At 74.8% G+C, this 53,902-nt stretch carries 58 protein-coding genes and 3 pseudogenes (1 of these 61 only partly in view); 27 read left to right on the top strand and 34 right to left on the bottom strand.

The features are described 5' to 3' along the window. Nucleotides 1-5: 5 nt before the first annotated feature. A complete protein-coding gene (locus ACFYUY_RS12010) occupies nt 6-404 on the top strand; it encodes a VOC family protein (RefSeq protein WP_387900211.1) in 399 nt (132 codons plus the stop codon). A 171-nt stretch (nt 405-575) separates the two neighbouring features. Here the strand turns inward: ACFYUY_RS12010 and ACFYUY_RS12005 are convergent, their stop codons facing one another. Further along, complete coding sequence (locus tag ACFYUY_RS12005) at nt 576-1,628, bottom strand: protein kinase (RefSeq protein ID WP_387900209.1); 1,053 nt, start codon at nt 1,626-1,628, stop codon at nt 576-578. Nucleotides 1,629-2,124: 496 nt separating this feature from the next. On the opposite strand from ACFYUY_RS12005, the gene ACFYUY_RS12000 reads away from it, so the two are divergent. Beyond that, nucleotides 2,125-2,847, top strand: coding sequence for an SDR family oxidoreductase (locus ACFYUY_RS12000; protein ID WP_387900208.1), 723 nt, complete (start codon nt 2,125-2,127; stop codon nt 2,845-2,847). A gap of 125 nt (nt 2,848-2,972) precedes the next feature. Here ACFYUY_RS12000 and thpR read toward each other — a convergent pair whose 3' ends face one another. Next, complete coding sequence (gene thpR, locus ACFYUY_RS11995; RefSeq protein ID WP_387900206.1) at nt 2,973-3,590, bottom strand: RNA 2',3'-cyclic phosphodiesterase; 618 nt, start codon at nt 3,588-3,590, stop codon at nt 2,973-2,975. A 547-nt stretch (nt 3,591-4,137) separates the two neighbouring features. Here thpR and ACFYUY_RS11990 point away from each other — a divergent pair. Then, complete coding sequence (locus tag ACFYUY_RS11990; protein WP_360206326.1) at nt 4,138-5,511, top strand: chloride channel protein; 1,374 nt, start codon at nt 4,138-4,140, stop codon at nt 5,509-5,511. A gap of 95 nt (nt 5,512-5,606) precedes the next feature. On the opposite strand, the gene ACFYUY_RS11985 is transcribed toward ACFYUY_RS11990, so the two are convergent. The 3 genes from ACFYUY_RS11985 to ACFYUY_RS11975 all read right to left on the bottom strand — a co-directional run bounded on the left by ACFYUY_RS11985 (nt 5,607) and on the right by ACFYUY_RS11975 (nt 8,542). After that, on the bottom strand, nt 5,607-6,257 hold the full coding sequence (locus ACFYUY_RS11985; protein ID WP_387900204.1) for a maleylpyruvate isomerase family mycothiol-dependent enzyme: 651 nt from the start codon (nt 6,255-6,257) through the stop codon (nt 5,607-5,609). A gap of 99 nt (nt 6,258-6,356) precedes the next feature. Further along, nucleotides 6,357-7,094 (bottom strand): class I SAM-dependent methyltransferase, encoded by a 738-nt coding sequence (locus ACFYUY_RS11980; protein ID WP_387900203.1) that lies wholly within the window; start codon nt 7,092-7,094, stop codon nt 6,357-6,359. Between the two features lie 551 nt (nt 7,095-7,645). Further along, nucleotides 7,646-8,542: an NAD-dependent epimerase/dehydratase family protein gene (locus ACFYUY_RS11975; protein WP_360206334.1), complete on the bottom strand. Its 897-nt coding sequence runs from the start codon at nt 8,540-8,542 to the stop codon at nt 7,646-7,648. Nucleotides 8,543-8,639: 97 nt separating this feature from the next. Here ACFYUY_RS11975 and ACFYUY_RS11970 point away from each other — a divergent pair, with 97 nt between their 5' ends. After that, nucleotides 8,640-9,170: a MarR family winged helix-turn-helix transcriptional regulator gene (locus ACFYUY_RS11970; RefSeq protein WP_387900201.1), complete on the top strand. Its 531-nt coding sequence runs from the start codon at nt 8,640-8,642 to the stop codon at nt 9,168-9,170. Between the two features lie 233 nt (nt 9,171-9,403). Further along, the gene (locus tag ACFYUY_RS11965; RefSeq protein ID WP_387900200.1) at nt 9,404-9,553 is read left to right on the top strand and encodes a hypothetical protein; all 150 of its coding nucleotides are present in this window, start codon (nt 9,404-9,406) and stop codon (nt 9,551-9,553) included. Nucleotides 9,554-9,732: 179 nt separating this feature from the next. Here ACFYUY_RS11965 and ACFYUY_RS11960 read toward each other — a convergent pair whose 3' ends face one another. Beyond that, a complete protein-coding gene (locus ACFYUY_RS11960; protein WP_387900198.1) occupies nt 9,733-10,368 on the bottom strand; it encodes a methyltransferase family protein in 636 nt (211 codons plus the stop codon). A gap of 246 nt (nt 10,369-10,614) precedes the next feature. Here ACFYUY_RS11960 and ACFYUY_RS11955 point away from each other — a divergent pair, with 246 nt between their 5' ends. After that, nucleotides 10,615-10,917 carry a DUF4267 domain-containing protein gene (locus ACFYUY_RS11955; RefSeq protein WP_387900197.1) on the top strand — a complete coding sequence of 101 codons (303 nt, stop codon included), beginning with the start codon at nt 10,615-10,617 and terminating at the stop codon, nt 10,915-10,917. A gap of 220 nt (nt 10,918-11,137) precedes the next feature. Here ACFYUY_RS11955 and ACFYUY_RS11950 read toward each other — a convergent pair whose 3' ends face one another. From ACFYUY_RS11950 to ACFYUY_RS11940, 3 genes are all read right to left on the bottom strand, one after another. After that, nucleotides 11,138-11,437 (bottom strand): DUF4193 domain-containing protein, encoded by a 300-nt coding sequence (locus ACFYUY_RS11950; protein ID WP_360206348.1) that lies wholly within the window; start codon nt 11,435-11,437, stop codon nt 11,138-11,140. Between the two features lie 196 nt (nt 11,438-11,633). After that, nucleotides 11,634-11,864, bottom strand: coding sequence for a hypothetical protein (locus ACFYUY_RS11945; RefSeq protein ID WP_387900195.1), 231 nt, complete (start codon nt 11,862-11,864; stop codon nt 11,634-11,636). 91 nt (nt 11,865-11,955) lie between these two features. Continuing rightward, nucleotides 11,956-12,675 (bottom strand): DUF4232 domain-containing protein, encoded by a 720-nt coding sequence (locus ACFYUY_RS11940; protein WP_387900194.1) that lies wholly within the window; start codon nt 12,673-12,675, stop codon nt 11,956-11,958. A 298-nt stretch (nt 12,676-12,973) separates the two neighbouring features. Here ACFYUY_RS11940 and ACFYUY_RS11935 point away from each other — a divergent pair, with 298 nt between their 5' ends. Continuing rightward, complete coding sequence (locus ACFYUY_RS11935) at nt 12,974-14,464, top strand: alpha/beta fold hydrolase (protein ID WP_360206357.1); 1,491 nt, start codon at nt 12,974-12,976, stop codon at nt 14,462-14,464. Between the two features lie 168 nt (nt 14,465-14,632). Here the strand turns inward: ACFYUY_RS11935 and ACFYUY_RS11930 are convergent, their stop codons facing one another. Beyond that, entirely contained in the window at nt 14,633-15,724 is a 1,092-nt protein-coding gene (locus ACFYUY_RS11930) for a VWA domain-containing protein (RefSeq protein WP_387900192.1), read from the bottom strand. 324 nt (nt 15,725-16,048) lie between these two features. Between ACFYUY_RS11930 and ACFYUY_RS11925 the strand changes: the two genes are divergently transcribed. Beyond that, entirely contained in the window at nt 16,049-16,294 is a 246-nt protein-coding gene (locus ACFYUY_RS11925; RefSeq protein ID WP_360206362.1) for an amphi-Trp domain-containing protein, read from the top strand. 60 nt (nt 16,295-16,354) lie between these two features. Here the strand turns inward: ACFYUY_RS11925 and ACFYUY_RS11920 are convergent, their stop codons facing one another. Both ACFYUY_RS11920 and ACFYUY_RS11915 read right to left on the bottom strand, forming a co-directional pair. Beyond that, complete coding sequence (locus ACFYUY_RS11920) at nt 16,355-17,335, bottom strand: hypothetical protein (RefSeq protein WP_387900190.1); 981 nt, start codon at nt 17,333-17,335, stop codon at nt 16,355-16,357. A gap of 284 nt (nt 17,336-17,619) precedes the next feature. Then, nucleotides 17,620-18,147, bottom strand: a complete 528-nt coding sequence (locus ACFYUY_RS11915) for a YrhB domain-containing protein (RefSeq protein WP_387900189.1) — start codon at nt 18,145-18,147, stop codon at nt 17,620-17,622. 198 nt (nt 18,148-18,345) lie between these two features. Here ACFYUY_RS11915 and ACFYUY_RS11910 point away from each other — a divergent pair, with 198 nt between their 5' ends. The 3 genes from ACFYUY_RS11910 to ACFYUY_RS11900 all read left to right on the top strand — a co-directional run bounded on the left by ACFYUY_RS11910 (nt 18,346) and on the right by ACFYUY_RS11900 (nt 20,702). Next, nucleotides 18,346-19,002: a GPP34 family phosphoprotein gene (locus ACFYUY_RS11910; RefSeq protein WP_387900187.1), complete on the top strand. Its 657-nt coding sequence runs from the start codon at nt 18,346-18,348 to the stop codon at nt 19,000-19,002. 155 nt (nt 19,003-19,157) lie between these two features. Continuing rightward, nucleotides 19,158-19,943: a DUF4239 domain-containing protein gene (locus ACFYUY_RS11905; RefSeq protein ID WP_387900185.1), complete on the top strand. Its 786-nt coding sequence runs from the start codon at nt 19,158-19,160 to the stop codon at nt 19,941-19,943. A gap of 252 nt (nt 19,944-20,195) precedes the next feature. Continuing rightward, nucleotides 20,196-20,702 carry a GNAT family N-acetyltransferase gene (locus ACFYUY_RS11900; RefSeq protein WP_360206377.1) on the top strand — a complete coding sequence of 169 codons (507 nt, stop codon included), beginning with the start codon at nt 20,196-20,198 and terminating at the stop codon, nt 20,700-20,702. 103 nt (nt 20,703-20,805) lie between these two features. Here the strand turns inward: ACFYUY_RS11900 and ACFYUY_RS11895 are convergent, their stop codons facing one another. Together ACFYUY_RS11895 and ACFYUY_RS11890 are read right to left on the bottom strand one after the other, a co-directional pair. Further along, a complete protein-coding gene (locus ACFYUY_RS11895; protein WP_360206379.1) occupies nt 20,806-21,402 on the bottom strand; it encodes a DUF4291 domain-containing protein in 597 nt (198 codons plus the stop codon). Between the two features lie 98 nt (nt 21,403-21,500). Further along, nucleotides 21,501-22,203 (bottom strand): annotated as a pseudogene (locus ACFYUY_RS11890) (ArsR/SmtB family transcription factor). 65 nt (nt 22,204-22,268) lie between these two features. On the opposite strand from ACFYUY_RS11890, the gene ACFYUY_RS11885 reads away from it, so the two are divergent. Both ACFYUY_RS11885 and ACFYUY_RS11880 read left to right on the top strand, forming a co-directional pair. Beyond that, complete coding sequence (locus ACFYUY_RS11885) at nt 22,269-23,129, top strand: hypothetical protein (protein ID WP_387900183.1); 861 nt, start codon at nt 22,269-22,271, stop codon at nt 23,127-23,129. Beyond that, nucleotides 23,126-23,899 (top strand): isocitrate lyase/phosphoenolpyruvate mutase family protein, encoded by a 774-nt coding sequence (locus ACFYUY_RS11880; RefSeq protein ID WP_387900181.1) that lies wholly within the window; start codon nt 23,126-23,128, stop codon nt 23,897-23,899. Before ACFYUY_RS11885 ends, ACFYUY_RS11880 begins: the two co-directional genes overlap by 4 nt. Nucleotides 23,900-24,144: 245 nt before the next feature. On the opposite strand, the gene ACFYUY_RS11875 is transcribed toward ACFYUY_RS11880, so the two are convergent. Next, entirely contained in the window at nt 24,145-25,152 is a 1,008-nt protein-coding gene (locus tag ACFYUY_RS11875; RefSeq protein ID WP_387900179.1) for a GlxA family transcriptional regulator, read from the bottom strand. Between the two features lie 71 nt (nt 25,153-25,223). Here ACFYUY_RS11875 and ACFYUY_RS11870 point away from each other — a divergent pair, with 71 nt between their 5' ends. After that, complete coding sequence (locus ACFYUY_RS11870) at nt 25,224-26,693, top strand: MFS transporter (RefSeq protein ID WP_387900177.1); 1,470 nt, start codon at nt 25,224-25,226, stop codon at nt 26,691-26,693. Between the two features lie 226 nt (nt 26,694-26,919). On the opposite strand, the gene ACFYUY_RS11865 is transcribed toward ACFYUY_RS11870, so the two are convergent. Beyond that, nucleotides 26,920-27,339, bottom strand: a complete 420-nt coding sequence (locus ACFYUY_RS11865; protein WP_387900176.1) for a MarR family winged helix-turn-helix transcriptional regulator — start codon at nt 27,337-27,339, stop codon at nt 26,920-26,922. Nucleotides 27,340-27,400: 61 nt separating this feature from the next. On the opposite strand from ACFYUY_RS11865, the gene ACFYUY_RS11860 reads away from it, so the two are divergent. Further along, nucleotides 27,401-28,204: an alpha/beta fold hydrolase gene (locus tag ACFYUY_RS11860; protein WP_387900174.1), complete on the top strand. Its 804-nt coding sequence runs from the start codon at nt 27,401-27,403 to the stop codon at nt 28,202-28,204. Nucleotides 28,205-28,343: 139 nt separating this feature from the next. Here the strand turns inward: ACFYUY_RS11860 and ACFYUY_RS11855 are convergent, their stop codons facing one another. Next, entirely contained in the window at nt 28,344-29,360 is a 1,017-nt protein-coding gene (locus ACFYUY_RS11855; RefSeq protein ID WP_360206402.1) for an RNA-binding protein, read from the bottom strand. Nucleotides 29,361-29,629: 269 nt separating this feature from the next. Here ACFYUY_RS11855 and ACFYUY_RS11850 point away from each other — a divergent pair, with 269 nt between their 5' ends. Beyond that, the gene (locus ACFYUY_RS11850; RefSeq protein WP_387900172.1) at nt 29,630-29,971 is read left to right on the top strand and encodes a hypothetical protein; all 342 of its coding nucleotides are present in this window, start codon (nt 29,630-29,632) and stop codon (nt 29,969-29,971) included. 502 nt (nt 29,972-30,473) lie between these two features. After that, the gene (locus ACFYUY_RS11845; RefSeq protein WP_387900170.1) at nt 30,474-31,133 is read left to right on the top strand and encodes a hypothetical protein; all 660 of its coding nucleotides are present in this window, start codon (nt 30,474-30,476) and stop codon (nt 31,131-31,133) included. Between the two features lie 24 nt (nt 31,134-31,157). Here ACFYUY_RS11845 and ACFYUY_RS11840 read toward each other — a convergent pair whose 3' ends face one another. Beyond that, nucleotides 31,158-31,358 (bottom strand): hypothetical protein, encoded by a 201-nt coding sequence (locus tag ACFYUY_RS11840; protein WP_387900168.1) that lies wholly within the window; start codon nt 31,356-31,358, stop codon nt 31,158-31,160. A gap of 112 nt (nt 31,359-31,470) precedes the next feature. Between ACFYUY_RS11840 and ACFYUY_RS11835 the strand changes: the two genes are divergently transcribed. Together ACFYUY_RS11835 and ACFYUY_RS11830 are read left to right on the top strand one after the other, a co-directional pair. Next, on the top strand, nt 31,471-31,935 hold the full coding sequence (locus tag ACFYUY_RS11835) for a helix-turn-helix domain-containing protein (protein ID WP_387900166.1): 465 nt from the start codon (nt 31,471-31,473) through the stop codon (nt 31,933-31,935). A gap of 19 nt (nt 31,936-31,954) precedes the next feature. Continuing rightward, nucleotides 31,955-32,329, top strand: a complete 375-nt coding sequence (locus ACFYUY_RS11830; protein ID WP_387900164.1) for a hypothetical protein — start codon at nt 31,955-31,957, stop codon at nt 32,327-32,329. A gap of 106 nt (nt 32,330-32,435) precedes the next feature. On the opposite strand, the gene ACFYUY_RS11825 is transcribed toward ACFYUY_RS11830, so the two are convergent. From ACFYUY_RS11825 to ACFYUY_RS11810, 4 genes and pseudogenes are all read right to left on the bottom strand, one after another. Continuing rightward, a complete protein-coding gene (locus ACFYUY_RS11825) occupies nt 32,436-33,425 on the bottom strand; it encodes a phospholipase (RefSeq protein ID WP_360206421.1) in 990 nt (329 codons plus the stop codon). 430 nt (nt 33,426-33,855) lie between these two features. Then, a pseudogene (locus tag ACFYUY_RS11820) lies at nt 33,856-34,026 on the bottom strand (diguanylate cyclase); the annotation flags it as partial. A 94-nt stretch (nt 34,027-34,120) separates the two neighbouring features. Continuing rightward, nucleotides 34,121-34,828, bottom strand: a complete 708-nt coding sequence (locus tag ACFYUY_RS11815; RefSeq protein WP_387900162.1) for a B3/4 domain-containing protein — start codon at nt 34,826-34,828, stop codon at nt 34,121-34,123. A 162-nt stretch (nt 34,829-34,990) separates the two neighbouring features. Next, nucleotides 34,991-35,827 (bottom strand): EamA family transporter, encoded by an 837-nt coding sequence (locus ACFYUY_RS11810; protein ID WP_387900160.1) that lies wholly within the window; start codon nt 35,825-35,827, stop codon nt 34,991-34,993. Between the two features lie 125 nt (nt 35,828-35,952). Here ACFYUY_RS11810 and ACFYUY_RS11805 point away from each other — a divergent pair, with 125 nt between their 5' ends. Next, nucleotides 35,953-36,537 carry an XRE family transcriptional regulator gene (locus tag ACFYUY_RS11805; RefSeq protein ID WP_360206430.1) on the top strand — a complete coding sequence of 195 codons (585 nt, stop codon included), beginning with the start codon at nt 35,953-35,955 and terminating at the stop codon, nt 36,535-36,537. Between the two features lie 64 nt (nt 36,538-36,601). Here the strand turns inward: ACFYUY_RS11805 and ACFYUY_RS11800 are convergent, their stop codons facing one another. Together ACFYUY_RS11800 and ACFYUY_RS11795 are read right to left on the bottom strand one after the other, a co-directional pair. Further along, nucleotides 36,602-36,925: a GNAT family N-acetyltransferase gene (locus ACFYUY_RS11800; protein ID WP_387900472.1), complete on the bottom strand. Its 324-nt coding sequence runs from the start codon at nt 36,923-36,925 to the stop codon at nt 36,602-36,604. A gap of 759 nt (nt 36,926-37,684) precedes the next feature. Continuing rightward, entirely contained in the window at nt 37,685-38,527 is an 843-nt protein-coding gene (locus ACFYUY_RS11795) for an NAD(P)-binding domain-containing protein (protein WP_387900158.1), read from the bottom strand. Between the two features lie 219 nt (nt 38,528-38,746). Between ACFYUY_RS11795 and ACFYUY_RS11790 the strand changes: the two genes are divergently transcribed. Next, complete coding sequence (locus tag ACFYUY_RS11790) at nt 38,747-39,148, top strand: MerR family transcriptional regulator (protein WP_360206474.1); 402 nt, start codon at nt 38,747-38,749, stop codon at nt 39,146-39,148. 104 nt (nt 39,149-39,252) lie between these two features. Here the strand turns inward: ACFYUY_RS11790 and ACFYUY_RS11785 are convergent, their stop codons facing one another. After that, on the bottom strand, nt 39,253-39,918 hold the full coding sequence (locus tag ACFYUY_RS11785; RefSeq protein WP_360206477.1) for a TetR/AcrR family transcriptional regulator: 666 nt from the start codon (nt 39,916-39,918) through the stop codon (nt 39,253-39,255). A 227-nt stretch (nt 39,919-40,145) separates the two neighbouring features. Between ACFYUY_RS11785 and ACFYUY_RS11780 the strand changes: the two genes are divergently transcribed. Next, nucleotides 40,146-41,174, top strand: coding sequence for an NAD(P)-dependent alcohol dehydrogenase (locus ACFYUY_RS11780; protein ID WP_387900156.1), 1,029 nt, complete (start codon nt 40,146-40,148; stop codon nt 41,172-41,174). Nucleotides 41,175-41,196: 22 nt separating this feature from the next. Here the strand turns inward: ACFYUY_RS11780 and ACFYUY_RS11775 are convergent, their stop codons facing one another. Both ACFYUY_RS11775 and ACFYUY_RS11770 read right to left on the bottom strand, forming a co-directional pair. After that, a complete protein-coding gene (locus ACFYUY_RS11775) occupies nt 41,197-41,811 on the bottom strand; it encodes a hypothetical protein (protein ID WP_387900154.1) in 615 nt (204 codons plus the stop codon). A gap of 65 nt (nt 41,812-41,876) precedes the next feature. Then, nucleotides 41,877-42,689 carry a helix-turn-helix domain-containing protein gene (locus ACFYUY_RS11770; RefSeq protein WP_387900152.1) on the bottom strand — a complete coding sequence of 271 codons (813 nt, stop codon included), beginning with the start codon at nt 42,687-42,689 and terminating at the stop codon, nt 41,877-41,879. Between the two features lie 363 nt (nt 42,690-43,052). Between ACFYUY_RS11770 and ACFYUY_RS11765 the strand changes: the two genes are divergently transcribed. After that, on the top strand, nt 43,053-43,718 hold the full coding sequence (locus ACFYUY_RS11765) for a DUF4097 family beta strand repeat-containing protein (protein ID WP_387900150.1): 666 nt from the start codon (nt 43,053-43,055) through the stop codon (nt 43,716-43,718). A gap of 172 nt (nt 43,719-43,890) precedes the next feature. After that, nucleotides 43,891-44,709, top strand: coding sequence for an alpha/beta hydrolase (locus ACFYUY_RS11760; RefSeq protein ID WP_360206494.1), 819 nt, complete (start codon nt 43,891-43,893; stop codon nt 44,707-44,709). Between the two features lie 105 nt (nt 44,710-44,814). Here the strand turns inward: ACFYUY_RS11760 and ACFYUY_RS11755 are convergent, their stop codons facing one another. Beyond that, nucleotides 44,815-45,618, bottom strand: coding sequence for an alpha/beta fold hydrolase (locus ACFYUY_RS11755; protein ID WP_360206497.1), 804 nt, complete (start codon nt 45,616-45,618; stop codon nt 44,815-44,817). 499 nt (nt 45,619-46,117) lie between these two features. On the opposite strand from ACFYUY_RS11755, the gene ACFYUY_RS11750 reads away from it, so the two are divergent. Then, nucleotides 46,118-46,684, top strand: a complete 567-nt coding sequence (locus ACFYUY_RS11750) for an RICIN domain-containing protein (RefSeq protein WP_360206500.1) — start codon at nt 46,118-46,120, stop codon at nt 46,682-46,684. Nucleotides 46,685-46,763: 79 nt separating this feature from the next. Here the strand turns inward: ACFYUY_RS11750 and ACFYUY_RS11745 are convergent, their stop codons facing one another. Both ACFYUY_RS11745 and ACFYUY_RS11740 read right to left on the bottom strand, forming a co-directional pair. Next, nucleotides 46,764-47,303, bottom strand: coding sequence for a hypothetical protein (locus tag ACFYUY_RS11745; protein WP_360206503.1), 540 nt, complete (start codon nt 47,301-47,303; stop codon nt 46,764-46,766). Between the two features lie 244 nt (nt 47,304-47,547). Continuing rightward, a pseudogene (locus ACFYUY_RS11740) lies at nt 47,548-47,948 on the bottom strand (alpha/beta fold hydrolase); the annotation flags it as partial. Here ACFYUY_RS11740 and ACFYUY_RS11735 point away from each other — a divergent pair. Both ACFYUY_RS11735 and ACFYUY_RS11730 read left to right on the top strand, forming a co-directional pair. Then, complete coding sequence (locus tag ACFYUY_RS11735; protein ID WP_360206581.1) at nt 47,883-48,041, top strand: hypothetical protein; 159 nt, start codon at nt 47,883-47,885, stop codon at nt 48,039-48,041. The pseudogene ACFYUY_RS11740 and the gene ACFYUY_RS11735 overlap by 66 nt on opposite strands. A 285-nt stretch (nt 48,042-48,326) precedes the next feature. Further along, on the top strand, nt 48,327-49,052 hold the full coding sequence (locus tag ACFYUY_RS11730; RefSeq protein ID WP_387900147.1) for a DUF4097 domain-containing protein: 726 nt from the start codon (nt 48,327-48,329) through the stop codon (nt 49,050-49,052). A 307-nt stretch (nt 49,053-49,359) separates the two neighbouring features. Here the strand turns inward: ACFYUY_RS11730 and ACFYUY_RS11725 are convergent, their stop codons facing one another. The 4 genes from ACFYUY_RS11725 to ACFYUY_RS11710 form a co-directional block, all read right to left on the bottom strand. Then, on the bottom strand, nt 49,360-50,010 hold the full coding sequence (locus ACFYUY_RS11725; RefSeq protein WP_360206508.1) for a hypothetical protein: 651 nt from the start codon (nt 50,008-50,010) through the stop codon (nt 49,360-49,362). Between the two features lie 224 nt (nt 50,011-50,234). Continuing rightward, nucleotides 50,235-50,909: a response regulator gene (locus ACFYUY_RS11720; protein WP_387900146.1), complete on the bottom strand. Its 675-nt coding sequence runs from the start codon at nt 50,907-50,909 to the stop codon at nt 50,235-50,237. Continuing rightward, complete coding sequence (locus ACFYUY_RS11715; protein ID WP_360206514.1) at nt 50,906-52,288, bottom strand: histidine kinase; 1,383 nt, start codon at nt 52,286-52,288, stop codon at nt 50,906-50,908. The genes ACFYUY_RS11720 and ACFYUY_RS11715 overlap by 4 nt, the downstream gene beginning before the upstream one ends. 320 nt (nt 52,289-52,608) lie before the next feature. Next, nucleotides 52,609-53,902: the 3' portion of an MMPL family transporter gene (locus ACFYUY_RS11710; protein ID WP_387900144.1), read on the bottom strand. Its footprint extends 902 nt past the window's final position; the window shows 1,294 of its 2,196 coding nt (coding positions 903-2,196); its start codon lies beyond the right edge, outside the window — the gene reads right to left on this strand; its stop codon occupies nt 52,609-52,611.

Raw genomic sequence — 53,902 nt, 5'->3', positions numbered from 1 at the left:
TTCCCGTGGAGTTCGTCTCGATCCGCATCATCACCGGCGACGTGGCGCGCCTCGTCGCGTTCTACGAGCGGGCCACGGGGGCCCGGGCGGCGTGGGCCACCGAGGACTTCGCCGAGCTCAGCACCGCGGGCGCCACCCTCGCGATCGCCGGTACCCGCACCGTCCCGCTGTTCGCGCCGGGTTCCGCCCGCCCGGCGGACAACCACAGTGTGATCACCGAGTTCCTCGTCGACGACGTGGACCGCGTCCACCGGGACCTGACCGGTGTCGTCACCGACTTCGTCGCCGGGCCCACCACGATGCCCTGGGGCAACCGGTCCCTGCTGCTGCGCGACCCCGACGGCAACCTCGTCAACTTCTTCACGCCCGTGACCCCTGCGGCCGTCGCGAAGTTCGCCCGCTGACGACGCGCACGGCCGACCGGCGGACGACGCACGTCACCGGCCGCCCACTCCGCGGGACCGCGGAACCGCGGGGTGGGCGTCGGGCGCGGGTCAGAAGTCGAGGTACCGCTCCAGCCGCACGGGCTCCCGGCAGCCTGCCGCGAAGACGTCGGCCGTGACGGTGAACCGGCCTCAGGCCGACAGCTCCAGGGCGAAGCCCGTCGACCGGTCGGTGCTCACGCGGTCCGGTTCGGGGAACGTCGGATGGAGGTGGTAGACCACCCTGACGACCCGGTCGAGGGCCTCGGCCGCCCCGTCGAGGAAGACCCGGACCCGGTGGAACGGACCGTCGCCGCCCGTCGGCACCCGGTCGGGCCGGGCGGTGTGGGCCAACCGGACCCCGGCCACGGGATCGGCCCCGGCCGGCGGTTGCCGGAGCCGCTCGTACACCTCCTGCGCGGAGGCGGGGCGCCGCGCGGGGTCGCGGGCCAGCAGTCGCGCGACCAGCGCGGCCAGGTCCGCGGGAGCGTCCGGCCGCAGGGTCGCCAGTCCGGGGGCGTCCTCGTCCTGTTTGCGCGCCATGACGGCCCAGGCGTTGGGCCCGGTGAAGGGGGGCCGCCCGGTGAGCATCGCGAACAGGACGCCGCCGAGCCCGTACAGGTCGGACCGCTCGTCGCCCCGCTCGGTGCGGAACTGCTCCGGGGCGCCGTACGCCACGGTCCCCGCCGGAGCCAGCAGCGAGGAGCGGACCAGGGAGAGGGTCGTCCGGAGGAACCCCGCGATCCCGAAGTCGAGGACCTTCACCCGCCCGTCCGTGGTGATCATGACGTTGCGCGGCGTGATGTCGTAGTGGACGACGCCCGCCCGGTGGGCGGCGGCCAGCGCCGCGGCGATCTCACCGGCGATCGACAGCGCCCGGGGGAGCGGCAGCGGGCTCTCCCGGTCGATGACCTCGGCCAGGGTGACGCCCTCGACCTTCTCCATGACGAGGAAGAGCAGGTCCTCGTGCACACCGCGCTCGTGGAGCGTGATGACGTTCGGATGGTTGATCCGGGCCGAGGCCACCGCTTCCCGCGCGAAGCGGGCCGGCAGCTCGCCCACCCCCTCCTCCCCGGTGTGGAGCAGCTTGAGGGCCACCGCGCGGCGGAGGTCCCGGTCGTGGGCGGCCCACACCTCCCCCATGCCTCCCCGCCCGAGCCGGCTGACCAGCTCGTAGCGGCCCGCGATCACGTCACCAGGTCGCATCGCCCACCCCGTCGTCCGACATCCCCGTGCCGGAACACCCTACGGGCGAAGGCGGACTGACGGCCCCGGCCCGGCGGGATCGCGGTCAGCCCCGCCGGCCCGCCGCGGCCCGCCACGCCGCAGCCGTGGGGGGCTCCGGCGCGGCCCCGACCGCGCAGCGTCCGCGGACGCGGACGAGGTCCGGCACCCTGGTGGGTACCGGACCTCGTCCGACTATGGAGCGCCAGGCCCGGGTTGCACGGACTCTCCCTACTGAAAGTAGGACGTGCTCTGGTAGCACCGCTGACGCCTGACGAGGAATCATCTCCCTCGCGACGAGAAGAAGACTAGCAGGTCAGCGGCCCGGCACCGAAACCGGACGGACGATCCCGCCGTACGGCCCGGCCCCGCCGCCGGTGCGCGGGGCCCCGTCCGTGGTGGTCTTCTGGGTGCGACGCGTCGTCCGCGTCCGATCCGAACCCGATCCGGTCCAGCCCGCTCCCTGGAGGAATCCGCCGTGTCCAAGCCCCTGATCGTCATCACCGGTGCCAGCTCGGGCATCGGCGCGGCCACCGCCCGGCTGCTGTCCGCACAGGGCCACCCGTTGTTGCTGCTCGCGCGCCGACTGGAACGGCTCGAGGAGCTCGCCCTGCCCGAGACCCTGTGCCGCAAGGTCGACGTCACCGACCGCGAGGCGCTCCGGGAGGCGGTGCGCGAGGCCGAGGAGCGGTTCGGGCCGGCGGACGCCATCGTCAACAACGCCGGGGCGATGCTCCTGGGCCGGATCGCGGACCAGGACTCCGAGGAGTGGGACCGGATGATCGACCTGAACGTCAAGGGGGTGCTGTACGGGGTGCGCGCCGTCCTGCCCGGCATGCTGGCCCGTGGCGCCGGCACCGTCATCAACGTCAGTTCCGTCGCCGGCCGCAAGACCTTCCCGAACCACACCGCGTACGTGGGGACGAAGTTCGCCGTCCACGCGATGTCGGAGAACCTGCGCGAGGAGGTCGCCTCCTCGGGAGTCCGCGTGATCACCATCGCCCCGGGGGCCGTGGAGACGGAACTGCTCTCCCACACCACCGACGAGCGGATCAAGGAGGACTACCAGGCGTGGAAGGAGGCGGCCGGCGGCGCCCTGGACCCGCAGGTCGTGGCCGAGGCCGTCGTCTACGCGTACCGCCAGCCGCCGGAGGTCACCATCCGCGAGATCGTCCTCGCGGCCACCGGCCAGCAGGGCTGAACGGGCCGGACCGCCGGCCGGCAGGGCTGAACGGGCCGGACCGCCGGCCGGCAGGGCTGAACGGGCGGGCTCGCTGGCCGGCAGGGCTGAGCGGGCCGGCTCGCCGACTACGGCTACGGCTACGGCTACGGCTCGGCGGGGGCGCTGTCGCTCCCGGTCCGGACCGCGGCGCCGAACCGCCACGCCTCGATGTCGCGGTAGCGGATCGGCCCGGGGCCGCGGCCGAAGTTGCTGCCGACCAGGTGGAGTCGCTCGGCCGGCCACGGCCTGCCCACGAACCCGGCGAGCCCGGCCGCGGCCTCCGGCACGCTGGTGGGATCGTCGCGACGGGAGCGCGCCAGGGTCAGGTGGGGGCGCAGCGGGCGGTCGGCGAACTCGATCCCGCAGGACCTCACCAGCTCCCGGACGTCGGCGGCGAGCCGGTGCAGTCCCTCCAGGTCCCCGTCGATCCCGCTCCACAGCAGTCGCTCGTCGAAGTGGCCGCCGCCGCGCAGGCCCAGCTGCAGGGCGGGGTGCGAGGCCGCCCGGCCGGCCAGCACCGCCCGCAGCGACGGCACTGCCGTGGACGGCAGTTCACCGAGGAAGGCGAGGGTGATGTGCCAGTCCTCGATCCGGTTCCAGCGCAGCTGCGGGTACCTGGCGTAGGCGGGCTGCAGCGCACGGGCCAGCTCGTCCTTGGCCTCGTCGGGCGGGGCCAGCGCCACGAAGACGCGCAGGGTCGAGGGCTCGGGGGAAACGTCCACGAGGGGGGAGGGTAGCCGAGGGCGGGTCGTCCGCGCCGCCGGTGCCCGCCCGGTCCGCCGCGCCGGGGGCGTCCCGACCGCCCGCCCTCGGGTCTTCGGCACCGAGGGGCACGCAGCCCGCCGCGCAGGCCGGACACGCCCTACGGCCCGGTTCACGGCCGCCGTCCGCCGGGCCCGCGATGATCGGGGGACGGACCCGCACCGCCCGGCGGTTGCGGCGCGCAGCCACACAGAAGGGACGGCCGATGGCCGACGACCAGGACACGGGCAGGCCGGCGTCCCCCGCCCCGCCGGGGCGGACCGCGGCCGGCGGAGGCCGGGAGCCGGGGCACCCCCTGGGCGGGGGCCGGGAGCCGGAGCACCACTTCCGAGCGGACGACCGGAGCCGCCGTGCGTCGACCGGCGCCGACGGCGCGGGCCGGCCCCTCGGTCGGGCCCCCGTCGTCGCCGAGCACTGAACCGACCGACCCGCTGTCCGCGCCCCCACCAGATCCAGGCCCGTGCGACCGGTGTTCCCGGCGGGCCAGCCGTCGAGGAGACGATGCACATGCCGGCCCGACCCACCCCCACCGGTCCGACCGGGCCCGCCGCGGCGTCACAGGACCCGTTGGCGATGGTCCGCTCCCCCGGCTACCTGGTGGTGCTGGCGCTCTCGGCCCTGCTCGGCGTCCCGATCTCGGCCGGCGCGTTCGGGTTCCTCGCCCTGGTCTCCGAGCTGCAGTCGCTCGTCTTCGACGACCTGCCGAAGGGCCTCGGCTTCCACGGCACCCCCGACTGGTGGCCGATCCCGCTGCTCGCGGTGGCGGGCGTCCTGGTCGCCCTGACGATCCGGTACCTGCCGGGTGGCGGGGGCCACCGGCCCGCGGAGGGGCTCAAGACGGGGGGCACGCCCTCGTTCACGTCGGTGCCTGGCGTGGCGGTCGCGGCGATCGTCTCGCTCAGCCTGGGGGTGGTCCTCGGTCCGGAGGCCCCGCTGATCGCCCTCGGCGGCGGGCTCGCGGTCGGCGCGGTCCGACTGCTGAAGCGGGACGCCCCGCCGAGCGCCGTCTCCGTGATCGGCGCGGCCGGCAGCTTCGCGGCCATCAGCGAGCTGCTGGGCTCGCCGCTGGTCGGCGCGTTCCTGCTGATGGAGGCGTCCGGCCTGGGCGGGCCGGTGATGGGCGTGGTGCTGGTGCCCGGTCTGCTCGCCGCGGGCATCGGGTCGCTGATCTTCACCGGTCTCGGCACCTGGACCGGCCTCGGCACCTACTCCCTCACGTTGAACCAGGTGCCGGCCGCCGGCCGGCCGACCCTGGGCGAGTTCGGTTGGGCGATCCTCGCGGGCGTGGTCGCCGCGCTGCTCGGGGAGGCGATCCGCCGCTCCTCGCTCGCCCTGCAGGGCGTGGTGGACCGCCACCGCCTGCCGCTCACCGTCCTGATGGGCGTCGCCGTCGGTGTGATCGCGCTGGTGTACGCGGTGATCACCGACCGGCCGGCCACCGGGGTGCTGTTCTCCGGGCAGGACGCCCTGGGGCCACTGCTGGACCAGAGCGCTGGCTACACGGCCGCCACCCTCCTCGTCCTGCTGGTGTGCAAGTCGCTGGCCTACTGCGCCTCGCTGTGCGCCTTCCGCGGCGGCCCGGTCTTCCCCGCCGTGTTCGTCGGCGCGACCGGCGGCCTCGCCCTGTCCCACCTGCCCGGTCTGGGCACCACCGCCGGATTCGCCATCGGGATGGGCGCGATGACGGTGGCGATGCTGAAGCTGCCGATGACCGCCACGATGCTGGCCACCCTGCTGCTGGGCGAGGCCGGTCTGACCGTCGTCCCGCTGGTGATCGTCGCCGTGGTGGTGGCGTACGTCGGCACGCTCCGGCTCGCCCGGCTGCCCGGCGGGCCCGCGCCGGAGGCGTCATCGCCGCCCGCTCCCGCACCCGCGGCCTGACGTCGGGGCCGTCCGGGGACCGGGACCCGAGGGCCTGAGGACCCGAGGCCTGAGGACGTGCGGCGCGGGCCCTTCGTCCTGCGGGGTGCCGGCGGTCAGGCCGCGGTGAAGCGGCTGCTCGCCTCGCCCCGGAGCCGGCCGGCCGGAAGCCTGCGGCCGAAGGCGAGCAGGAGGAGGTCCTGGGCGGTGCCGTACACCGGGACGCCCGAACCGTACGACCAGTCCAGGTCCTCGGCGCACAGCCGCACCCCGTCGACGTCCGCGCCGAAGAACCTGAGGCCGGCGGGGCGGATCCCGTCCAGCAGGACCCGCAGCCGCTCCTCGGGCACGCGCCGGTCCAGGCCGAGGGGGACCGTGACGTCCAGGCCGTGCACCACGTCGTGGCCGAGCGCGGCCCGGATCCCGCCGACCGGCGGCGTCCAGGGGTGGTGGGCGCCCTCCCGCAGGAACGCGGCGAGTTCGGTCGCGGAGCAGGCGGCGGCCTCCCTGCGCGCGACGCGGTCGGTCATCCGGTGCAGGCTTCCCCGGGCCCTGACCAGCTCCCGGATCGTCGCGGGCAGGGAGAGCCGGAACCCCGTCGACATGTGCGCCGCGACCTCCCGGACCCGCCACCCCGCGCAGAGGCTGGGCTCCTCCCACTGGTCGGGCCGCAGGCCGTCGAACAGATCGGCCAGTTCCCGGCGCTCCTCCGCGATCATGGCCCGGATCCCGGCCTTCCCGTAGGTGTGAGTCGTCGCGTTCCCCATGGGAGCAACCCTGCGGCAGGCCTGACCATCCGTCCAATAGACGGACATGATGCGGTCCAGCACCAGCAGTGATGGATCCCGCCGGTCGGGCCCCGGCGGTCAGGCCGGCTCGGCCCCGTTCGCGGCCACGACCAGCCACTGGGCGGGCAGGTCGATCCGCCGGCCGTCGGGGGTGAACTCGGTGGTGGTCAGCGGCAGGTCACCGGTGGCGAGGACGGTGAGACGGGCGGTGCGGAAGAGCTCGGCGAAGGCCGCGTCGGCGACCTCCGCGGGAGCCAGGCCGTGGGCGAAGACCGGGCGCAGCTTGGGAGGCGGCCCGGCGGGGCCCCGGGCGAGGTCGGCCAGGACGGCCTTGGCCGACTCGCGGAGTTCGACGACGAAGGCCCGGCCGCGCTCGCCGATCAGGGTGGCGATGGCCCGGGCCACGGGGAGACGGTCGGCCGGTTCGCTCTGGTGGATGACGCCGCGCACGTACACGTTGGCGTCGCCGAGGCGGTCGTGGAGCGCCTGGACGGCCCGGGTGTCGGTGGCGTCGAGGGGCGCGAACTCGGCCCGCCCGGGCGGGTTGCGGCGCCGGGCGAGGTCGAGGGCGGCGGTGGAGAGGTCGACCCCGACGGCTCGGGCGAACCGGTCGGCGAGGAAGTGGGTCTGGGTGCCGTTGCCGCAGCCCAGGTCGACGACGGGCAGACCGGGGTCGGCGAGGTGGCGGTCGAACAGTTCGAGGTGGCGGGCCGCGGTGAGGCCCGGTTCGGCGTCCCAGATCACCGCCCCCGGCTCCTCGGGGGCGTCCCGCCAGAAGCCCTCCCAGTTGTCCCGGTACCGATTCGTCACGCTCATGGGTAGACCTCCCGGTTTCACGCACGGTGTCGGGATGGTGTGTAGCGGGCCGGGGCCCGGGAGGCAAACGGGGTTCGGGAGGCGCACGAGGGCGGGGTGGCGCCCCGGTGGGCCGTTCCACGCCGAACCGGATCACTCGAAGTGAGGACGGCCGTTCCCGCCGCACGAAGGGTGACGAAGGCCGCGCGGGACGGCTCGCACGCGTCGACCGGACCGCCGGAGCCGTCGGCCTCACCCCCGGACGGGCCGGATGCGAACGGGAACGCGGACGAGGTCCGGCCCCTGGTGGGGTGCCGGACCTCGTCCGACCGTTGAGCGCCAGGCCCGGGTTGCACGGACTCTCCCTACTGAAAGTAGGACGTGCTCTGGTAGCACCACTGACGCCTGACGAGGAATCATCTCCCTCGCGACGAGAAGAAGACTAGCAGGTCAGCGGCCCTCCGCCGAACCGGGTGGACGGACCGCCCGGCCGCGTGACCGAGGCCGGTGGGCGGCACCGGCGCACCGGATGCCGCCCACGAACGTCGTCGACCGCAACGGCCGGCGGACGGTCAGCCCTGCGGCACCGGACCGTACGAGCCCGACTCGACCTCGGCGACCGCGCCCGGACGGTCCGGCCGCCACCCGAGGATCGTGCGGGCGGCGGCGCCGCTGACGCTCTGGTCGAGGGCGAGCGCGTCCGCGAAGAGCGGGCCGAAGACCTCTGCGGCCTTCTCCACCGGCACCGCGTGCGGGGCGGCGGCCACCCCGGCGGCGCGACCGGCGGCCCGGGCGAGGTCCCGGACCGGGACGGCAGACTCACCGACGCCGTGCCAGACGGTGCCGGCCGCGGCGCGCTCGACGGCCGCCACGAACAGCTCGGCCAGGTCGTCGACGTGGACGGCCGGCCAGCGCACGCCCTCCTCGCCGTAGTACTCGGGCGCCCCCTGCGTCCGGGCCCGGTCCACCAGGATGGCGGGGATGCCGCCGCCACGGCCGTACACGATGCCGGGGCGGACGACGACCGCGCGCACGCCCTCGGCGGCCTCGGCCAGCACCCGCCGCTCGATCCGCGGGCGGTAGCCGACGATGTCGATCGGGTCGGTCGGGGCCTCCTCGCCCACCTCCTGGGCCTCGCCGGTGGCACCGAGCACCCAGACGCCGCTGGTGTAGACGAAGGGCCGGCCGGTGCCGCGCAGCGGGGTGACGAGCGCCTCGATGACGGCGGTGTCGACGTCGGCGTCGCCGCTCGGGGGCGCGAGGTGGATCACCGCCTCGATCTCCGGGGTGACCGCGCCGGCCAGCGAGGCCGGGTCGGCCGTGTCGCCGACCACCTGGGCCTGCCAGGGCCGGTCGGGCTGCGGCTCGGCGCTTCGGGTGAGCGCGACGACCTGGTGGCCGGCGGCGGCGAGGTGCTCGGAGACGACGGTGCCGATGTAGCCGGTGGCGCCGGTGAGCAGGACCTTCACGATGTTCCCCCTATGTCGAACATTTCGATGTCGAAACTATAGTCGGGCTCGATCCGCGATGTCAAACACTTCCATGTCGAAATGTTAGACTCGGAACATGACCGCCCAGCAGCCGCAGTACGACGGCGTCGACCGCATCACCGCCCAGTGGCGCACGGTCCGCCCCGACCTGGACACCTCCCCCATGGCCGTGATCGGCCGGCTCTCCCGGGCCTCGCGCCTGCTGGAGCGCGGGATCAAGGAGAACCTGACCGTCCACGGCGTCGAGCCCTGGGAGTTCGACGTCCTGGCCACCCTGTTGCGTTCCGGCGCCCCGCACGTCCTCACCGCCGGCGAGCTCAGCGCCGCCGTGATGGTCAGCTCCGCGGCGCTCACCAACCGCATCGACCACCTCGTGGCGAAGGGCCTGGTCGAACGGGCCGTCGACCCCGCCCACCGGCGCCGGGTGCTGATCTCCCTCACCGACGCCGGCCGGGAACTCACCGACCGGCTCGTCGAACACCACCTCGCCGGCGAGGAACGCCAGCTCGCCGGGCTCAGCGGCACCGAACGCGACCAGCTGGCCGGCCTGCTGCGCCGCGTCCTGCTCACCCTCGGCGACCACGACGAGGACCCCGCCGCGCGGTGACCGGTCGGCGCTGACCGCCAGGGCTGACCGCCCGGCGGTTCGTGGCCTTCGGGTCGCGGTCGGCGGTTCGTGGCCTTCGGGTCACGGTCAGCGGTTCGCGGTCGGCGGTTCGCGGCCGCAGGATCCGGTCGGCGAGCGGGTGATTCCGTCACCGGGGCGGGTGAAGCAGGACATGACCGCAGCCGGGGCGGGCAGGCGGACACCATCTGTCCAGCCCTGCTCCGGAGGTGCGCATGTCCGCCGCCATGGTGCTGATGGTCGTCCCGCTCGTCGTCGCGGCCGCCGTGACCGCGGCGTCCCCGCGCGCCGGGGAGCGCCGCGCCGCCCGTTCCCGGAGGATCCGGCGTGCCGGAGGTCACCGGCCCCGGCACGCCCGGCCCTGAACACCGGCCCCTGAACACCGGGCCCCGCGGACCGCCGTCCGCGGGGCCCGGCGGCTCCCGTCCACACCCGGCTGCCGCGGCCGGCAGCAGGTGGGAGGCTGTTCCGGGCGACGGCCCGCTCCGGGCGGCTACCTGCTCCCGGCGGATACCCACTCCCGGCGGGGTGAGCCACCGCCCCGTCAGCGCCGTCGAGGCCCGGCCGGGCCCGAGGCCGCCGGCAGGCCCAGCGGAACCAGCGCCGGGACGCGAGCGCGGTAGGTCTCGTAGGCCGCGCCGAACCGCCCGGCCATCATGGCGTCCTCGGCCCGGACCCGCAGCAGCAACCAGGGCACGGCGACGAGGATGTAGGCGATCCACACGCCGAACCCGCAGGCCGCCATCCCCCCGGCGATCAGGCCCAGCAGGCCGGTGTAGATGGGGTGGCGGACCAGCCGGTAGGGGCCGTCGGTGCGCAGCTCGTGCCGCTCCTGGACGGTCGGCACGCTGGCCCACATCGCCCCCAGGACCCAGCGGGCCCACAGGAGGAGCGCGGTGGACGCCACCGCCAGCAGCGCGCCCGCGACGGCGAGCACCGGCTGCCAGTAGCGAAGGTGTTGCCAGAAGTCCCGGGTCCGGTCGAGCAGGGCGAACAGCGCGTAGCCGCCGCCGACCAGCAGGACCCGACGAAGCATCGAACGGCGCAGCCCGCGCAGCCATCCGCGGAGGCCGGAACGAGCCGCGACCGCGAAGTAGAGGACGCCGGCCGTCCAGGCCGCGCAGAAGATCGCGACGCACGTGCAGGTGAGCGCGACGGTTGCCGAATGCAGAGAGCCCATGGCCCAAGGCTCCTCCGCCACCGGAGGGCTCCACCACCACCCGCGGGTGGACCGCAGGGCCCTCCTTCCACCCGGAGGTGGAGCCGCCCCGGAACGCCCACGGGAACGGCCACGGGAGCGCCCACCGGAACGCCTCGGCGCGCCGCGGACCGGCATCCGGGCCGCGCGCACGCCCGATCGGCCGGGTACGCACGGACATCTGAAAGACCGTCACCGAAGGTGTCCGGACCGCCCCGGCCGGGACCCGTGAGCGGCGACCCTCCCCCGGCCCCGGGTCTGATCCTGCCGAGGAGCACGGCCGTCAACGGCGGCACGCGTCTGTACGCCCATGCCTACGGGGCCAGGGCGATCCCCCTCGCCGCCGTCACGCTCGCCCTCCTCGCGACCGGCGACCGCTCCGCTGCCGCCCCGGTCCTCGCGATCGCCGGCCTGGCCCAGATCGGCGACTCCGCGATCGGCGTGCGGCAGCGCAACCCGGGGATGGCCGTGTGTGCCGGCCTGCTGGCCGTCCTCCACCTCGCCTCGGCGTGGTGGTTCCATGCGCGCTGACCGCAGCCGTGCGCGGGAAGTCGGCGGATCCGACTTCCCGCGCACGGAGGGCCGCGATCACCCGTGGCGGCGGGTGCCTCCGACGCCCGCGGCCGGGGCGCCCCGAACGGACGAAGGGACTCCCCCCGCCCCACGACGGGCCCGGCTCACCGGCGCCCGCGGCCTGCTGCCGTCGACGGGTCGCGGGCGGGCCGGCCCGGGGTACGGGCTCCCCGGGCGGTCAGGACGCGCAGTCGCGACAGATGGGTTGACCGTTGCGGTCCTCGCCCGCGAGCTGGGCACGGTGGTGGACCAGGAAACAGGTCATGCAGGTGAACTCGTCCTCCTGCATGGGCACGACCCGCACGGTGAGCTCCTCACCGGACAGGTCGGCGCCCGGGAGCTCGAGCCCTTCGACGGCCTCGGGCTCCACGTCGACGGCGGAGCTCTGCTTGTCGTCGCGCTGGCTCTTCAGCGCCTCGATGCTGTCGTCGCTGCTCTCGTCGCCGGTGTCACGCGGAGCGTCGTAGTCGGTTGCCAAGGTGGTGCCTTCTCCTCAGGGATTGCTTCCGGCGGGCGGGTCGTCCCGCCCGCCGGCCGACGTAGTGCCGGCCGGGCAGGTTCTCATGGCCGATCCGCCCCGTGGCGCACCACCATCCCACCTCGCCGACCGTACGGCGCGCGAAGGCCGACACGCGGCCCCGTCGAGGTGCCGTCGCCCACCCCGGTCCACGGCGTCACGATCCGCCGGGCAGCGCCCCGTCGGCCGCGGCGAAGGTGAGCCCTCCGGAGCCGAGCGGCCTGCGCCCGCCGGCGGCGCCCTGCCGCGGGATGCCGGGCTCCGGAGCCGACGGTTCCCGGAACGGCAGGCGCTCCACCGGGAGGAGCCGCTCGCGCTCCTCGACCGCGGGCTGGTCGACGAGGGGCTCGGAGAAGGGCTGCCACAGCGGGCGCCGGTCGGCGTTCATGATCACCAGTCTGCCAGTCCGCCCGCCCGACCACCCCCGATTTCCCCACGGCCCCGCCGGGAGGGTGGTGTCGGGGTGGTGTCGGGGTGGGTCACTTGCCGGCGGCGGCCAGGGAGGTGACGGCTTCGGGCACGGTGGGGCGGTAGAGGCCCATCGTGGGGTTGAGGACCCGGGTGCCGCCGTCGAGCGGGAAGTTGTGGGTGTTGGCGAGGGGCATGTTGGTGCCGTCCTGGTCGACCAGCACGTTGACTTCGTTGATGCCGGGGGCGGTGCCGGTGGTGGCGCCGCCGGGGTTGAGGTCGATGACGGCATAGGCGTTCTGGCCGGCGGGGACGGGGAAGCGCGCGGTGCCGCTGGCGAGCACCGGCCTGAGGTTCTTGCTCTGGTCGCGCGCGGCGGAGTTGCCGAGGTCGACCCCCGGGGAGGAGCTCAGGGTGCAGGCGTTCGCGCCCGTGTTGTGCACCTCGATCACCCGCTGCGTCGGCGCCCCCTGGCGTGCGGTCACCCGGATCGTGAGGTTCTGGATGTCGCACGGGTGGTCGGCGGCGGGGGCGGCGCCCGTGGCGGGCGGGGTGTGGGTGGCGGGGCGCGAGGCCGTTGCCGGTGCACCCGTCGCGGGGGCACCGGTGGCCGGGGCGCCCGTCGCCGGGGGCGCGGGCGTCGCCGGCGCGGTGGCCGCCGCGCTCTTCGCGGGGGCCGTCGGCCCGGCGGCCGGGTCGGCGTTGTCCGGTCCGCAGGCGGTCAGCACGAGTCCGGCCCCGGCGACGAGGACGGCGGTGGCGAGCAGCGGGCGGCGGTGACGGACGGACATGAGGACTCCCCGGTGGCGGTGCGTGCTGACTGCTTCGGACACCCAGGATGACGACGGGTCAGGCGTGTTCGGTGGCACCGGTGGCGTCACAGTCGTCAGGACATGACAGAGACGGGACCGTGACATTCCGTCAGTCGTGGGGGTGGTGGCGGTGGTGGGGGTGGTGGGCAGGTGCGGACAGGAGTGGACAGTTCCCGCCGCCGATCGCTCTGGGAAGTGGACATCCGCCACCGCCAGTCTGTGCGGCATGAACCGCCGGGCCGGGCACTCGGCCCGAGGAAGAGCGAGGACCTCCCCCATGACGCACACCAGAACCGCCCGCCGCTGGATCGCCGCCGCGGCCGCCGCGATCACCACCGCCATCGCCGTCCCGGCGATCGCCCAGCCGGAGGACGGCGGGTACGGAGGCCGGGCGAGCCGCATCGACTGGCACGCCTGTGCCGACACCGACTTCACCGGCATGCAGTGCGGCACCATCCGGGTGCCGGTGGAGTGGTCCCGCCCCGGCGGCGCCGACCTCACCCTCTCCCTGGTCCGCCGACCGGCAGACGACCAGGCGCACCGCCAGGGCAGCCTGCTCCTCAACGACGGTGCCGGCGGCTCCTCGATCGAGCAGCTGCGGCTGGCGATGCACATCGGATTCGCGCAGTTCGCCGGGGACATGACCCGCAAGTTCGACGTGGTCGCGGTGGACCCGCGCGGGGTGGGACACAGCACGCCGATCGTCTGCGGCGAGCCGCTCAAGCCCGCCGGGGTCACCCACTTCCCGAAGGACCGGGCCGCCTTCGACGCACTCGCCGCCCACAACCGGGCCTTCGCCGACGACTGCCGGCGCCGCAACGGCCAGCTCACCGCCAACGTCGACCTGACCAGCACCGCGCGGGACTTCGAGGCGGTGCGGATCGGCCTGGGCGAGCAGCAGGTCGACTGGTACGGCATCCACTACAGCACGCTGCTCGGGCGCACCTACGCCGAGCTCTACCCCGGCCGGCTGCGCAGCATGGTCCTCGACACCGCGCTGGACGACACCGGTGCTCCGCTCACCCGCATCACCCAGGAGGCGGCCGCCGCGGAGGAGGCCTTCGACCGCTTCGCCGCCTGGTGCACCGCCGCGGCGGACTGCGCCCTGCACGGCAAGGACGTCGCAACCGTGTACGACGGTCTCGTCGCCGCCGCCGACCGCTCGCCCGTCCCCACCGGCTCCTCCGCCCACCAGCCGCTGACGGGCGAGGACATCCGCGAGGCCACCCAGGGCTTCCTCACCCTGACGTTCCCCGCCTGGCGGGAACTGGCCGAGGCCATCGTCAAGGCCACCGACCCGCAGCGCCCCAACGCGATCGACTTCACCCACGACTCCGACGACACCATGGACCCGGTCCAGGTCCAGGTGCCGGCCTGCCTGGACAACGCCTCGCCGGTGCGCACCTTCGACGACCTGGCCCGTCTGCAGCAGGACCTCGCCCGGGTGTCCCCGCACCTCGGCGGCGCCGTGCGCTCGTACAAGGCGGTGGCCGGATGCCTCGGCTGGCCCGTGCCGGCCCGGCCGGTCAAGGCGGGCGGCCCGGTCGGCGGCGCGCCGGCGGCACTGATCCTGCAGTCCACCCACCAGGCCCTCGCCCCGTTCCAGGCGGGCGCGGCGATGGCCGGACAGCTGCCCGGCAGTGTCGTGCTCGGCCACGAAGGAGACGACTACAGCCTGTTCCTGGTCTCCAAGTGCGCCGCGGCGGCCACCAACCGCTATCTGACCACCCTCGCCCTGCCCGCGGCCGGCACCGTCTGCACCGACTGACCGGCCACCGCCCGTGCCGCGCGACCCCGCAGCTGCGCGGCTGCGCGGTCTCCGGCCCCGCGACCGGCCGTACCGCTCGACCACCGTGCCGCTCGACCTGACGGCTGCGCGACCGCCCGTGCCGCCGGCCCGGTGTTCCGGGGCCGGCGGCACGGGCGGTCGTCGCGGCTACAGCATGACGAGCAGCTTGGTGTCCGGGACCAGCTTCCGGTTGACGGAGGTCGACTGGACGAAGACGGTGTACGCCGGGTTCTCGCCCGGCTTCACGGTGACCTCCGAGGCCGGCAGCCCGAGGAGCCGGCGGGCGGCCGGGCCGGAGAACACCCGGCCGGTCATCTGCCCGGTGGCCGGGTCCTTCTCCGCCACGGCGAGCTGCTTGCTGCCCTGGATCTTCTCCCGCTTGGACAGCTCGTAGTAGGCGCAGCCCGTCTTGTACGCGTGCCCGGAGCGGGTGACGAAGTCGCGGATCGGGCTCGGCTGGTCGACCGGGACGAGGATGTAGCTGCCGGTGTCCAGGGCGTCGAGGTTGGCCGCGACGTCGGCGGTGTTGAGGTCGTGGCCCATGGTGAAGAGGTTCCTGGTGCCGCGTACGCCCTGCTCGCGGCCGCGCAGGAAGCTCGTGGCGGCGGTCTTGACGGTGCCGATGGCCTCCTCGACGCCCTTGCCCGAGTCGGCGTCCCAGATCGCGATGTTTCCCGCGGGGAAGCCGTACTCCTGGGCGGTGCGCTTGGCCAGGGAGTTCGGCACCAGGATCGCCGACGTCCAGTGCTCGGGCAGGTCGTCCAGGGCGCCCTTGATGCGGTCCTTCCACGCGCTCAGGACGGCGGCGCCCTGGCCGGCCTTCATGCGGGTGTGCATCTGGCCGCTCTCCGAACAGCCGGAGGCGTTCTCCTCGCCGTCGGTGACGACGACCTGGAGGAAGGAGTGCTCCCCGTAGCCCTCCCAGATGTTCTTCAGGTCGTCGACGGACTTCACGGCCGCCTCGATGAGCGCCGTCGCGCCGTTGTCGACCCGGTAGAGGCCCTTCAGGGAGGGCAGGTGCTTGACGTCCATGTCCCAGACGAGGTTCTGCACCTCGTGGTCGAAGGCGTAGAGGCTGATGCGGGTCTCGTGGCCGAGCCGGTCGGACTCCTCCTGAAGGCCCTTCACGAACTCGTCCACCACACGGACCAGCTGCGCCTCGTGCTGGCGCATCGAGCCGGACTTGTCGACCACCAGCGAAACGTGGTTGACCTTGTGCTTGATCCTGTTCGCGGACATGGTCCTACCCCTTTCCCAACGCCTTTCCGGCGCCCCCTCCGACGTTGCTCCAACACTATGGGGAGGCACTGACAGTGCCCCCTGACCTGGGGTTTCACGGGGCCGGAATTCACCGGAGGGGAAGGTACCGCCCCTTGGCGGACCACACGGCCGGAATTGCGCCGGGCGAACGTCGGATCCGCCCGGCGAGGACGGAAGGAGCAATTCTTCGGACGCACTCGCGGGCCGGTTTCCGGGCGCCCGGCGGGCTCCGCCGGGCCGCCGGCGGGGTGCGGCGTGAGAATGGGGAGGCACCTGTTGTTCCACCGTCCCGGGAGGCGTCCCGTGAAGGACCTCGAGTTCGAACAGAAGCGCACGCTGTCGCGTGCCGAGGCCGCCGATCAGCTGGAGGCGTTGGCGGCCGCGCTCAGACGCGGCGGCCAGGCCGAGCTGGAGCTCGGGCCCGGGAAGCTGACGCTGCGGATCCCCGACGAGCTGCGCACCGAGATCGAGGTCGAGCTGGAGGACGGCGAGATCGAGCTGGAGATCGAGTTCTCCTGGCGGACCGGGCAGGCGGACGGCGGTGACTGACGGCGGTGACTGACGGCGGCGGCTGCCGGAAGCCGCCGAGGAGCCCGGCGCGGCCCGCTGCTACTGCGGGTTGCCGTTGGCCGCGAGGCGGGAGCTCATCTCCGCGTGGGCGCGCCCGGAGTGGGCGTTGGCCGGGTCGTGGACGAGCCGCAGGTAGTCGTAGAGCACCTGCACGCACTTGTCCCGGGTCGGGTAGGAGGCGTCGGAGGTCAGCGCGAGGTCGTTGGCGACCTCCATCAGCCGGCCGTCGGCATCGGCGTACACCGGGTGCCAGATCAGTCTGACCGCCGGGTTCAGCGCCATGACCAGGCGCAGTTGCGGGACCTCCTGCGCGATGAGGACGCTCTCGGGGTCGTACGCCCGCAGGAAGATGTGGACGGGGCCGCGGGCGCGGCTGACGAAGGCCTTGGACAGGACGTTCCACATGGGCGTCTTGAGCAGCCAGTCCGGGGTCAGGGACAGCTTGTCGACCACGCCGCCGAAGGGCGTGGACTCCAGCGGGGTGTGGCCCTTGGCGCGGGCGTAGTCGCTGACCTCCCGGCCGCCCGACCACAGGGCCAGCGTCGGCGTGTCGATCTCCAGGTAGTCGCCGACGACCTTCACCAGCTCCTGGTACCAGGAGTTCGACGCGCGGTAGTCGCGCTGGTCCTGACGTTCGGTGAACTTCGCCATCGCCTCGTCGTTGAGCTGCCCCTGTTCGGCGATGCCGCCGAGGACGAGCTGCCAGGCCGTCTCGGTGACGTCCGCGGGGAAGCCCGCCTGGGCCATCATGGCCCGGAACGTGCCCCACTCACCGTGCGCGGTGGGGTCGGCGGCGTTGCGCCGCGCCTCCTCCCGGACCGCCCCCGGGTCCTGCTGGCGCTGGATCCGGCGCGTCACCGCGGCGTTGCCCACCGTCCGCTGGAGCACGCCCAGTCCGGCCGGGCTCGCGGACCGGCCGGCGGCCTGCTGCGAGCCTTGGTGCGGGGCCGCGTCCCGGGTTCGTCGCCGCGGCGCCGTCTCGGGTGTCGGCGCGACCGCGGGTGTCTCCGTCTTCCGCACTCTCCCCAGCCCCTCCACGTCCCTGCGTCCCTGCCCGGCCCCGGCGGGGCCGAGACTAGGGCCTCGCGGCGGCTGCCGGGAGGGCCGGAAGGGCAGTCCGCGGGCACCGGTGGGGGGCGGCGCGGGCGGCGGCGGGGGCAGCGGGACGGGGCGCCGGACGGGAGGGCGGCGCCCCCGGGCAGGGGCGGAGCGAGGGCGGGCAGCCGGACGGCGACGCGGGAACGGCGGCAGGGACGCGGGCGGGGGCGGGGACTCAGGCGAGGGGCGGGGACGCGGGCGGGGGCTCAGGCGAGGGGACCGGCCAGGGTCTCGATGTCCGGTTCCTCCGTCCAGGTGAGGCGCACCAGGTCCGGGGCGGGGCGCTCCCCCCTGGCGACGGTCACGGTGAAGTCCTTGGCCTCCCGCAGTCCGAGGGCGGGTGCCCGCCTGCGCAGGTACTGCATCGCGGCCGCCGTACCGCTGGTGCGGAGGACCTCCCGCAGGGCGATCACCAGCGGGTCGAAGCCGGTGCCGCCCTTGACCTGGCGGAGGTAGCGCTCCTGCCAGTCGTCCGTGTACGCGAGCGGGGACAACCAGTGGACGCTGCCGTCGAAGCGGTCCACCAGGTACGTCCCGCACCAGCCGGTGGTCCGCAGGCGGAGGTCGCCGGTGCGGAGGTACTCCGCCGAGTCCACGGCCAGCAGCCATCCGACCTCGTGCTCCTGCGCGCCGGCCACGGCGAGCTCGGGGAAAGACCATTCGGCCGGCGACTCCTCCCACTGGCGGGCCAGTTGGGCTTCCACGAGCTCGACCGCACGGTCCCTGGTGATCACCGTTCCATGCTCCACCCCGCGTCAACCGGGTTTCCCGGGCCCGCGGGCGCACGGGGTGCAGGGCACGGCGGGCGCTCCGGCGCGGGGGGCGTACCGACCGGAGGAGGACGGCGGCCGGACGGGTGGTCCTGCGGGTGGAGGGGCAGTCCGTCCTGCGGGCTGACGGCGGGCAGTCGGGCGCGCCGTATCGTCGGTGCCATGAGCCGAGCACTGCATCTGGCCACCTACCTGCTGGCCTTCGACACCGAGGCCCGGACCCTGCAGGACCGCGCCCGCGCCGGTTTCCTGGTGCGCGCCGCGGCCCTGGCCGAGCTCGCCCGCCGGGGTGCCGCCGCCGAGGACGACGGGGGCCGGGTCCGGGTCGTCCGCGCCGACCCCACCGGGGACGGCGTGCTCGACGCGCTGCTCGCCGACCTGGGCGGCGAGCAGCGCACCTGGAAGTCGTGGATCAAGCGCGGGCGCGAGGACACCCTGGAGGCCGTCGAGGAACGGCTCGCGGTGCTCGGCGTCATGACCGTGACGGACCGCGACCCCTACGGCCCGGTCGCGCCGCGGCGCGCCGTGGCGATGGAGGACCCGCGCGAGGCCCTGGACCTCCAGGTGCGGGTGGCCGGGCTCGTGCGCGGCACCGCCCCCGTCGCCGACGTGCCGTACGAGGAGGCGGTGCTCGCGGCCCTGGCCGCCCACGGGCACCTGCGGCTGGTGCTCTCCCGCCACGACCGCAGGGAGCACGCCGACCGGATCGCCGCGTTCACCGACCGGGTCGCCGTCGAGGCCGCCCCGGGGCTGGCCCGGGCGGTGTCCGGGCTGAACCTGACCATGGTCGCCGCCCAGGGCGGGATGGGCGGCGGCTGACGGGCGCCCCGGGGTTTCTCCGGCGCCGCGCGCCCGGGTGCGGGTTAGCCTCGGCCGTGGGCCCGGCAGCCCGCCCCGGGCCGCGGGAATGGCCTGACCAGCACGGCAAGCCACCCTGACCACCGCAGCCGGCCGACCGGCCGTCGAGGAGCACCGTGGAGCTCTGGCTGTTGAACCACACCCCGGCCGCGCCCCTGGCGGTGCTGGGGGTCGGGGGCTTCGTGCTGCTGGCCCTGGCGGGCAGCGTCCTGGCCGCGCGCCGGTTCCCGGCGCTCGCGGACGGCGAGCACAACGAGATGGTCGGCGTGGTGCTGGGGATGTTCGGCGCGATCTACGGCATCATCCTGGCGTTCGTCATCGTCAACCTGTGGACCGAGCTGCAGGACACGGGCAGGGTCGTGTCCACCGAGGCGACCGCGGTGTCCCAGATCGCCCGCGACGCCCGGGCCTTCCCGCCCGCGACCCGGGAGGCGGTGTACGCGGCCGTCCACGGCTACGTACACGCCGTCGTCGAGGACCAGTGGCCCCTGATGCGGGCCGGGAAGGGCGACTCCGCGGTGACCACCCGGGCGCTCGACGGGATGTACGGGGCCCTCGCGGACTACCAGCCCGAAACCCCCTCCGAACAGGCCTTCTACGCCCAGGCCCTGGACAGCCTGAACGACGTCGCCGCCCAGCGGCGGGCCCGGATCGCCGTGAGCCACGGCCAGCTGCCGACCCTGCTGCAGGTGCTGATCTTCGGCGGTGCCGTGGTGATCACGCTGACCGCCTTCCTGTACGGCATCCGGAGCCGGCGGATGCGGCTGCTGTTCGTCGGTTCGGTGGCCGCGCTCGTCGGCTTCAGCCTGCTCCTGGTCATCGTCCTCGACCGGCCGTTCTCCGGGTACATGAGCGTCTCCCCGCAGCCGTTCAAGGACAGTGCGCTCGCCCGGTTCTGGTGACCTGGTCTTCGGAACCGGCGTGAACACCCTTTGCTGATGAATCATCATATTGCTTGCACTGCAGGGTGATTGCGGACATCCCTGGCCGGAGCCTTCCCTCCAGGACGGGCTGCGTCCACCGGGTGAGGCGGACGCCACCGCGGACGGCGGCCCGGCGTCCGGCGCAGTGTCCAGCGCCGCATCCGGCCCGGTGTCCGGCGCCGGGCCGGAAATCCGGTGGTTCACCGAAGCCCCGAGGTACAGACTGGCCGGATGCCCACCCTGGAGCTCCTGCGTCCCGACCACGCCGAGGCCCTGCTGGCGTTCGAGCGCGCCAACCGCGCGTACTTCGCCCGTAGCATCCCCGACCGCGGCGACGCCTACTTCGCCGAGTTCCCGGCCCGCCACGCCGCCCTGCTCGCCGAACAGACCGGGGGCACCTGCAGGTTCCACGTGGTGCGCGACGCCGGCGGGGAACTCCTCGGCCGCGTCAACCTGGTCGACCTCGCCGAGGGCGGCGCCGAACTCGGCTACCGCATCGCCGAATCCGCCGCCGGCCGCGGCATCGCCTCCGCCGCCGTCGCCGAGGTCTGCCGGCTCGCCGCCACCGTCTACGGCCTCGACTTCCTCACCGCCGCCACCACCCTCGACAACCCCGCCTCGCAGGCGGTCCTCGCCCGCAACGGCTTCCAGGTCCGGCACGAGTTCCGCCTCGACGACCGGGCCGCCCTCGCCTACCGACGCGACCTGGCCGACCTCCGCCCGACGCCCCTGGCTTGACGTCCGACCAGTCGTGTTCGACCACCTGCTGCGCGTGAAGCGCCTTCCCGGGGCCCGGGGCGAGCTGACGAGGGGTCCGCAGGCGCCGGTCGTCGGTGACGGCTCAGCCGCGCAGATGCGCCAGCAGTCCGTCGCCCGCCGGGTAGGGGCTCTCTGCGGGGAGGAGTCGGCGGGCGGCGTCGAGAGCTCCGTCCCTGACGTGGGCACGGATCGTGTGGGCGAGCGTGGTGACGTCACTGATCGAGACGATCCACTCGTCCGCGTAGCGCTCGGCGGCCTCACCGGCGAGGCCGAGCTGCAGGGAGCGGTGAGCGAGCGGCTGGAGGTGCAGGTCGCGTTCGGGGTCCCACTGCACGCGCGCCGGGGCCCGCTTGAGCCGGCGCTTCCAGCCGGCGCGGTCGGGATGCAGCCCGTGCTCGTAGTGCGACAGGCAGGCGTTCTCCAAGGCCCATTCGAAGCCCTCGCGGGTGATCTCGACCGCGAGGACGGTCTCCTGGCCTTCCTTGGCGGCCCATCCGCAGCGGTACATCATCCAGAGGAACGACGGCTTGATCCACGTCATCCGGTCCCGCCGCCAGGCCGCGGGGAAGCGGCGGCCGTCGAGTGCGGCGGGCAGGCCGATCTCCGGCGCGTACGCCTGGTAGACCGTCACGGTGGTGGGCGTATGGAGGGCGCGGATCTGGTGCTTGGGTACTGACACGGTGACCAGGGTCGATGGTGGGTGCGCTTCGCGCCATCGAATTACCAGGGGATGGAACCGGCCGAGCACCCGGTGAAGGGCGTCCGAGGGCCGGGGCGTCACCGAGCGGCTGTCGCCTCCGGTCGGACGCCGAGGAGGTCGTGCAGTGCCCGGGTGCCGGACGGGGTGACCCGCAGGGCTCGGCCGGAGCCGATCCGTTCCACCCAGGCCCGGTCCAGCGCCGTGCGGCACAGTGCCGCGCCCAGGGCCCCGCCGACGTGGGTGCGGCGCTCCGTCCAGTCCAGGCAGCTGCGCACCACCGGGCGGGCGCCCCGGCGGCCCGCGCGGGGCGGGAGCTCGATGGCCTGCTCGGCCAGCCAGGCGCGGCCGTGCTCGGTGACGGTGAGGCCGGCCTCGTCGGCGAGCAGCCCGCGGTCGAGGAGGGCGTCCGCGACGGCCACGCCGAGGCGGCCGGCCAGGTGGTCGTAGCAGGTCCCGGGCACGGGCCTCGGCACTCAGCCGGGTGGCCTCGCGCAGGGTGCGCGGTGCGGGTGCGCCGCGTTCCGCGAAGGCGGTGAGGTCCTCGATCAGGGTGGCGACGGTCTGGTCGGCCAGCCGGACGTAGCGGTGCCGGCCCTGGCGTTCCTCGGCCAGCAGGCCGCCCTCGATCAGCCGGGACAGGTGCTCGCTGGCCGTGGACGGCGCGACGCCGGCGTGCCGGGCCAGTTCGCGCGCCGTCCAGGCGCGTCCGTCGAGCAGCGCGGTGCAGAAGGCGGCGCGGGTGGGGTCGGCGAGCAGGGCGGCGAAGCGGGCGAGCGACATGCCCCCATGGTCGCGCGGGAACGGTTCGGCCGGGGCCGAAACGACGTGGTCCTAGCGTGGCGGGCATGACGGAACCCATCGTGTTCGACCGCTACGACGACGTGATCGCGGCCCTGGCGGACGCATCCCTGGTGCCGCCTCCGGCCGCGGACGGGCCGCCGGGTGGGGTGGCCTGGTTGCGGGCTCGGGTGGCCCGGTTCGGCTCGGGCGAAGTCCACGCCCGGCGCCGCGCCCTGGTCGAGGCCGACCTCGCCTCCCTGGACCCCGGTGCACTGCGTCGGGCCGCGGCGACCGGGTGTGCGTCCGACGTGCGGCTGCGGGTCGTGCGGGCGCTCGCCGCGCAGCTCGGGCTGGCCGAGCCGGAGGCGGTGGCGCGGGACGTGGTGCTGGTGGCGCGGGCGTACTTCGCGGACGCGCCGGACGATCCGGAGGCGGACGCGGCGGTGGCGAGGCTGCTGCCCGCGATGGGGTGCGGGGAGGCGGGGGCCGAGCAGGAGGACCCGGGGCAGGAGGGCGCAGGAGGGGAGGACACGGGCCAGGAAGGCGCCGGACGGGAAAGCGCCGGACGGGAAGGGGCCGGGCAGGAGCGGGCCGCGAACCGGATCGGTCTGCTCGTCCAGGCCTGCGAGGCCACGGCCGCCCTGGTCGAGCACGCACGCCGGGGGACGGGCCTGGAGGCTGCCCTGCGGGATGATCCGCCGGTGCGGATGATGCGGCGGGTCGCCGCCCGGGACACCGCCGTGGCCGGGGTCGCGCTGCCCGCCGGGACGCCGGTGCTGCTCGACCTCGTCGCCGCCCAGGAGCCGGACCGCGAACCGCTCACCTTCGGGGCGTCGCCCCGCATCTGCCCGGGCCGGGCGCACGCCCTGGCCATCGCCGGCGGCATCCTGCACGGTGCCTCCGCTCTCGGAGAGGAATCACGATGACCCCGTTCGCCGCCCTGCACCACCGGCCCGGCCGGCCGCTGCTGCTCCCGAACGCCTGGGACCACGCCTCAGCGGCGGCCCTGGCCGCCGAGGGGTTCACCGCGATCGGGACCACCAGCCTCGGGGTGGCGGCCGCGGCCGGCCTGCCCGACGGCACGGCCGCCACCCGTGAGGAGACGCTGCGGCTGGCCCGCGGGCTCGGGCGCGGGGGCTTCCTGCTCAGTGTCGACGTGGAGTCCGGCTTCAGCGACGACCCGGAGGAAGTCGCCTCACTGGCCGTGGAGTTGGCCCGGGCCGGGGTGGTGGGGATCAACCTGGAGGACGGCCGGGCGGACGGCACGCTCGGGCCCGTCGCCGTCCACGCGGCGAAGGTCGCGGCGGTGAAGGCGGCCGTGCCGGAGATGTTCGTGAACGCGCGTACGGACACCTACTGGACCGGGCAGGCCGACCCCGGCCCGGAGACCGCCCGGCGCCTCGACGCCTACCAACGCGCGGGTGCCGACGGCGTGTTCGTGCCCGGGCTGGCCACACCCGGCGCCATCGCGGAGCTGGCGGGCCGGCTGACCGCCCCGCTCAACGTCCTCTGGTCGCCCGAGGGCCCGGGTCTCGCCGAGCTCGCCGACCTCGGCGTGGCCCGGGTCAGCCTCGGCTCGCTGCTCTACCGCGCCGCACTGGGTGCGGCCGTCGACGCGGCGAGGGCGGTGCGGACGGGCGCGCCGGTCGGCCCGGTGCCCGGGTACGCGCAGGTGCAGGCGCTGGGCGAACGCTGAGGGGCCGGGGCCACGGGTCGGGGGCCTTCACGGGGGTCCGTCGCCGGGCGAGCCGCGCGGCCGGCCCGGCGACGACGTCGTCGGGGGTGCGGGCGCGGCCGGGCGGGCCGCCCTCGAACCGCACCCGTGCGCCGACGGGTGCGGTGCCGTGGGCGCCCCGCTACCGGGGCGGGGCCACGGGACGTTCTCGCCGTGCTCCGCGTGGATCCGCGTGGATCCGCGTCCAGGGCGTCGGCGGCTGCCGCCTATCCGGCCCGAACGGCCTGCCCGGGCACGCTGGCGCGGAAGGCGCGCCGGTAGGCGGCGGGCGTGGTGTGCAGGGCCTCGTGGAAGCGGCGACGCAGGTTGACGGCCGAGGAGAGGCCGACGCGGCGCGCGATGGTCTCCACGGGCAGATCGGTCTCCTCCAGCAGCGCCCGGGTCGCGGCGATCCGCCGGTCCAGCAGCCAACGGCCGGGGCTGACGCCGAGCTGTTCGGTGAAGCGCCGGGTCAGCGTGCGGGCCGAGACCTGCGAGCGAAGCGCCATCTCGGCGACGCTGACCGGCTGGTCGAGGTGTCCTGACAGCCATTCCAGCAGCGGGGCGAGCGAGTCGGGGACCGGCCCGGAGGTGGGCAGATCGGCGTACTGGAGCTGGCAGCCCTCGCGGTGCGGCGGCATCACCATCTGCCGGGCCACGCGCATGGCGTACGCGGCGCCCTGGTCGGCACTGACCAGGTGCAGGCAGAGGTCCACGCTGGCCGCCGAGCCTGCACTGGTGGCGACGTCGCCGTGGTCCACGTAGAGCACGGCGGGGTCGACCCGGGCCTGCGGGTGGCGGGCGGCCAGTTCGGCGGCCCGGGCCCAGTGGGTGGCGGCCCGCCGGCCGTCCAGCAGTCCGGCGGCGGCGGGGACGAACGCTCCCGAGCAGAGGCCGACGATCCGCGCGCCACGCCGGTGCGCCCGGCGGACGGCCTCCACCACCGCGGGCGGAACCTCGGTGTCGGCCGGCCGTGGCCAGCCCGGGACCAGCACGGTGTCGGCGCGTTCCAGTGCCTCCAGGCCCGCCGTGACCACCAGGTCGTAGCCGGCCTCGGTGCGCACCGGGCCGGGGTGCTCGGTGCAGACCTCGAAGGCGTAGCGGGCGGGGACCGCGGGGCCGTGGTCGCCGAACACCTCGCTGGCGCAGGCGAGCGGGAAGGTCGGCTGCGGGGGCTGCAGCAGGGCGACGACACGGTGCAGTTCCGGGGGCTTCGGCGGCGGACGGAGCGTCATGGCGTGAAAGTACCCGATCGTGTCGGTCGGGACACTGGGGCCGGGCAAGTGGTCCAGACCAGTATCGGTGCGTGACCACCGCACCGACTCCCCGACCCCGGCCCCTGCCGCTGCCCCCGGCGCGGCGCCGACCCCTGGCCGCGGGCCTCCCCGCGACCCAGCCCGCGGCCCGACCGTCGGCCCGACCGGGGCCCCCGGCCGCACCTCCGGCTCCGCCCGCACCGCCGCCCGGCCGGCCCCCGCTGTGGGACCGGCGCTTCACCCTCTACTTCACCGCCCGCGCGGTCTCGCTGCTCGGCGACGCGATGATGCCGGTGGCCGCCGCCCTCGCGGTCGGCGCGCTGTACGGGGTCTCCGGGGTCGGCTTCGTGCTCGGCACCTGGACCGCGACGGTCGTCGCCCTGGTCCTGTTCGGCGGAGTGCTCGCCGACCGGATCGGCGCCCGCCGGATGATGGTCGGAGCCGACCTCGCCCGGGTGCTCACCCAGGGCGTGCTGGCGGCCGCGTTCCTCGCCGGCCCGCCGCCGTTCTGGCTGCTGGTCACCATGGCGGCCCTGGCCGGTGCGGCCACCGCGATGTTCCAGCCCGGCGTGAACGGGATGGTGCCGCTGGTCGCCCGCGAACCGCAGCGGGCCAACGCCACGCTCAAGGTGGCCGACGCGCTCGCCCAACTCCTCGGCCCGGCCCTGGCCGGGCTGCTGATCACCCTCGCCGGCGCCGGTACCGTGTACGCGATCGACGCCGGCACCTTCCTCGTCAGCGCCCTGTGCCTGGCCCTCGTGCGGGTCGACACCCGGACCGGCGCCGACTCCCCCGGCCGCGGCGGCGGATCGTTCCGGAGCGACCTGCGCCAGGGCTGGCAGGAGTTCCGCGCGCGCACCTGGATGTGGGCGGTGATCCTGATCTGGGTGGGCTACGGCGTGCTGCTGTTCGGCCCGTTGGTGCCGCTCGCTTCTGCCCTGGTCGGCACCCGCCTCGGCCCCGACGCCTACGGGCTGGCGGTCTCCTTCCTGGGCGTGGGGACGGTGCTCGGCGGCCTGCTGGCGCTGCGGCTGCGCCCGGCCCGACCACTGGCCGCCGGTGCGGCGGCGATGGTGCTGTACGCGGTACTGCCGCTGGGCGTGGGAGTGCGCGCGGGGCTGCCCGTGCTGCTGGTGTGCCACGTCCTCGGCGGCGGCGCCTGGGCCTTCTGGTCGGTCATGTGGGCGACCAGCGTGCAGACCCACACCCCGCCCGCGGTGCTCAACCGGGTCACCGCGTACGAGCTGGCGGGCTCGGTGTCCGGGATCGCGCTCGGCCAGATCCTCGCCGGGCCGGCCACCGCGTTGGCCTCCCCCGCGCACCTGCTGCTGGTTTCGGCGCTCGCCTGCCTGGCCGGCTGCGTGGCGCTGTTCGCGATCCCGGCGATCCGCACCCTGCCCGCCGTCGCCCCCGCTGTCGTCCCCGCTGTCGTCCCCGCGGACGGCGAGGCGGGCGACGAGGTGGACGGCCGGCCTGGCGGCGGGGCTGGTGGCGGCCCGGACGGCCCTGCGGACCGTTGACACCGCCGGACCGATCACACCGCCGGGCGGTCGGCGCCGCCGGCCGGTCCGCCGGACCGGCGCGGATCGCGGGGTCGAGCGGGGCCGCCGTCCGGCGGGCCGCGGTGCACGGACGGGCGCGCCGGTCGGCCCGGTGCCGGGGTACGCACAGGTGCAGGCGCCGGGGTACGCGCAGGTGCAGGCGCCGGGCGAGCGCCGAGGACCGGGGCCTTCCGGGGCCCTCGGGTCACGCGCCCTGTTCCTCCGTGAGGCGCCGGAGCAGGGTGAGCAGGGTCGCGCGCTCCGCATCGGGCAGGGGCGCGAAGCACGCGGCGAGCACCTCGTCGGCGACCTGGTGGCCGGCCGCCAGGACCTGCTCACCCGCAGGGGTGAGGTGGTGCTCCAGGCGCCGACCGTGCCCCGGCCTGCGGTCGACGAGGCCCTGGGCCGTGAGGCGGCCGACGAGCGTCCCGAAGGCCTGCTCGGTCTGGAAGGTCGCTGCGGCGAGCTCGCGCCCCGAGGCGCCGGGCGATCGGCTGATCGCCCGCAGGGCGTCCCATTGAGCGAGGGTCGTGCCGGTGGCCGAGAGCGCGCTGTCGAGCGCCCGGTGCTGCCGGTACTGGGCCTGCTTGACCGCCCTGCCGAGTTCTTGCAGCTCATTACGCATGGGGCGAGTCTACCGAACAACCAAGCTAGCTTATATAAAGATATTTAGTTACAGTGGAGGCATGCCCACAGACACCCCGCACGCACCCGCCGGCCCGCCCTCGGACCTCCCCCTCCGGCTCGACGAGTCCGGAACCGGCAGGCCCGTCCTCGTCCTCCACGGGGGCGGGGGCCCCGCCACCGTCGCCGGCCTCGCCCGACACCTCTCCCGCACCACCCGCACCATCACGCCCGTGCACCCCGGATGGGACGGATCCCCCCGCCCCGCATGGCTCACCGGCATCGACGACCTGGCCCGCGCCTACCTGCGGCTCCTGCACGACCGAGCGCTGCGCGACGTCCTCGTCGTCGGCTCCTCGCTCGGCGGCTGGACGGCCGCGGAGATGGCCGTGCGCGACACCGCCGGAATCATCACCGGCCTCGTCCTGATCGACGCGGTCGGCGTGCACGTCGAGACGGAACCCATCGCGGACGTCTCCGCCCTCGACGCCCGCGGCCTCGCCGAGCTCTCCTGGCACGACCCGGACCGCTACCACGTCGCCGACCTCCCGGCCGAGGAACTCGCCCGCAGGCAGGCCAACGCCGCGACCATGCGCCTGCTCGCCGGCGACCCCTACATGCACGACCCCGAGCTGCTGCAGCGGCTCGGCGGCGTCCAGGTGCCCACCCTCCTGCTCTGGGGCGCCAGCGATCGCGTCGTCACGCCCGCCTACGGCGCGGCCTACGCCGGCGCGTTCGGCAACGGCCGACTCGAGGTCGTCCCGGAGGCCGGCCACCTGCCGCACGTCGAACAGCCGGAGGCCACCTTCGCCCTGATCGACGCCCACCTGCAGCGGACGGGCACCCGCACCGTCACCATCGGGTAGCCGGCGCCCACGGCGGCCCGGGGCGGGTCGGTCGCGCCACCACCGGATCGGTCGGGGCGAGGCGGGGGCGGTCGGGGGAGGTCCGGGCGATGCCGGGGCGGCGCCCGGGGCGCCCGGGGTGTCTCGGGCCGACGCCCCACTACGGGCACGCACCCACGGCTCCGCCCCCGCCCCGGTCCCCGCCGCCCGGGATCGGTTCGGTGCTCCAGCGGGCCCGCACCACGCCGTCGGGGTCCGGCAGGACTGCCGTGAGCAGCGGCGCACGCTCGTCGACGTACACCGACAGGACGGCGGCTGCCCGTGCGTCGGCGATCCGGGCGGCGACGGCCTCGAACTCGTCCTCGTCGACGACCACCCCGGTGATGCGGCCGTCCTGGTCCTCCCAGACGACCTCGACCAGGGAGTCCTCGCCGGTGAGGGCGGCCAGCACGCCGGCGACGTCCGGGGACAGGTCCGGCCAGACGGCCAGTCGTGCCCGCGGGGCCAGTCCGGCCCGCACCGCGGCGACGGAGCCCTCCGTCAGCCGGTGCCAGCGCGAGGCGTTGTCGACGTGCACCTCCTCCAGCAGCGCCGCCCGGCCCGCCGCCACGCTGCGCCGCACCCGGGCCCAGAAGGCGTCGTCGGCCGGGTGCCGCTCGCCCCGGCCGTCCGGTTCGACGTCGTACGGGGACGCGTCCTCCGGCTCCGGGAAGAGCCCCAGCGCGCGGGTGCGGGCCACCGCCGCCGGGCAGGGCCGGGCGCTGCCCACGTACACGTACTGGTCCCAGCCGACGTGGACGGCGAAGGCGCCCTCGGCCTCCAGGCGGCACCAGGCGCCGCTGTCCCGCAGCATGGCCCGCACCAGCTCCAGGGCCACCGGCAGCGGCACCCGGGCCCCGTCGTGGTAGCCGGTGAGGTCGGGCGGGAAGAGGCCGGCCAGGCCGTGGCCCTCGACCGGGGGCTCCAGGCCGAAGTGCGTGAAGCCGGGCGCGACCTGCGGCTCACGGACCTCCAGGTGCCGCACCCCGCTCTCCTCCGCGAAGGCGGCGATCGCCGCGAGGTAGGCGGCCTCGACCGGGCCGTGGTCACTGACCGGGTCGAGCGTCCCGACGTAGGCGCCGCGATCGTCCCGGTCGGCGGGGTCGTACTTGGTGATCCGGTGGACGTGGGGCAGCACGTCACCACCCCCCGGCGGCGGGGAGGGACGTCGCCGCGCGGGGCGCGAGGGACTGCTGACGAGCACGGGGAGAATTCACCGGGCCATCGTGCCGGAAACCACCGCAGCACGTCCCGACATATACCGATCGCGAATTGTTCGGGCAGCCCTAACTCGCCAAAACAACAAGGCCGTTCGCGTTTTTACAAGTCAGTCGATCCGCCGGTGGGCGAGGCTTGCGCCGAAAGCCTGAACCGTCCCCGACTCGTCTTCGGAGAAACGGATCCCTCATGCGTCTCAGGAAAATCGCGGCCGTCGGCCTGCTCGCCCTCACCGCCACGGTCGCCAGCGTCGGAACGGCCAACGCCGAGAACGACTGGATCTACGGCGCCTACGGCTACCACGACCCCAACCGGCACATGTTCGGCATCGGCGACACCGAGGCCGACGGCCAGTACCCCTACGTGCAGTGGAAGGTCAACGGCGTCTCGCAGGACCCCATCCCCAACTACAACGGCAAGGGGAGCTGGCGCGACGAGCCCAACCCGAGCTACATGTGGGGGCAGAGCCTGGCCTGGCGCATCTGCCGCTCCAACGGCTCCTGCTCGCGCTGGCACTACGAGACCGTCTGACGGCCGGCGCCCGCACCGTGCCCGCACCGCCGCTCCCCACCCGGGGCGGCGGGGCGGGCCGTTCGCCGTACGGCGGACTTTCCACATCCGCATTCGAGGGTCCGTCGGCTGTCGCGTTCGGCGGCTGAATCGACGACACCGCAGGAATTCCCCCCACGGGACGGGAAGGGGGCGTTTCGATTCCGGATCCGACTGCCGGCCGGATTCGGTCCGGGTGAGTCCCGCCCGGCCCCGCCCGGTCCGGACTGGGCCGGTCCGAACTGGGCCGGTCCGAACAGGGCCGGTGCAGCCGGGAATTCCCGCTGTTCGGCGGATTCGGCAGTGGCGCGGGCGATGTGGCACGACCGGGCCCGGGGCGCGAGCCGCCCACCGTCGCCGCACCGACCCCGCGCCCCGGCTCCCACCACCCCGCACCGCCCGTGGGAGCATTCCTGGTCAACGGCAGGCCCGCCCGGACGAGGTGCGGTGACCGCCGACGACACGGCAAGGGGTTGGCAGCACCATGGGGGACATCCCGGCCGAGCAGCGGCGCATCCTGCAGTCGCCTCCGCCCGAACTCGTCGCGGAGGCCGCGGCGAACCCCGGCGGGTCGATCGCGGCGATCGACTACGCCTACATCGGCGATCCCGACGGCTACGTTCCGGCCGAGGCCGTCCGGGGCGTCTGGCGGGTCGGCCCGGACGGGAAGCTGACCGGCGAGTTCGAGGAGAACCCGGGCTACGGCCCGCCCAAGGACGACTTCGCCAGGCTCACCGACTCCGACCACTGGCTCGAGTGGCTCGGCGATCCCGCCGCCGCGGTGCGCGGCTCCATCGTGGACTGCCTGACCAGCCAGGCGCCGGGAGCGGTGGTGGAATGGGTCAAGATCCTCGACGATCCGCGCTACCTCACCGGCGGGCCGCGCAGCCCCGAACGCGACGACCTGATGATCGTCCGGCGGGCCGGGCTGGCCGCCTCCTTCGCCCTGGCCGTCACCGCGCCCGGACGCGAGCGGGACGTCCTCACCGGCGTCTTCAGCTGGGTCGCGGTCGGGCTCGACCGGCCCGGGGAGCGGAAGGACCGGGTCTGGCTGGACCTCCGGGCCGACCTGGACTGGGCGGCAGCGGAACTCGGCAAGCGGATCCACCTCGTCGGCGAGCCGGAGCAGGAGCCGGGGGCCTGAACCCCCGTCCGGTGTGGTGCGCGCTCAGCTCAGGAGTTGGGTGAGGGCGCCGGCGACGACGGCGGCGAGGGTGAGCACGGCGGCGAAGGCCGCGGCGGCGCGGGTCAGGGCGGTCGGGTGGGTCGCGCCGTCCAGGCGGGCCAGGACGGCCGCGCCGACGGCGGCCAGCAGCGCGAACACGACGAGCACGCCGGCGGCGAGCAGCAGGAGGGCGAGACGGGTCACGGTGGTCTCCCTTGAGGCGGTGGGGTGTTGACGTGCCCTACGCTTCCGGGAGCGGTGTTCGCCGTGGTGCGCACGGACGAGGACGAACACCGTCGAACACACCGTCCTGGGGGTGGAGATGCCGTACGAGGAGGACACCGGCCGGGCGGGCGACGGCCCGCTCGCCGAACTGCGCAGGCACCTGGCCGACGGCCGGGCCCTGGCCGGGCTGAACGTGACCGAGCTGGCCGCCCGGGCTCGGCTGGGCCGCACCACCGTGCACGAGGCGCTGCGGGTCGGCGGGCCCGTTCCGACGACCGACACCGTCGCGGCGCTGGCGCGCGCCCTTCGTCTGCCGACCCGGGAGCTGCTGGACCTTCGACGCGCCGCACTCCGGGAGGCGGATCCCGGGGCAAGCACTGCGGCCGGCGCGGGCACCGGCACGGGCACCGGGACGCCCGGTGCCGGGCGGCAGGGCACCGGCGGGGTGTGGGTCCGCAACGAGCTGAGCGGCACCGTCCACGGAATGGTGATCCAGGCCGGGACGGTGCACGTCCACCCCGGCACCGGCGGAACGACGGACCGGGACGGGGACTGACGTGGCGGACACGGCCGACGTGACCGCAGCCGCCGGCGCGGCCGGTGTGACCGGCCTGGGCGGTGCGGCCGACCTGGACGTCGAGCGGGCGCGGGTGCTCGCGGAGGCCTTCCTCCGGGCGAGGGTGGCGCGCTGGGAGGAGCTCGGCTGCGAGGTCCTCCCCGCACCGGGGCTCGCCCTGGACGGCTCCCACCTGTTCGCGTTCCGGGCCGCGCCCCACCCCGTCGCGGGGCGGGTGCGGGGGTTCGGCGGGGCCTTCCCGGTGGTCGTCGACCGGGCGAGCGGAGCCTGCCGGTTCGTCACGGGCCCCGAGGAGTACGAGCGCCTGCGGCGCAGGAGGGGCCGACGCGCCCGGGGCTGGGTCCGCTCGCCGGGCCCGACCGCCGGCCCCTGAACGGCCCCCGGCCAGTCCGCGACCGCGGGCGCCCGGCCGGCCGGCCCCTGCGCGGGGGCCTCCGGGAGGAGACCTCCACGAAGGGGCCGGCGGCCTGGGCCGACCGCTACCTGAAGAGACGGTCGCCGCTGGTGGCCATGCGGTGGGTGGAGCTGTGGCGGTTCACCCAGTCGCGCACGAGGTTGACGGCGTTGGCGCACTGCCAGCCGTTGTCGTACTCGCGGACTCCGGTGAAGGCGCCGTACCCGGCGATGATGCCGTCCACGCGGGCGTCGCCCAGCAGCTTGTCGACGTACCACGGGTCGTTGTAGGTGGTCGTCCAGGACAGCGTCGCCGCGAGCCGCCCCGCCGAGCGGTCGGCGGCGCCCTTCTTCAGCTCCGCACAGGTGTTGTAGGTGGCCTCGGTGCAGTTGCCGAAGCCCTTGGTGATGTCGCTGTCGCCGTAGTCCATCGCCCGGTGGCCGGTCGGGAAGCCCGAGCCGGACCGGTCGAAGGCGCCCTGGGCCTGGTCGCGGGTGCCGGTGGTGGTGATGCCCTCCAGCGGGCCGAGCCGGCCCTCCAGGCTCTTCCAGCCCCGCCCGCCGACGTCCGGGGTGTTGCCGCCGTGGTACTCGAAGAAGCCGTAGAGCACCTGGATGCCGGCGGCCGTCAGCCGCTGCGCCTTGTCGCGCAGACCGGCGACGCTGCACGTGCGGTTCGGCTGCTCCCCGCAGTAGTTGGGGTCCTTGATGTCCAGCCAGACCAGGCTCAGCCGGCGGCCCGCGTTGGCGTTGGAGAGGATGCGGTCGATCATGCTGTCGAAGCTGGGGCCGTACCGGTTGTCGCCCGCGGAGGAGCAGTCGTGGTACGCCCGCCATTCGTTCGGGTTCCACCAGGCGCAGACGTCGATCTCGATGCCGTTGGCGCCGTGGCCGAGGGCGGCGTCCACGCCGTCCAGGGTGTCGACGCGGTGGGCGATGGCGTAGATCGCGTGGCGCTGGTCGGCCGCCGCCGCGGGGGTCGCCGCGACGGTGGTGGCGCCGAGGATCCCGCAGAGCGCCGCGATCAGCGCCAGTAAGGTCCGCGGGCCTGCCCCGTACCTGGGGTGAGTGGTCAAGGAGGTGCTCCTTCGCGCGTCGGGGGTCCCGGTCGCCGCCGGTGCGGCGGTCGGGCGACGGGAGGCAGCCGGGCGGGGCCCGTCCGGCGGCGGTCCGGCTTGCGGATTCCCGGCCCCGGCGGGGCTGACCATCCGTAGGCCGACCTTCCGTGGACCGACCGTCGGTCCGGGCGTGCCGGCCCTCCCGGTGACGACACCCCGACTCTGGATTCGTCATGGACACCTCAGTGTGCCACCGGCGCGGGCGACGCACGGGGGAAACGGCACGAATCGGCCTAGTTCGACCACTGTCGAAAGTCGCTGACGGAGGCTCGGCAGTGCGGTGGCGGCCCCGGCCCCGGTCCCGGGTGCCGGCCCGGAGCCCGGCCGGACCGCGACCGCGACCGACCGGGACTGGACCGCAACCAGGACCAAGACCGAACCCCCGGGCCTACTCGGGCCATGCGGAGCCCCGGATGACCTCGACGAAGTCGGCGCGCTCGAAACCCGGGACGAAGTGCGCCAGGACGTCGGCCTTGACGTTGCCGAAGGTGGTGGCGGGGCGGTCGGCGATGCCGCCGGCGAAGGCGGCGGGGATGCGGTTCTTGAAGTCGGGGCGGGGCCCGGGGTGCGGCACGGGCCGCGGGGGTTCGGGCGGGCGAGGAGCTCGGGCCGGCGTCCGCCGCTCCGGACAGCCGGGGCCGGGGCGCTCCGGTTCAGGCCGACGCCTGCGGGCGGGCCGGGTCGAGGTGGTGCACGGCCGTGTGGTCGGCGTGCGGGGTGAGCAGGCCCCGCAGTCGACCGACCGCGGCCTCGAGGAGGTGGCCGTCACGGGTGGCGTGGAGGGTCTCGAGGAGGAAGACGACGCGGGTGGAGTCCTCGGTGACGCGGGTGCGGTGGGCGTCCCGGTGGTTCCAGTGGCGGGTCAGCACGCCGACGGCGTCCGCGTACACGACCTCGCCGGGCGCGGGGTGTTCGACGGTGTCGGGTTCGCCGAGCGGGGTGAAGGCCTCGGTGCCGTCCGCGCGCCGGATGACGACGTCACCGGTGACCCGGTCCAGGTCGAAGGCGCCCGCGGGCAGGCCGTGCCGGACGGAGACGGCGTTGTAGGAGTCCACGGCCGGGTTGATCCGCGGCAGGGCGCCCCGCTTGGCGAGGCGGCGGCCGAGGGCGTCGACGCTCGGGCGGACCCGGCGGGGGTTGGTGCCGAAGGAACGGTAGGCGAGGTGCCAGGCCCCGATGCGCGGGTCGCTCTCGTCGGCGGGCTGCCAGGTGCCGTCAGCGACCTGCCGCTCCAGGTCCGCCAGGGCGGCTTCGGTGGCGGGCCAGGGGTCGCGGCCGCGCAGGCCGGTGGCGGTGACCAGGGCGACGCGGGCGTCGGGGAAGGCGTCGGCGACGGCGGGGTCGAGGCGGAAGTCGGGCACGGGGGGTCCGTTTCGTGGGGGCTCGCGGGGCGGCGGGGCTCGGTTCGGGGCGCGGTTCGGGGCGCGGTTCGGGGCGCGGCGGCCAGGAGTCGGGGGCGGGGGGACGGGGTCAGGAATCGGGGCCGGGGTCAGGAGCCGGGAGTCAGGACTCGGGAGCCGGGGTCAGGCCAGGGCGAGGAGGCTGACGGCGAGGGCCGCGACGCCCAGGCCGAGGAGCTGGCTCCGGTGGATCCGCTCGCCGAGGACGGCGCGGGCGAGCAGGACGGTGGCGGCCGGGTAGAGGGCGGTGACCACGGCGACGACGGTGAGGTCGCCGCTGCGGACGGCGAGCAGGAAGAGCAGGTTCGCCACGGAGTCCAGGACGCCGGCCGCGGCCGACAGCGCGTACGCGGGCCGTTCGGTGCCCAGCCTGCGGCGCAGCAGGGCGGCCGCGGCCAGGGTGACCGCGGAGGAGACGGCCCGGCCGACGATCAGCGGGCCGACGCCGCTGCCCGAGGGGGCCTGGTGCAGACAGACCAGCTGGAGGGCGATGGCGGCGCCCGCCCCGAAGGCCAGCAGCAGCGCGGTGCGGGAGGGGCGCGCCGCGCCGGCGCCGTGTCCGGCGCTGACCAGCACGACGGCCAGCAGCGCCAACGGCAGGCCCACCAGCCCGGCGGCGCCGAGGTGCTCGCCCTGCAGCAGCCCGACCGCGACGGGCAGGGCGGCGGACACCAGCGCGGTCACCGGGGACAGCACGTTCATCGGCCCGATCGCCAGCGTCCGGTAGAGCAGGGCGAACGCGGCGGCCGAGGCGACGCCCGAGGCCGTGCCCCAGCCGACGGCTCCGGCGTCGAAGGAGGCACCGAGGACGGGCCAGAGCAGCAGCTCGACCGCGAGACTGGCCGGGGCGGCGATCAGCACGGTCCGCAGTACGTGGGCCTTGCGGGCGCCGAGGCCGCCGAAGAAATCGGCACACCCGTAGGCGAGGGAACTGCCCAGGGCCAGCAGCAGAGCGATCACGGTGCATCCCCTACGATGTCAGTGGAACGACCACAACGTACAACAGATCGACCGCGCGGCACCAACGGAGTGACCGCACGGTGCAGCGGAATGGTCTACGCGAGCAACGTGAGGAAGGTGGCCAGGTGACCGAGACAGCGGCGGCCCTGCGGACGGTCGCGCACAACGTCCGGGCGGCCCGCACCCGGGCCGGCCTGTCCCTGGAGGAGCTCAGCCGGCGCGCCCAGGTCAGCAAGGGTGCCCTGGTCGGGCTGGAGAAGGCCCAGGGCAACCCCAACCTGGCCACCCTCGTCCGCCTCGCCGACACCCTCGGCATCTCCGTGTCCGCCCTGATGCAGGGCCGGGCCGAGGGCCGGGTGCGCGTGGTGGCCGCCGAGGACGTGGCGCCGCTGTGGACCGGCGAGCGGGGCGGCGAGGCCCGGCTCATGCTCACGACCTCCGGCCCGGCCCCCGTCGAGGTCTGGCGCTGGCGCCTGGAACCGGGCGAGGAGTACCCCAGCCACCCCCACCAGGCCGGGGTCGTGGAGACCGTCAACGTCACCGCGGGCCGGATGACCCTGGTCGTGGACGGTACCGAGCACACCGTCGAGGCCGGCCAGACCGCCACCTTCGACGGCGACGCCGCCCACACCTACCGCGGTGCGGGCACCGGCCCCTGCCACCTGGTGATGACCGTGCACCTCCCGCCCGGCCCCGCCACCACGGGCTGACCCGGGGGGTCGGGCACGAGGCGGGGCGGGGTCGGGCACGGGGCGGGGCGCGGGCACCGGCCGGTCACAGCTGCAGGAGTCCGGCGGTGGTCGGCCGGAACCCGCACCGGGCGTAGAACGACTCCAGGTGCGGCTCGTAGTCGACGTGCAGCCACTGGGCGCCGCGGGCCCTCGCCTCGTCGGCGGCCGCCCGCACCAGCCGCACGCCGAGCCCCCGTCTGCGTTCGTCCGGATGCACCGTCGTGTCCAGGACGAAGGCCTGCAGGCCGCCGTCGCCGGCCACGTTGACGAAGCCGACCAGCCGGCCGCCCCGCCGTGCCGCGACCCACGCCAGACTGCGCGACAGCACCGGCGCGAACGGGACCGGCCGGTGCCCGGGCCACGACATCCCGAACAGCTCGTTCAGCTCGGCGTCCGTCAGCTCCGGACACACCGTCAACACCGCACCCCGCGTCTCACGGCCTGACTCATCCGACGCCTCACGGCCTGCCTCATCCCGCGCCTCACCCCGGGCCCCGCCCGACACCTCGCCCACCACCCAGTCGCCGGCCAGCGGCGCGTCACCGATCTCCATGCGCAGCAGCCTGTCACGCACCCCCGGGCCCCGATGATCACCCCTCCCCCGTTCCCGCCCCGCGTCCGGGGAGGGAGGGACGAGGTGGCGCAGGACGAGGTCGCCGGGCACGACCGGCCGGCCGGTGCCGGCGAGGTGGTCGTCGAGGAGGCCGTGCACGATGCGGTGGTCGACGATCAGGGCGCGTCGTGGCCGAGGTCACCGGGGACGACGAGACCGCCGTCGCGGACGTCCAGACCTGGCCGGGAATCCCGATGGCGGTCGTCGGGCCCGCAGCGATCGCGGCGAGCACGGCCGCCGGGAGCCCGGGGTTCTGCAGCGTGGGCCGCGGGGGCCCAGGCGGCAGGAAGCACAGCGAGCCCGTGCCGACCGGCACCCTGACCGCCATGGCGGCAGGCCGAGTGTCCGGGTCCGGTTCAACACGCCAGGAACCCCCCGCCGATGGTCCCGCCGGAGTCTCGTCCCGCAGCCCGAGCGGCTTGACGAACCGTAGGAGCTTCGACCCCGCCCACGGGGCCCTCCCCCGTTGCGTTGCCGCCGGGGCCGGTCACCGGGACCGGCGCCGAGGCGGGGTCAGCCGGCGAGCAGTTCGACCAGGGACGACACCCCCTCCGGGCCGTGGCCGGCCGTGGCCGCCCGCCGGGTGAGGGCGAGGGCGGCGTCGAGGACGGAGGTGTCGAGGCCGCGGGACCGGGCGGTGTGGGCGACGTGGGCCAGCCCGGCCTCGGCGGAGGCCACGCTGCTGCGGTCGCCCGGGTGGTGGCGGTCGTCCGCGCGGCGGGCGAAGTCCTCGATCAGGGGAGGCAGCAGGAGCGGCAGCCCCTGGGCGTACGGGGCGAGTTCGGCGCCGCGGATGCCCTCGGCACGGGCCAGGGCTAGGGCGTGGACGTAGCCGTGCACGGTGGTCCAGAACAGGTCGAGCAGGGCCGCGTCGAAGGCCGCCGCCCGTCCGGGGTCGGAGCCCACGTGGTGGACGGTGCCCAGGGCCCGGAGCGTGGCGCCGTGCGCGGCGTGGGCCTCCGGGTCGCCACTGACCAGGATCGTGGCCCCGGGGGTGCCGATGGTCGCGGTCGGGGTGAGGATCGCGGCGTCCAGGAGGCGCAGCCCCCGGGCCTCGGCGTCGGCGGCGTTGGCCCGGGCGTCGTCCGGGGCAAGGGAGGTGGCGTTGACGACGGTCCGGCCGCGCAGCGCCTGACCGGCGGCGTCCAGGACGCCGCGGGCGGCCGTCTGGTCGCGGACGCAGAGCAGGACGAGCGGGGCGTCCGCCACCGCGGCCGTTGGGCTCACGGCGGATCGGGCGCCGTGAGCGAGCAGGTCGGCGTCCCGGCCCGGCGTGCGGTTCCACACGGTGACCGGATGGTCCGCGGCCAGCAGTGCCCCGGCCAGCGCCCGCCCCATCGGGCCCAGGCCCAGCACGGCAACGGCGCTACGGAAAGGGGTGGTTGAGGAAGATCGTCGGTTCGGCATGGCGGTTACGCTAGACCTTCACGCCGGCGGCAGGGTCAAGTCGGACGTCCGGGTCCGGCGGCCCGGACCCACCGAACCGACGGCCCGGCAGACCCGGTGGACCGGCGGACCGGCAGACCGACAGCCCGATGGACCGACAGCCCGTCGCCCGACCACGGAGGTGCCACGATGCGGATCGGAGAGCTCGCCCGGCGCACCGGGGCCACCCCGCGCGCCCTGCGCTACTACGAGGAGCAGGGCCTGCTCCGCCCCGAGCGCCGGCCCAGCGGCTACCGCGAGTACGACGAACGGGACGTGGACGCCGTGCACGCCATCCGCACCCTGTTCGCGGCCGGACTCAACAGCGCCACGATCGCCGAGATCCTCCCGGGCCTGCCGTCCCCGGGGCACCGCCGCCCCGGCCCGACCTGCCCGGAGCTGCTCGCGGGCCTGGCCCGGGAGCGCACCCGGATCACCCGGCAGATGGACGAACTCGCCTCCGCCCGGGACCTGTTGGACACCATCATGGGTGCGCAGGCGCCGAGCGAGGTGATCCGCGCCCGACCGCAGGCACCGGCCGCGCCGCGCTGACCGACCCCTTCGGGGGGCGCGGGCGGGGCGGCGGGCGATGCGGCGGGCGATGGGGAGTCGGTCCGCCGGGCGCGGGTCGCGCTGCGCTTCGCCGGCAGGCCTGGTCAACCGGCGGCCTGCTGGAGACCGTCGAGGACCAGGTCGAGCCCGAAGGTGAACTCGTCGCCGTAGGAGTACCCGGGGCGCATCACGTGGGCGGTCGCGATCTCGGCCAGGTACGGGTATTGCCCGTCGGCGAAGCCGGCCGCGATGGACTCGGCCAGTGCGGCGGTCTCCTCCGGCGTGTCGAAGGGCAGCGTCTTCTCCTGCAGGGCGAACCCGTAGATGTAGCTGTCGAGGACCGAGACGGCGTGGGCGGTCAGGGTGAGGGAGAACCCGGCACGCCGCAGGCAGCCGAGGACGGCGTCGTGGTGGCGCAGGGTGGCCGGGCCCGGGTTCGCCCGCGACTCCATGAGCCCGATGGCCCAGCGGTGGCGGGACAGCACCAGGCGCATGGAGTCCGCCCGTCGGCGCATCGCCTCCCGCCAGGGCTCGCCCGGGGCGGGCAGGTCGACCTCGCCGAAGACCAGGTCGACCATGCCGTCGAGCAGGTCCTCCTTGTTGGCCACGTGGTTGTAGAGGGACATCGCCTCGACCCCGACGGCTTCCCCGAGCCTGCGCATGCTGAGCGTCTCCAGGCCGCCGGCGTCGGCGAGCCGGACGGCGGCGAGCAGCACCCGCTGCCGGGTGAGCGCCTCGCGGGGCTGGGGCGGGGTGGTGCGTCGGGTCACAGCGGCGATCGCTTTCTGTCGTGGCCTCGGGGGCGGTGAGGGACTCTCGCGGGCTGGTCGGGCGGTCACAGGAGGTTTCGGGCGGTTTCGGGCGGCCGCGGGCCGGCCGGGCGCCCGCGAACTCCCGGCATTGACGACCTTACGCCGTAAGTGCTGTACTTACGGCGTAAGTGAGACTTACGCCGTAAGTTCGCAAGGGCGCGGCGGCGGAGGCGGGAGCAGGGACGATGCAGAACACGACCAGACGGACCCCCACCAGGACGGCCGGGTCGATGACGGCCATCGCGCAGGAGTGCTACGGCGCCGAGCCGGAGGCCGTGCTGCAGGTGGCACGCCTGGCCCGGCCGGATGCCGGACCGGGCGAGGTGCTGGTACGGGTACGCGCCTCCAGCGTCGACCGGGGCACCTGGCACCTGATGGCCGGCCTGCCGTACGCGGTGCGGCCCGTGAGCGGACTGCGCCGGCCGAAGCTGGCCAACCCCGGCCGCACCATCGCCGGCGTCGTCGCGGCCGTCGGCCCCGGCGTGAGCGGGTTCGCACCCGGCGACGAGGTCTACGGCACGGCACCGGCCGCCTTCGCGGAGTACGCCGTCGCCCGCCCCGACCGGATCGCCACCAAGCCGGCCGGGCTCTCCTTCGAGGAGGCGGCGACGGTACCGATCAGTGCGCTCACCGCGCTCCAGGCCGTCCGCGACCGGGGGCAGGTCCAGGAGGGCCGACACGTCCTGATCACCGGGGCCTCCGGCGGCGTGGGCACCTTCGCCGTCCAACTCGCCCACGCCCTCGGAGCCCACGTCACGGCCGTCGCGAGCACCCCCAAACTCGACGCCGTACGGGCCCTGGGCGCCGACCACGTCATCGACCACACCCGCGAGGACTTCCTCGCCGACCCGCGGCGCTACGACGTCATCGTCGACATCGCGGGCAACCGCAGCCTCAGGGATCTGCGCCGCGCCCTGTCGACCCGCGGCAGGCTCGTCATCACCGGCGGTGAAACGGAAGGCCGTTGGCTCGGCGGCACCGACCGGCAGTTGCGCGCCCAGGCGCTCTCTCCCTTCACACGCCAGACCCTGGGGACCTTCATCGCCTCCGAGCACGCCGACGGGCTGCGCGACCTGACCGCCCTGATCGACGCGGGCACGCTCAGCCCCGTCGTGGACCGCGTCTACCCGCTCGCCGAGGCGGCGGCCGCCGTCCGGCACCTGCTCCACGGCCGCGCCGTGGGCAAGGTGGCCATCGCCGCCCCCGCCGGGTGATGCCTCGGGTGACGCCCTGGTGTCATCGCACCTCCAACTCGGTGTGGTGGACGGTGAATCCGCCTCGCAGGACCGGTGCGAAGGGGGCAGGTGCCATGCAGGTGCCGACCACCGGCTGGTACGGCTTGCCGTCGGCACCGACGTCCACGTTCCCGACGCCCCAGGAGAACCCGAGGCGAGCACCGTCACGGCCGCCGCTCCCGCCGCTCCCGTCGACGCGGCCCCCGTCGCGGCCCTGGTAGATGCTCAGGCCTATGCGCTGACCGACCTCGCCGGTGTCCGACCTGGTGACGACCGCCGTCAGCGTGGCGACCGGGCCACCGGTGGCCAGACAGTCCACCTCCGCGTCGGCGGTGTAGGTCCGCCCGGTCTCGGCGCTGCGGTGGGAGAAGTGGACGGCGCCCCGGGCGTCGGTGGGCAGGCCCTTCTCCAGGCGGGTGCCGGGGAAGAGGTGGGTGTACGGCTCCGCCCGGGCATCGACGGTGAACCAGATCTCGTCGTCGGGGAGGCCACCGACCTCCTGCGCCCCGTGGAGGAACTCGGAACGGGCAGCTGGTCGGAGACCCTGAAAGCCGCCGCCCTGCTCGGAACCGAGGCACGGCACCGGGCTGTCTCGGACGGCCAGGTCCGGGCCCACGGAGCACCGGTCGACGACACACCGGATCCGACGATCCGATGATGCGATGCTCCGAACGAGATCGCCTAGCCGCGGACCGGGCCGGGCCCGGCGGTGGCGGGTGAGTCGGCGGCCGTGCCGGCGTCGGCGGCGGCCGGGGTGCCGGCGTCGGCGGCGGCCTGGGGAGTTTCGGGCCTGGTGTAGAGCACGTCACGGGCCTGTTCCGCGGCGCGGACGATGCCCTCGGAGACGAAGTCGAGGAAGCGGGCGACGTTCTCCAGCCGGGTGGCGGCCGGGGTGCCGGGACCGAGGACGCCGACGCCCTGTCGGGCGGCCTCGCTGAACGTGGCATTGTCCCGGGCGCTGCGGATCATCGACTGGTACCAGAGGTCGTCGTCGACGATGTAGCGCTCGCGGCGGCGTTCGTCGCGCTGCCGGCGGATGAGCTCCAGGCCCTCCAGGAGCGTGACCGCCTTGGAGACGGACGCCGGGCTGACCTGCAGGCGCCGGGCGAGGTCGGCGGCGGTGAGGCTGCCCGCGTCGGTGGTGTAGAGGCAGGCCAGCACCCGGGCCGTCATCTTGGGCAGGCCCGAGTGCATGAGGATGGTGGTGAGCGACTCCTCGTACTCGCGCACGGCCTCGGGGTCGCGCCCGTCCGGCTGGGGTGCGGACTCCGGACCCCGGGGGGCCACGGGCCGGCGCCGGTGCGCGCGGTGCTCGGTGGCGCGGTGGGCCAGGTCGGCGCGGTAGGAGGTCGGGCCGCCGTTGCGCATCACCTCACGGGTGACCGTCGAGGTCGGGCGGTCCAGGCGCCGGGCGATCTCGGCGTAGGGGAGGCTGTCGGCCAGCCCCAGCGCGATCTGCTGGCGTTCCTGCTGGGTGAGCCTGCCTCCCGGCATCGCGGTCTCCTCGGTGTTCCTCGACGGTCTTCGACCGTGTTCGACGGTTCGTGACGGCCGTTGGCGGACGGCGCACTTCACGACCCCTGGCGGTGTTCCTCGTGGCCCTCGGCATCCCTCGGCGCCCCCCGGTTCCCCTTCGCCGGGGCCCTGCGCCCTCACCATAGCGTTCACCTCCAACCCATTGCAATGCCGCGAGTCACTGGCGTTGCGTTAGGCGAGAGACCATTGCAATGAAAACTGTCACTTGACCTGCAGAGTAGGAGTTTTTGCGCAACAAGCACGTTGCCGAGACATGGAAAGCAACGTAGCGTTTCCCTTGTCAGAAAACAGCACGCAGGCAACCGAGCACAGGAGCGCACGATGCAGAAGTTCGACACCCCCGCCCCGATCGCCGCCGTCCTGGACATCCCGGCCGGGCGCGTCCAGTTCATCGCCGCCGACCGCGGCGACACCACCGTCGAGGTCCGGCCCGCCAACCCCGCCAAGGGCCGCGACGTCCAGACCGCCGAGCAGACCACCGTCACCCACGCCGACGGCGTCCTCCGGATCAGCACCCCCGAACCGGCGAACCGGCTCTTCGGCCCCTCGGGAGCCCTGGAGGTCACCGTCAAGCTGCCCGTCGGTTCCCGCGTCGAGGCCAGGACCGCCAGCTGCGAGCTGCGCGGCGTCGGCCGCCTCGGCGACGTCCACTTCGACGGCGCGTACCGGCAGATCAAGATCGACGAGGCGGCGAGCGTGCGCCTGACCGCGGTCGACGGCGACGTCGAGATCGGCCGCCTCACCGGCCCCGCCCGGATCAGCACCGCACGCGGCGACATCCGGATCACCGAGGCGGTGCGCGGAGCGGTCGTGCTCGGCACCCAGTCCGGCGACATCACCGTCGGTGCCGCCGCCGGCGTCTCGGCCACCCTCGACGCCGGCACCGGCCACGGCCGCATCAGCAACGCCCTGCGCAACGACGGCACCCCCGGACTCGACATCCGCGCCACCACCTCCCAGGGCGACATCACCGCGCGCAGCCTCTGACGGAACACCACCGGGGCGCCCCGGCACACCGGCACGACCCGACCCGGCCCGGCGCAACGCGGCGCAACGGCAACTCGGCGCGGCCCGACGCAACGCAGCACGACTCGGCACGACACGACTCATCACGACACGGCACGACACGACACGGCACGACACGACCAGGGGGAACACCATGGCGAAGAACAGCAGCACCTCGACCGCCCGGCAGTGGACCGGCATGGTCCCGGTCGACGACACGGCCCTGGCCGTCACCGACAGCGGCGGCCCCGGCATTCCCGTGCTCTACCTCAACGGCCAGTTCGCCACCCAGGGGTACTGGCGGCACGTCATCACCGACCTGGGGACGGACTGGCGGCACATCACCTACGACGAGCGGGCCCGCGGCCGGAAGTCCGGTCGCTCGTCCGACTACTCCTTCGAGGCCGCCGTCCGCGACGTCGACGCCGTCCTCGCGGCCCGCGGCGTGGACCGGGCGCTGGTGGTGGGCTGGTCCTACGGGGCGTTCGTGGCGGCGCACTGGGCCGCCAGGAACCCGCAGCGCGCCCTGGGCGCGGTCCTGGTCGACGGCGCCTTCCCGTACGACTGGCTGGACGAGGCCATGGAACAGCGGATCCGCAAGCAGTTCCGGCAGTGGAGCTGGTTCCTCCCGCTGGCGCGCCCGACCGGCCTGACCCCGCGGATGACGGCCGACGAGATGTCGGACTGCAACATCGAGCTCGGGCGGATCTCCCGCGAGAGCGCTCTGAGCCCGGTGCTGGACGGCATCACCGTCCCGGTGCGGTACGTGGTCGCGTCGGGGTCCTCCCTCGGGAGCCGCGGCGACGAGCAGGAGCGGATCCGCACCAGCCTCGACGGCGTGACCACCCGCAACCCGAACATCGAGGTCAGCGCGAAGGTCGCGAGCAACCACGGGGCGATCCTGAAGAAGGACCACCGCGCCGTCGCCGACGCGGTGAGCGAGGTCGCGGCCGCCGACCGTGGCGGGCGCTGACGGTCGGCCCCGCGTCCGACCGCGGGGCCGACCGCGGGGCCGGAGACGGCCGGCCGGCCAGACGGCCGGCCGGCCGGGTGGGTGGGGCGCCGGGGACGCCGGGGATCAGGTGGCGGCGGCCGCGGCCTCCCGGGCCTGGCACTTGTCCACGTACTCGGTGACGGCCGAGAAGAAGCGGTCCGGGTCCTCGAACGGCAGGCCGTGCCCGCCCGGGACCTCCAGGTACTCGGCGCGGGCGATGGCGGCGGCGAGTTCGCGCTGGTGGTGCGGCGGGATGACCCGGTCGTCCGCGCTGGCCAGCACGAGGGTGGGCGCGCTGATGCGGCGCACCGCGTCGCGCAGGTCGACCCGGGCGTCCAGCTCGATCTGGCCGAGGATGCGGTCGTCGAGCATGGCGGTGAAGCTCGCGGCCATCTCGGCGAACTGGGCGTCGTCGAGGGCGGCGAGGAGGTCGGGGCCCATCGCGGTGAGGACCAGTTCGCGGGCCAGTAGGTCCCGGTCGGTGCGCAGCAGGCGTGCCCACAGGTCGAACATGAAGGCCTCGCGCGGGGTCGTCCTGACCCATCCGGCGTGTAGGACGAGCGAGGCGACGGCGCCGGGGTGGCGGGCCCCGACGGCGGTGGCGACGGCGGCGCCCACCGAGTGGCCGACCAGGTGGAAGCGGTGGAGCCCGGCGGCGCGGGCGGTGGCGACGACCCGGTCGGCGAGGTGGTCGAGGTCGAGGGGGTCCGGTTCGGGGGCGGTGCCGCCCGCGCCGGGCAGGTTCGGGGCGACGACGGTGTAGCGGTCGCGCACCGCGTCGATGAGGGGGCCCCAGTTGGAGGCGGCCTCGGCGCCGGTGCCGTGGATGAGGACGAGACCCGGTCCGGTGCCGGCGACGATGCGGTCGAGCGGGGCGTGGCTGGTCACGGTCGTTCCTCCGGGCGGGGTGGCGCAGCATCAGGTTCAACAGAGACCTTACATGTATCAGGGCCCTGATATGCAATGGGGTGCGACGACGACACCCGGGGGTGGGGGGGCGGTACGCCGCCGGGGATGGGGCCGCGACGACGCCCCGGACGGGGGCGGTACGGCGCCCGGCTGACGGGTGGTCATCCGGCGGACGGCCCGGCCACGGGTCCGCCCCCGCGTCGAGGCAGGCTCCTCGGCCCATGACCCGCGAGAAGACGACCGTACCGAATCTTGATCATCACCTGGCCCGGGGTTTACCCGTGCCTGCGTAGAGTTCTCGCGCGTCGGCGGTCCGGGCACGTGTCCGGGCTGTGGGGGACGGGCCCTGTGGCATTGTGCTGGGGCCCGGTCCGACGCGGATCTGGGTACTGGGCGTCCGCCGTGCCCCGCCCTCTCCCCTCTCCCCTCTCCCCCACGAGCTCCGCCCGCGAGCACTTCCCCAAGGGACCGGTCCGCCTTGACCCTCCGCACCACCTCCCCCCGCATCCGACCGGCCGCGGTCGCCGCCGGCGCCGCCCTGGCCCTGGCCGCCGCCCTGCCGGCCGCCCCCGCCTCCGCCGCCGGCGGCAGCTTCGGCAACCCGACCTCCAGCACGCTGGTCAACGCCAACTCCGGCAAGTGCCTGGAGATCGCCGACTGGCGCACCGACGACGGCGCCCCCGCCCGCCAGTGGGCCTGCACCGGCGGCGCCAACCAGATGTGGGACTACGTGCCCGACAACGGCGGCTTCGAGCTGGTGAACCGCAACTCCGGCAAGTGCCTGGAGATCGCCGACTGGCGCACCGACCCCGGGGCACCCGCCCGCCAGTGGGCCTGCACCTGGGGCGGCAACCAGCACTGGAACTACGCCGGCACCCTCGGCGACCGCGGCGAACTCGCCCTCGCCAACTTCAACTCGGCGCTGATGCTGGAGATCGCCGACTGGCGCACCGACGACGGCGCCCCCGCCCGCCAGTGGCCCGGCGCGTACGACGGCGTCGCCCAGGCGAACAAGGCGTGGATCACCGCGATCAAGCGCTACTGAGACGCGGAACCGCGCGACGCGCAGGCCCTGCCGGGACGGCGGATCCGGCAGGGCCTTCGGCGCGCCGGGCCCGGGCGGGTCAGTCCTCGTCGAGGCCGGACAGGGCGTCGGTGATCAGTCGGGTGGCGAAGTCCTGGTCGCCGCCGGACATCCGGTTGATGCGCTCCGCGAGCAGGGCGGCCGTGGCCTCCAGCGGATTCATCTCGGCATCGGTCCAGGGCCCGTACTGCGCGCGCCACAGGTTGGGGCTCAGACCACTGCCCGCGGCGACCAGCAGGCCCGCCATGGTGGGGACCACCTCGGGACGGAAGGTCAGGGGCATCATCCGCATCGTGGCCACCATGCTGGGCACCACGTACTCGATGACGTCCTCGTCGTGGTTCTCGCAGACCGTCCGCAGCCAGTTCATGTACATGAAGATGAGCGTGCAGGCGCCGTCCAACAACGCGTCGAACCCATCGGGGCCCAGCGAATCGGCGAACTGGGCGACCAGCCGCTGCTGTTCGGGGTCGGGATCGGTCCTTCCCCCGTACACGGCCCTGAGCCGCGAGTCGATCACCATGAGCGCCGCCCCCACATCACCGACGGGGGCGTCCTGGGGGTCGCAGGACGATGACACGGGCTCCTCCTCGATTCCCTCGGACGGCCTCGGCCGGCACCCGGCCCGCCCGTTCGCAGCGTAGGCCGCCCGGCCGCCGCAGTCCGCCGAATCCCCCTCACACCCCCTGTTCGGGTGACGATCGGCGTGCGGCGGACGAGCAGGGCACCGTGAGCAGAACGCCCTCTGCGGTCCTGCCCGGTGCTACCGGCGTCGCGTCACCGTCATCGCCGCCTTCTCCTTCGGCTCCGCTCCGGTCACTCCGCAGATCGGCGGAGAGGAAGGGGGCGAGGAGCGCGAACAAGGCGTCCGGGCGGTCGAGGGGGATGATGTGGCCGCAGTCCTGGAGCTGGTGTCCGACCAGGTCATCGGCGACGGGACGGAGTTGGCGTTCGAGCCCGGTGCCGACGGGGTGCGAGCCGACGGCCATGGTGGGCATGGTCAGCCGGGCCGTCGCCACGGCGTCCTGGATCTGCTGCGCGCTGGTGGGCAGGGCCCGGTAGTGGCACCGAAGCCTCGCAGGTCCGGGGCGATGACCCGGTACCGCCCGGCCAGCCGGCCCATGATGCCGCCCCAGAGCCGCCAGGTGTGCGGGAAGCCGTGCAGCAGGAGGACCGCCGGTCCGTCCCCGGCGATCGCGACGTTGAGCCGGACGCCGTTCGTCACGCGCTCGCGGGGCTGCGGACCTGGGCGGAGGAGCACATGGCCGAGATCGACCGCGCCAACGAAGCCGTCGGCCAGGAGACCGATGAGGGATAGGCGGGCCGGCGTCTCGCGGTGGCCCGTGGGCTCCGGAACGGGCGGGGAGGGGCGGCGGGTCGAGGCGGATCCGTCGGCGCGGCCGCCGGTGGGCGACGGGGTGGTGACGGCCGGGCGCGGGGCCCGCGGGTACGGGCTGCCTCCGGGTGCATTGGGGGGTTAATACCACCGACCCGGGCCACCACGCGCGGTTACTGTCGTCGGGACGGCTCCGGACAGGAGCGGTCATACGGGGTTTTCACGGGACGAACGCGCACGATGTGCACGATGTGGGGGGAACTGATCATGGGTCACTACCAGCGTTACGCAGGGGCGCTCGCGGTCGGCGGGCTGGCGGTCGGGGTGCTCAGCGCCTGCAACCCGGTCGGGACGAGGTTCGACGACGACGCGACCGTGTCGGACCGGATCACCGCCGTGCGGCTGGACACCTCCGCCGGGGACGTGACCGTCCGCGGCAAGGCCGGCGCCACCCAGGCCGCGGTGCACCGCGCGATCACCTACCGGAGCGACAAGCCCGGCGCGACCACCCGGGTGGAGGGCGGCGTGCTGGTGCTGGGCGGCTGCGGACGCAACTGCTCGGTGGACTACACCGTCGAGCTGCCGCCGGGGCTGCCGATCAGCGGCGGGACGTCCTCGGGCGGGGTCAAGCTCTCGCAGGTCGGAGAGGTCACGGTGCACACCAGTTCGGGCGACATCGCACTCGACGACGTCGCCGGGGCGGTCGACGTGCGCACCGACAACGGCGACATCAAGGGGACCACGCTCAAGGGCGACAAGGTCCACGCCAAGACCGACAACGGCGGGATCACGCTCACCCCCGGCAAGGCCCAGGACATCACGGCGAGGACCTCCAACGGCGAGATCAAGGTGACGGTGCCGACCGCCGCCTACCATGTCAGTGCCTCGACCGACCTGGGCGAGAAGCACATCGGCGTCCAGAACGACCCGAACGGCAAGTACCGCCTGGACCTCGGCACCGACATCGGCGAGATCACCGTCAAGACGGGCTGATCGGACGGCCGGTGGAGCGGTCCGCCGCCACCGCGGACCGCTCCGCCCCGCCCGCGCCACCCGCACTCCGGGGACCGGTCCGGACGTCCGGACCGCCCCGGGTTCGGCCCGACTGCACGGCATGCGTCGCCGGCGCGCGCAGGATCGCACGCGAACAGGCACCTCGTGGTGGTGGCACCCTGAATTCACGCTCCGGGCACGAACCTGCCGGGCACGAACCCGACCTACACCAACCCGACTTACACGAACCCGACCGGTACGAACACCGCCGGTGCGAACCTGCCGGGCGCGAACCCGGGGGAACCGGTCAGAGGGCGACCTGGACCTCGGCGCGGTGGCGGATGTACTCGTCGGGGTGCGAACGCGCGATGGCCACCGCGGTCTCCACCAGGGCGTGCAGCTGCGCCGGGTAGGCACGCGGCACGAGGGGCAGCCCGGGGAGGATGGAGCGCCGGACGTCAAGGTCCTCGTTGGCGACGAACTCCCGCAGCGCGGCCTGGTACCAGGCGTCCCGGACGGTCGACCCCTCGTCCTCGGCGGCCCGGTTGCGGGCGTCCCCGACGGACAGGGACGTCCAGTACCAGGCCCGGGCGGCGCCGGCCCGCTCGGCGTTGGTGCCGGTGTGCAGGTAGCCGAGCAGGGTCAGCCGGACCCTGCGCTGGCCGAAGGCGAGCAGCGCCGGCTCGACGAAGCGCCGGTTGAAGCTCGGGTTGGGGTCGTGGACCGCGGCCTCCAGCAGCGCCTGGAAGTACTCCTCGGGCAGGTCCGACCGGCCCGCGAGCGCCTTGTGAACCTCCCACCGCGCCGCGCTCGGGAAGTCGGGCCCGTAGGCGGCGTCGACCCCGAGCAGGCCCAGCAGCCGGGTCAGCCGCAGGTCGAAGTCCTGCGCGGCGTCCGCCGGACGCCCGGGCAACGGCTGGAAAGTCCGCACCTCGCCTGCCGTGTCCTTCGTTTCCACGACCATCCTCCTCATCCTGAGTCACCGGCAGACTACTCGCGGATACACCAGTTCGGAGGACGTTTTCGGGCAGGCTGAAGGCCGAATCATTAACATTCGGCCAGACTTTGACGATTTCTCGGATCAGGATTCGACCGTGTCGCGACGGGTTATGTCACGGCGGTGGTGCCGCCACGGAAGCGGTGGTGCTGCGCCGGTGGTGCCACGGCGACGGCCGGCGCCGGTCAGCTCGGCCGGCCGGGCGGAACCAGACCGGACTGGTAGGCGATGGCCACGAGTTGGGCGCGGTCCCGGGCGTCGAGCTTGGCCATCGCACGGTGGACGTGGGTCCGCACGGTGAACGGGCTGACGAACATCCGCTCGGCGATCTCCTCGTTGGTGAGTCCGGTGGCGGCCATCGCCATGACCTCGCGCTCGCGGGCGGTCAGCACGGCCAGCCGCTCGGAGGCGCCGCCGGCCGCCGGATCGGGCTGGGCGAGGAGCTGGTCGATCACGGCGCGGGTGGCGGCCGGGGAGAGGAGGGCGTCCCCGGCGGCGACGGTGCGGACGGCGGCGAGCAGCTCGGCCGGGTCCGCCCCCTTGCCCAGGAAGCCGCCGGCGCCCGCGCGCAGCGCCTGCGCCACGTACTCGTCGATCTCGAAGGTGGTGAGGATGAGCACCCGGGTGCCGCTCAACTCCTCGTCCGAGCAGATGGCTGCGGTCGCACCGAGGCCGTCGGAGCCCGGCATCCGGATGTCCATCAGGACGACGTCGGGGCGGGTGGCACGGGCGAGCTCGACGGCCTGGTGGCCGTCGGCGGCCTCCCCCACCACCTCCATGTCCTCCTCGGCGTCGATCAGGACCCGGAAGGCGCCGCGCAGCAGTGCCTGGTCGTCGGCGAGCAGTACCCGGATGGTCATGCGTGGCCCCTGTCGTCTGGAACGGAACGGACGGGTCGAACGGCTCGGACGGACCGGGCGGCTCGAACGGACCGGGCGTCCTGGTCCTCGCCCCCGCCGGCGCACCGCGCGACGCCGTCCCGCAGCGGGCCCCGCCGAACGGCGTCACCGCCGACGCCGCCCTCCCGGGCCGGGCCGTCGTCGCGGGCACCGGTGCGCAGCGGGAGTTCGGCGGTGACCAGGAAGCCGCCGTCGGCGCACCGGTCCGCGGTGAGGCGGCCGCCGACGGCGGCGGCCCGCTCGCGCATGCCGATCAGGCCGAAGCCGCTCTCCCCCGGGGCCGCGTGCGGCGGCAGGGTGGGCCGGGAGTGCCCGTCGGCCGGCGGGCGCCCGTTGGCCACGGTGACGGCGACCCGGCTGCCGCGGTACGCCAGGGTGAGCTCCGCGCCGGCGCCCCCGGCGTGCCTGGCCACGTTGGTCAGCGCCTCCTGGACGATCCGGTAGGCGGTGAGGTCGACGCCGGGCGACAGCGCCCGGGCCTCGCCCTCGACGGTGAGCCGGACCGGCAGGCCGGTGCGTTCGAAGGCGCCGATCAGCTCCGGCAGCCGGTCCAGGCCGGGCGCGGGTTCGAGCGGGGCCCGATCCTCGGCGCGGCGCAGCAGGCCGACGGTGGCGCGCAGCTCCTGGAGCGCGGAGCCGGTGGCGTCGGTGATGTGGCTGAGCACCTCGCGGGCCTGGGTGGGGTGGCTGTCCATGAGGTAGACGGCGATGCCGGCCTGGGCGTTGGCGAGGGCGATGTGGTGGGCGACGACGTCGTGCAGGTCGCGGGCGATCCGGATCCGCTCGTCGGCGACCCGGCGGCGGGCCTCCTCCTCGCGGGTGCGCTCGGCGCGTTCGGCGCGCTCCTCGATGGCGGCGAGGTGGGCGCGGCGGTTGCGGATGGAGTCGCCGAGGGCGCCGGGGAGCAGGGCCCAGGCGAGGACGCCGAGCCGCTCGCCGATCGGGCCGACGCCGTCGGCCAGCACGGACAGGCCGGTGAGCAGCGCGGCGGTGGCGATGGAGGCACGCAGCGCGGTGGCGCGGTCGGTGCGGACCGCGAGGAAGTAGAGGGCGACGAGCAGGGGGGTGGCGAGTCCGGAGGTGAGCCGGGGGCTGGTGAGGGTGAGCGCCATCGTGCAGAGCAGGGTGACGGCGACCACCGCGCGCGGGTGGCGGCGGTGGGCGAACACCGTGACGGCGGAGAGCAGCGCGATGATGCTGGTGAGCGGGCGGAAGCCGGTGTAGTGGCCGGTCTGGTCGACGGTGGCGCCGACGCCGGTCATCAGGATCAGCGTGGCGCCGCCGGCGACGTCGAACAGCCGGGGGTGGTCGCGGCGCAGCCGCTGCCAGGTGTCGCTCATCGTGGTGCTCTCCGGGTCGGGGGTGCCCTGGCGGCACCCTCGCCGGGGTCTGCCAGGTCGTGCCGGGCCGCGCCCGGGTGGGCGGGGCGGGCCGGGTCGAGGGGGGCGGCCGCGGTGGCGCCCCGACAGCAACGGTAACGGTACGGGCTCGAACCGGTGTCCGAGCCGGGGCCCGCCCCCGTGAGGAGGGGCGGGCCCCGGCTGAGGGACCGGAGGGGCCGGCGGGCCGGACGGGTCAGCGGGCCGGAGGGGCCCGCGGATCAGACCGGACCGCCGGGTCGGGCAGGGCGGGACGGGCCCGCCCCACCCGGAGTGCGGCGCTACACGCCGACGGACTCCCGGACCGGGGTCGGCTCCGGGGCCGCCGTCTGCAGCTTGCTGCCCTCGACGTCGACGTCCGGTATCAGCCGGTCAAGCCAGCGCGGCAGCCACCAGGCGTGGCGGCCGAGCAGGGCCAGGACCGCGGGCACGATCGTCATCCGGACCACGAAGGCGTCGAAGGCGACGGCCGCGGCCAGACCCAGGCCCATCATCTTGATCATCGGCTCGCTCATCCCGATGAACCCCGCGAAGACGGCGATCATGATGAAGGCGGCGGCGGTGACCACCCGGGCGTTGTGGCGGAAGCCGGTGACGATGGCCTCGGCGGGCCGCTCGCCGTGGACGAAGCCCTCGCGGATCCGGGTGACCAGGAACACCTCGTAGTCCATGGCGAGGCCGAAGACCACGCCGATCATGAAGATCGGCATCATGCTCATCACCGGCCCGGTCTGCTCGACGCCGATGAGGTCGGCCAGCCACCCCCACTGGAAGACCGCGACGACCGCGCCGAGCGCGGCGGCCACCGAGAGCAGGAACCCGAGCGCCGCCTTCAGCGGGACGAGGACGGAGCGGAAGACCACCAGCAGCAGGATGACGGCGAGGCCGACGACCACCGCGAGGTAGGGCACGAGCGCGTCGGTGAGCTTCTGCGAGACGTCGATGTTCATCGCCGTCGTGCCGCTGACCAGGACCGTCGCGCCGGTGGCCGACCTGAGGCCGTCGGCGTGGCCGCGGATGGCGTGGACCAGGTCCTTCGTCCGGGCCTCGCTGGGACCGGTGGCGGGGACCGCGTTCAGCAGGGCGGTGTCGCCCGCCTTGTTGAACATCGGCGGGGCGACCGAGACCACGCCGGGCAGCGCGGCGACCGTCTTGGCGACCTCGCCCGCAGCGGCCTTCGGGTCGGCGGTGCCCTTGGCGTCGACCAGGACCGTCAGCGGCCCGTTGAAGCCGGGGCCGAAGCCCTCGGAGAGCAGGTCGTAGGCACGGCGCTGGGTGGTGGAGACGGGCTTGGACTCGTCCCCCGGGAGGCCGAGCCGCAGGTCGAGCGCGGGGGCGGCGAGCACGCCGAGGCCGATCACGCCGCCGAGCAGCACGGCGAGCGGGCGGCGCAGCACGAACCGCGCCCACCGGGAGCCGCCGTTCTCGCGCTTCGACTCGACCGCGCCCCGGGCCTTGCGGACCTTGCGGGGCAGCACCCGGCGGCCGATGAAGCCGAGCAGCGCGGGGACCAGGGTGAGCGCGACCAGCACGGCGACGACCACGGTGCCGGCGGCCGCCATGCCCATCTTGGCG

It is taken from the genome of Kitasatospora sp. NPDC004745 (assembly GCF_042873275.1).
GTDB lineage: Bacteria > Actinomycetota > Actinomycetes > Streptomycetales > Streptomycetaceae > Kitasatospora.
This window is presented reverse-complemented; position numbering and strand designations above follow the sequence as displayed.

Excerpts from the sequence above, each read along its gene's own strand:
- ACFYUY_RS11970 (WP_387900201.1), top strand. The coding sequence starts at position 8,640 with ATGACCGCCCAGCAGCCGCAGTACGACGGCGTCGACCGCATCACCGCC.
- ACFYUY_RS11940 (WP_387900194.1), bottom strand. The coding sequence starts at position 12,675 with ATGTCCGTCCGTCACCGCCGCCCGCTGCTCGCCACCGCCGTCCTCGTC.
- ACFYUY_RS11900 (WP_360206377.1), top strand. The coding sequence starts at position 20,196 with ATGCCCACCCTGGAGCTCCTGCGTCCCGACCACGCCGAGGCCCTGCTG.
- ACFYUY_RS12005 (WP_387900209.1), bottom strand. The coding sequence starts at position 1,628 with ATGCGACCTGGTGACGTGATCGCGGGCCGCTACGAGCTGGTCAGCCGG.
- ACFYUY_RS11875 (WP_387900179.1), bottom strand. The coding sequence starts at position 25,152 with ATGACGCTCCGTCCGCCGCCGAAGCCCCCGGAACTGCACCGTGTCGTC.
- ACFYUY_RS11770 (WP_387900152.1), bottom strand. The coding sequence starts at position 42,689 with ATGCCGGGAGGCAGGCTCACCCAGCAGGAACGCCAGCAGATCGCGCTG.
- ACFYUY_RS11910 (WP_387900187.1), top strand. The coding sequence starts at position 18,346 with ATGAGCCGAGCACTGCATCTGGCCACCTACCTGCTGGCCTTCGACACC.
- ACFYUY_RS11935 (WP_360206357.1), top strand. The coding sequence starts at position 12,974 with ATGACGCACACCAGAACCGCCCGCCGCTGGATCGCCGCCGCGGCCGCC.
- ACFYUY_RS11730 (WP_387900147.1), top strand. The coding sequence starts at position 48,327 with ATGGGTCACTACCAGCGTTACGCAGGGGCGCTCGCGGTCGGCGGGCTG.
- ACFYUY_RS11980 (WP_387900203.1), bottom strand. The coding sequence starts at position 7,094 with ATGAGCGTGACGAATCGGTACCGGGACAACTGGGAGGGCTTCTGGCGG.
- ACFYUY_RS11800 (WP_387900472.1), bottom strand. The coding sequence starts at position 36,925 with ATGTCGTGGCCCGGGCACCGGCCGGTCCCGTTCGCGCCGGTGCTGTCG.
- ACFYUY_RS11790 (WP_360206474.1), top strand. The coding sequence starts at position 38,747 with ATGCGGATCGGAGAGCTCGCCCGGCGCACCGGGGCCACCCCGCGCGCC.
- ACFYUY_RS11960 (WP_387900198.1), bottom strand. The coding sequence starts at position 10,368 with ATGGGCTCTCTGCATTCGGCAACCGTCGCGCTCACCTGCACGTGCGTC.
- ACFYUY_RS11780 (WP_387900156.1), top strand. The coding sequence starts at position 40,146 with ATGCAGAACACGACCAGACGGACCCCCACCAGGACGGCCGGGTCGATG.
- ACFYUY_RS11990 (WP_360206326.1), top strand. The coding sequence starts at position 4,138 with ATGCCGGCCCGACCCACCCCCACCGGTCCGACCGGGCCCGCCGCGGCG.
- ACFYUY_RS11985 (WP_387900204.1), bottom strand. The coding sequence starts at position 6,257 with ATGGGGAACGCGACGACTCACACCTACGGGAAGGCCGGGATCCGGGCC.
- ACFYUY_RS11715 (WP_360206514.1), bottom strand. The coding sequence starts at position 52,288 with ATGAGCGACACCTGGCAGCGGCTGCGCCGCGACCACCCCCGGCTGTTC.
- ACFYUY_RS11860 (WP_387900174.1), top strand. The coding sequence starts at position 27,401 with ATGCCCACAGACACCCCGCACGCACCCGCCGGCCCGCCCTCGGACCTC.
- ACFYUY_RS11865 (WP_387900176.1), bottom strand. The coding sequence starts at position 27,339 with ATGCGTAATGAGCTGCAAGAACTCGGCAGGGCGGTCAAGCAGGCCCAG.
- ACFYUY_RS11760 (WP_360206494.1), top strand. The coding sequence starts at position 43,891 with ATGGCGAAGAACAGCAGCACCTCGACCGCCCGGCAGTGGACCGGCATG.
- ACFYUY_RS11945 (WP_387900195.1), bottom strand. The coding sequence starts at position 11,864 with ATGAACGCCGACCGGCGCCCGCTGTGGCAGCCCTTCTCCGAGCCCCTC.
- ACFYUY_RS11885 (WP_387900183.1), top strand. The coding sequence starts at position 22,269 with ATGACGGAACCCATCGTGTTCGACCGCTACGACGACGTGATCGCGGCC.
- ACFYUY_RS11930 (WP_387900192.1), bottom strand. The coding sequence starts at position 15,724 with ATGTCCGCGAACAGGATCAAGCACAAGGTCAACCACGTTTCGCTGGTG.
- ACFYUY_RS11850 (WP_387900172.1), top strand. The coding sequence starts at position 29,630 with ATGCGTCTCAGGAAAATCGCGGCCGTCGGCCTGCTCGCCCTCACCGCC.
- ACFYUY_RS11965 (WP_387900200.1), top strand. The coding sequence starts at position 9,404 with ATGTCCGCCGCCATGGTGCTGATGGTCGTCCCGCTCGTCGTCGCGGCC.
- ACFYUY_RS11720 (WP_387900146.1), bottom strand. The coding sequence starts at position 50,909 with ATGACCATCCGGGTACTGCTCGCCGACGACCAGGCACTGCTGCGCGGC.
- ACFYUY_RS11880 (WP_387900181.1), top strand. The coding sequence starts at position 23,126 with ATGACCCCGTTCGCCGCCCTGCACCACCGGCCCGGCCGGCCGCTGCTG.
- ACFYUY_RS11845 (WP_387900170.1), top strand. The coding sequence starts at position 30,474 with ATGGGGGACATCCCGGCCGAGCAGCGGCGCATCCTGCAGTCGCCTCCG.
- ACFYUY_RS11765 (WP_387900150.1), top strand. The coding sequence starts at position 43,053 with ATGCAGAAGTTCGACACCCCCGCCCCGATCGCCGCCGTCCTGGACATC.